Annotated in this window: 53 protein-coding genes and 1 pseudogene (2 of these 54 running past the window's edge); 33 read left to right on the forward strand and 21 right to left on the reverse strand. The window is 65.3% G+C overall.

Going from position 1 to position 56,957, the window contains the following annotated elements:
• From JQ592_RS01390 to JQ592_RS01395, 3 genes are all read left to right on the forward strand, one after another.
• Positions 1–99, forward strand: partial view of a SphA family protein gene (locus tag JQ592_RS01390; RefSeq protein WP_433996390.1) — the 3' portion only. It extends 954 nt beyond the left edge of the window; the window shows 99 of its 1,053 coding nt (coding positions 955–1,053); its start codon lies off the left edge, out of view; it ends in the stop codon at positions 97–99.
• A 335-nt stretch (positions 100–434) separates the two neighbouring features.
• The gene (locus JQ592_RS38180) at positions 435–614 is read left to right on the forward strand and encodes a hypothetical protein (protein WP_430642383.1); all 180 of its coding nucleotides are present in this window, start codon (positions 435–437) and stop codon (positions 612–614) included.
• Between the two features lie 4 nt (positions 615–618).
• Positions 619–861, forward strand: coding sequence for a DUF6894 family protein (locus JQ592_RS01395; RefSeq protein WP_246820166.1), 243 nt, complete (start codon positions 619–621; stop codon positions 859–861).
• 20 nt (positions 862–881) lie between these two features.
• Here JQ592_RS01395 and JQ592_RS01400 read toward each other — a convergent pair whose 3' ends face one another.
• The 4 genes and pseudogenes from JQ592_RS01400 to JQ592_RS01410 form a co-directional block, all read right to left on the reverse strand.
• A complete protein-coding gene (locus tag JQ592_RS01400; protein ID WP_211401135.1) occupies positions 882–1,106 on the reverse strand; it encodes a hypothetical protein in 225 nt (74 codons plus the stop codon).
• Positions 1,107–1,160: 54 nt separating this feature from the next.
• A pseudogene (locus JQ592_RS38185) lies at positions 1,161–1,416 on the reverse strand (transcriptional regulator).
• A gap of 98 nt (positions 1,417–1,514) precedes the next feature.
• On the reverse strand, positions 1,515–1,724 hold the full coding sequence (locus JQ592_RS01405) for a cold-shock protein (protein ID WP_080135923.1): 210 nt from the start codon (positions 1,722–1,724) through the stop codon (positions 1,515–1,517).
• A gap of 341 nt (positions 1,725–2,065) precedes the next feature.
• Positions 2,066–3,037, reverse strand: coding sequence for a hypothetical protein (locus tag JQ592_RS01410; RefSeq protein ID WP_211401136.1), 972 nt, complete (start codon positions 3,035–3,037; stop codon positions 2,066–2,068).
• Positions 3,038–3,392: 355 nt separating this feature from the next.
• Between JQ592_RS01410 and JQ592_RS01415 the strand changes: the two genes are divergently transcribed.
• Complete coding sequence (locus JQ592_RS01415) at positions 3,393–3,836, forward strand: SRPBCC family protein (RefSeq protein WP_211401137.1); 444 nt, start codon at positions 3,393–3,395, stop codon at positions 3,834–3,836.
• Between the two features lie 188 nt (positions 3,837–4,024).
• A complete protein-coding gene (locus JQ592_RS01420; protein WP_211401138.1) occupies positions 4,025–4,471 on the forward strand; it encodes a c-type cytochrome in 447 nt (148 codons plus the stop codon).
• A 41-nt stretch (positions 4,472–4,512) separates the two neighbouring features.
• On the opposite strand, the gene JQ592_RS01425 is transcribed toward JQ592_RS01420, so the two are convergent.
• On the reverse strand, positions 4,513–5,838 hold the full coding sequence (locus JQ592_RS01425; protein ID WP_211401139.1) for an Hsp70 family protein: 1,326 nt from the start codon (positions 5,836–5,838) through the stop codon (positions 4,513–4,515).
• Between the two features lie 112 nt (positions 5,839–5,950).
• Positions 5,951–7,486, reverse strand: a complete 1,536-nt coding sequence (locus JQ592_RS01430) for a WD40 repeat domain-containing protein (RefSeq protein ID WP_211401140.1) — start codon at positions 7,484–7,486, stop codon at positions 5,951–5,953.
• A gap of 249 nt (positions 7,487–7,735) precedes the next feature.
• Here JQ592_RS01430 and JQ592_RS01435 point away from each other — a divergent pair, with 249 nt between their 5' ends.
• The 16 genes from JQ592_RS01435 (at position 7,736) to JQ592_RS01510 (ending at position 26,464) form a co-directional block, all read left to right on the forward strand.
• Positions 7,736–7,873, forward strand: a complete 138-nt coding sequence (locus JQ592_RS01435; protein WP_211401141.1) for a hypothetical protein — start codon at positions 7,736–7,738, stop codon at positions 7,871–7,873.
• Between the two features lie 455 nt (positions 7,874–8,328).
• Complete coding sequence (locus JQ592_RS01440) at positions 8,329–9,336, forward strand: tripartite tricarboxylate transporter substrate-binding protein (protein WP_211401142.1); 1,008 nt, start codon at positions 8,329–8,331, stop codon at positions 9,334–9,336.
• Positions 9,337–9,423: 87 nt separating this feature from the next.
• On the forward strand, positions 9,424–9,921 hold the full coding sequence (locus tag JQ592_RS01445; protein WP_211401143.1) for a tripartite tricarboxylate transporter TctB family protein: 498 nt from the start codon (positions 9,424–9,426) through the stop codon (positions 9,919–9,921).
• Positions 9,922–9,963: 42 nt separating this feature from the next.
• Positions 9,964–11,463, forward strand: coding sequence for a tripartite tricarboxylate transporter permease (locus JQ592_RS01450; RefSeq protein ID WP_211401144.1), 1,500 nt, complete (start codon positions 9,964–9,966; stop codon positions 11,461–11,463).
• Between the two features lie 415 nt (positions 11,464–11,878).
• The gene (gene oxlT / locus JQ592_RS01455) at positions 11,879–13,168 is read left to right on the forward strand and encodes an oxalate/formate MFS antiporter (protein WP_211401145.1); all 1,290 of its coding nucleotides are present in this window, start codon (positions 11,879–11,881) and stop codon (positions 13,166–13,168) included.
• A gap of 255 nt (positions 13,169–13,423) precedes the next feature.
• Positions 13,424–14,746 (forward strand): oxalate/formate MFS antiporter, encoded by a 1,323-nt coding sequence (oxlT, locus tag JQ592_RS01460; protein ID WP_211401146.1) that lies wholly within the window; start codon positions 13,424–13,426, stop codon positions 14,744–14,746.
• Positions 14,747–14,921: 175 nt separating this feature from the next.
• Positions 14,922–15,350, forward strand: coding sequence for a CBS domain-containing protein (locus JQ592_RS01465; protein WP_211401147.1), 429 nt, complete (start codon positions 14,922–14,924; stop codon positions 15,348–15,350).
• Positions 15,351–15,453: 103 nt separating this feature from the next.
• On the forward strand, positions 15,454–16,473 hold the full coding sequence (locus tag JQ592_RS01470) for a 2-dehydropantoate 2-reductase (protein ID WP_211401148.1): 1,020 nt from the start codon (positions 15,454–15,456) through the stop codon (positions 16,471–16,473).
• Entirely contained in the window at positions 16,473–17,258 is a 786-nt protein-coding gene (locus JQ592_RS01475; RefSeq protein ID WP_211401149.1) for a fumarylacetoacetate hydrolase family protein, read from the forward strand. The genes JQ592_RS01470 and JQ592_RS01475 overlap by 1 nt, the downstream gene beginning before the upstream one ends.
• 178 nt (positions 17,259–17,436) lie before the next feature.
• Entirely contained in the window at positions 17,437–18,843 is a 1,407-nt protein-coding gene (locus JQ592_RS01480; RefSeq protein ID WP_211401150.1) for a hypothetical protein, read from the forward strand.
• A 263-nt stretch (positions 18,844–19,106) separates the two neighbouring features.
• Complete coding sequence (locus JQ592_RS01485) at positions 19,107–19,310, forward strand: hypothetical protein (RefSeq protein WP_211401151.1); 204 nt, start codon at positions 19,107–19,109, stop codon at positions 19,308–19,310.
• A gap of 46 nt (positions 19,311–19,356) precedes the next feature.
• Positions 19,357–20,007, forward strand: a complete 651-nt coding sequence (locus tag JQ592_RS01490) for a hypothetical protein (protein WP_211401152.1) — start codon at positions 19,357–19,359, stop codon at positions 20,005–20,007.
• 346 nt (positions 20,008–20,353) lie between these two features.
• Positions 20,354–21,349, forward strand: a complete 996-nt coding sequence (locus JQ592_RS01495; RefSeq protein ID WP_211401153.1) for an NAD(P)H-dependent flavin oxidoreductase — start codon at positions 20,354–20,356, stop codon at positions 21,347–21,349.
• Between the two features lie 25 nt (positions 21,350–21,374).
• Complete coding sequence (locus JQ592_RS01500; protein ID WP_211401154.1) at positions 21,375–22,346, forward strand: zinc-binding dehydrogenase; 972 nt, start codon at positions 21,375–21,377, stop codon at positions 22,344–22,346.
• Positions 22,347–22,515: 169 nt separating this feature from the next.
• A complete protein-coding gene (locus JQ592_RS01505) occupies positions 22,516–23,907 on the forward strand; it encodes a cation-efflux pump (protein WP_211401155.1) in 1,392 nt (463 codons plus the stop codon).
• Between the two features lie 226 nt (positions 23,908–24,133).
• Positions 24,134–26,464 carry an ATP-binding protein gene (locus tag JQ592_RS01510; protein ID WP_211401156.1) on the forward strand — a complete coding sequence of 777 codons (2,331 nt, stop codon included), beginning with the start codon at positions 24,134–24,136 and terminating at the stop codon, positions 26,462–26,464.
• A 2-nt stretch (positions 26,465–26,466) separates the two neighbouring features.
• On the opposite strand, the gene JQ592_RS01515 is transcribed toward JQ592_RS01510, so the two are convergent.
• Positions 26,467–27,360, reverse strand: a complete 894-nt coding sequence (locus JQ592_RS01515; RefSeq protein WP_211401157.1) for a LysR family transcriptional regulator — start codon at positions 27,358–27,360, stop codon at positions 26,467–26,469.
• 224 nt (positions 27,361–27,584) lie between these two features.
• Between JQ592_RS01515 and JQ592_RS01520 the strand changes: the two genes are divergently transcribed.
• The 5 genes from JQ592_RS01520 to JQ592_RS01540 are packed head-to-tail and all read left to right on the forward strand — an operon-like array spanning position 27,585 to position 33,577.
• On the forward strand, positions 27,585–28,073 hold the full coding sequence (locus JQ592_RS01520) for a formate dehydrogenase subunit gamma (protein ID WP_211401158.1): 489 nt from the start codon (positions 27,585–27,587) through the stop codon (positions 28,071–28,073).
• Positions 28,070–29,626, forward strand: a complete 1,557-nt coding sequence (locus tag JQ592_RS01525; protein ID WP_211401159.1) for a formate dehydrogenase beta subunit — start codon at positions 28,070–28,072, stop codon at positions 29,624–29,626. Before JQ592_RS01520 ends, JQ592_RS01525 begins: the two co-directional genes overlap by 4 nt.
• Before the next feature lie 10 nt (positions 29,627–29,636).
• The gene (gene fdhF / locus JQ592_RS01530; protein ID WP_211401160.1) at positions 29,637–32,522 is read left to right on the forward strand and encodes a formate dehydrogenase subunit alpha; all 2,886 of its coding nucleotides are present in this window, start codon (positions 29,637–29,639) and stop codon (positions 32,520–32,522) included.
• Positions 32,523–32,526: 4 nt separating this feature from the next.
• Positions 32,527–33,354: a formate dehydrogenase accessory sulfurtransferase FdhD gene (gene fdhD / locus JQ592_RS01535; RefSeq protein WP_211401161.1), complete on the forward strand. Its 828-nt coding sequence runs from the start codon at positions 32,527–32,529 to the stop codon at positions 33,352–33,354.
• Positions 33,344–33,577 carry a formate dehydrogenase subunit delta gene (locus JQ592_RS01540; RefSeq protein ID WP_211401162.1) on the forward strand — a complete coding sequence of 78 codons (234 nt, stop codon included), beginning with the start codon at positions 33,344–33,346 and terminating at the stop codon, positions 33,575–33,577. The genes fdhD and JQ592_RS01540 overlap by 11 nt, the downstream gene beginning before the upstream one ends.
• On the opposite strand, the gene JQ592_RS01545 is transcribed toward JQ592_RS01540, so the two are convergent.
• From JQ592_RS01545 to JQ592_RS01610, 14 genes are all read right to left on the reverse strand, one after another.
• The gene (locus JQ592_RS01545) at positions 33,534–36,521 is read right to left on the reverse strand and encodes a bifunctional [glutamine synthetase] adenylyltransferase/[glutamine synthetase]-adenylyl-L-tyrosine phosphorylase (RefSeq protein ID WP_211401163.1); all 2,988 of its coding nucleotides are present in this window, start codon (positions 36,519–36,521) and stop codon (positions 33,534–33,536) included. The genes JQ592_RS01540 and JQ592_RS01545 overlap by 44 nt on opposite strands.
• A complete protein-coding gene (locus JQ592_RS01550) occupies positions 36,518–37,975 on the reverse strand; it encodes a sensor histidine kinase (protein WP_211401164.1) in 1,458 nt (485 codons plus the stop codon). The genes JQ592_RS01545 and JQ592_RS01550 overlap by 4 nt, the downstream gene beginning before the upstream one ends.
• Positions 37,959–38,639 carry a response regulator transcription factor gene (locus JQ592_RS01555; RefSeq protein ID WP_080136885.1) on the reverse strand — a complete coding sequence of 227 codons (681 nt, stop codon included), beginning with the start codon at positions 38,637–38,639 and terminating at the stop codon, positions 37,959–37,961. Before JQ592_RS01555 ends, JQ592_RS01550 begins: the two co-directional genes overlap by 17 nt.
• A 271-nt stretch (positions 38,640–38,910) precedes the next feature.
• Positions 38,911–40,491: a Do family serine endopeptidase gene (locus JQ592_RS01560; protein WP_211401165.1), complete on the reverse strand. Its 1,581-nt coding sequence runs from the start codon at positions 40,489–40,491 to the stop codon at positions 38,911–38,913.
• Between the two features lie 222 nt (positions 40,492–40,713).
• On the reverse strand, positions 40,714–42,057 hold the full coding sequence (locus JQ592_RS01565) for a methyl-accepting chemotaxis protein (protein WP_211401166.1): 1,344 nt from the start codon (positions 42,055–42,057) through the stop codon (positions 40,714–40,716).
• A 124-nt stretch (positions 42,058–42,181) separates the two neighbouring features.
• On the reverse strand, positions 42,182–42,661 hold the full coding sequence (locus tag JQ592_RS01570; RefSeq protein WP_211401167.1) for a cytochrome c-type biogenesis protein: 480 nt from the start codon (positions 42,659–42,661) through the stop codon (positions 42,182–42,184).
• Between the two features lie 4 nt (positions 42,662–42,665).
• Positions 42,666–44,648, reverse strand: coding sequence for a heme lyase CcmF/NrfE family subunit (locus tag JQ592_RS01575; protein ID WP_211401168.1), 1,983 nt, complete (start codon positions 44,646–44,648; stop codon positions 42,666–42,668).
• The gene (gene ccmE, locus JQ592_RS01580; RefSeq protein ID WP_211401169.1) at positions 44,645–45,172 is read right to left on the reverse strand and encodes a cytochrome c maturation protein CcmE; all 528 of its coding nucleotides are present in this window, start codon (positions 45,170–45,172) and stop codon (positions 44,645–44,647) included. Before ccmE ends, JQ592_RS01575 begins: the two co-directional genes overlap by 4 nt.
• 37 nt (positions 45,173–45,209) lie before the next feature.
• Positions 45,210–46,340 (reverse strand): c-type cytochrome biogenesis protein CcmI, encoded by a 1,131-nt coding sequence (gene ccmI, locus JQ592_RS01585; RefSeq protein ID WP_211401170.1) that lies wholly within the window; start codon positions 46,338–46,340, stop codon positions 45,210–45,212.
• A gap of 132 nt (positions 46,341–46,472) precedes the next feature.
• Positions 46,473–46,742 carry a hypothetical protein gene (locus JQ592_RS01590; protein WP_211401171.1) on the reverse strand — a complete coding sequence of 90 codons (270 nt, stop codon included), beginning with the start codon at positions 46,740–46,742 and terminating at the stop codon, positions 46,473–46,475.
• Positions 46,743–46,842: 100 nt separating this feature from the next.
• The gene (locus JQ592_RS01595) at positions 46,843–48,243 is read right to left on the reverse strand and encodes a hypothetical protein (protein WP_211401172.1); all 1,401 of its coding nucleotides are present in this window, start codon (positions 48,241–48,243) and stop codon (positions 46,843–46,845) included.
• Between the two features lie 161 nt (positions 48,244–48,404).
• Positions 48,405–49,781: a sensor histidine kinase gene (locus tag JQ592_RS01600; protein ID WP_211401173.1), complete on the reverse strand. Its 1,377-nt coding sequence runs from the start codon at positions 49,779–49,781 to the stop codon at positions 48,405–48,407.
• 94 nt (positions 49,782–49,875) lie between these two features.
• Positions 49,876–50,550: a response regulator transcription factor gene (locus JQ592_RS01605; protein ID WP_011085905.1), complete on the reverse strand. Its 675-nt coding sequence runs from the start codon at positions 50,548–50,550 to the stop codon at positions 49,876–49,878.
• A gap of 229 nt (positions 50,551–50,779) precedes the next feature.
• Positions 50,780–50,935: a hypothetical protein gene (locus tag JQ592_RS01610; protein ID WP_183241076.1), complete on the reverse strand. Its 156-nt coding sequence runs from the start codon at positions 50,933–50,935 to the stop codon at positions 50,780–50,782.
• 250 nt (positions 50,936–51,185) lie between these two features.
• On the opposite strand from JQ592_RS01610, the gene JQ592_RS01615 reads away from it, so the two are divergent.
• From JQ592_RS01615 to JQ592_RS01645, 7 genes are all read left to right on the forward strand, one after another.
• The gene (locus JQ592_RS01615; protein ID WP_211401174.1) at positions 51,186–52,181 is read left to right on the forward strand and encodes a Ku protein; all 996 of its coding nucleotides are present in this window, start codon (positions 51,186–51,188) and stop codon (positions 52,179–52,181) included.
• 59 nt (positions 52,182–52,240) lie between these two features.
• Entirely contained in the window at positions 52,241–52,477 is a 237-nt protein-coding gene (locus tag JQ592_RS01620) for a hypothetical protein (RefSeq protein ID WP_211401175.1), read from the forward strand.
• A gap of 132 nt (positions 52,478–52,609) precedes the next feature.
• The gene (locus JQ592_RS01625; RefSeq protein WP_211401176.1) at positions 52,610–52,792 is read left to right on the forward strand and encodes a hypothetical protein; all 183 of its coding nucleotides are present in this window, start codon (positions 52,610–52,612) and stop codon (positions 52,790–52,792) included.
• A 192-nt stretch (positions 52,793–52,984) separates the two neighbouring features.
• Entirely contained in the window at positions 52,985–53,149 is a 165-nt protein-coding gene (locus tag JQ592_RS01630) for a Flp family type IVb pilin (protein WP_211401177.1), read from the forward strand.
• 150 nt (positions 53,150–53,299) lie between these two features.
• On the forward strand, positions 53,300–54,841 hold the full coding sequence (locus JQ592_RS01635) for a thymidine phosphorylase family protein (RefSeq protein WP_211401737.1): 1,542 nt from the start codon (positions 53,300–53,302) through the stop codon (positions 54,839–54,841).
• Positions 54,838–55,758, forward strand: coding sequence for a ribose-phosphate pyrophosphokinase (locus JQ592_RS01640; protein WP_211401178.1), 921 nt, complete (start codon positions 54,838–54,840; stop codon positions 55,756–55,758). The genes JQ592_RS01635 and JQ592_RS01640 overlap by 4 nt, the downstream gene beginning before the upstream one ends.
• A protein-coding gene (locus tag JQ592_RS01645; protein WP_211401179.1) for an MBL fold metallo-hydrolase crosses the window boundary here: on the forward strand, positions 55,755–56,957 show its 5' portion. Its footprint extends 387 nt past the window's final position; only the first 1,203 of its 1,590 coding nucleotides appear in the window; its start codon is at positions 55,755–55,757; its stop codon lies off the right edge, out of view. The genes JQ592_RS01640 and JQ592_RS01645 overlap by 4 nt, the downstream gene beginning before the upstream one ends.

The raw sequence follows: 56,957 nt of genomic DNA on the forward strand, positions 1-56,957 counted from the left end.
AACCGGCCCGAGGGCTGGAATGCGTGGGTGACGTTCGTGATTTCGCCGGCGGCACCGCCGCCCGCAGTGACGCCGACGAAGCACGTCATCACCAAGTGACGGGCGTTCACGATGCTGTCTGGAGTGCGGGACCTTACTCGATCACGCAATCCGCACTGACCCCAGGCGTCAGCCCTGTGGCCTCCGATTGCGGCGGCCTTCTTGTTGGCGCCAGATGAGGTGGTCCTGCGATCCTCCGAGAAGCAATCGATGTCGAATTAAGGTCGCCTCCCTGGAACAGGCGGGGTTCCGCCCCGTTGTCTCTGCAGGGGCGCGCTCGTGGGAGCGCAGGCGGGCCATCCAACGACAAGTCGACCACTGCAGCCCGCGAGCCGAACACGCCGGGTCCGGCGCGTTTCGAGATCGCGCCTGAACATCCAATCGAGGTCAAGATGATGAGAGATCATCCCGCGTCCCGGGCTCTGCGGGAGGCCAACAAGGCATTCAAGCCGGTCGAGACCAAGAAGCCGATGACCGACTATGCGAAGGCGCAACAGTCTCTTCATGAAAATCGCGAGCGCCTGAAAGCGGAACGACTGGCGCGAGAGGCCAAGCAGGGACATCGTCCCAGATAAGGCAGTGCCGGTGCCGCATTATTACTTCGACATCAGGGACGGCAAGGCACTTGCTGTGGACGAAGAGGGACTGAGTCTGACGAACCAGAGAGCTGCCGAGATCGAAGCTGCGCTGTCTCTTGCCGATAGCGCCAAGGACCTTCCGCCGTCCGCGAGTGGCCGCGGTCTGGCGATCGAGGTTCGCGATGCCAATGGTCCGATCTTTCGGGCGGCATTTCTCTTCGGAACCGCCCGGTCGAACGATTGAGGTCGGCCCCGGACTTCAGTCTAGAGCATCGAGAGGACGACGACGCCGTCCTCGAGCTCGCCGGAAGCCAGTCGCGCCCGCGCGATACGCTCGAACTCCGTCCGGTATTTCTGAAGATAACTGAAGGCCTGCTTCTGCGTCTGAAAGGTGGTCGCAAGACGGCATAGCTGTCGGCCTGCGCCGAGCGCGAGAAAGAAGGTGATTGTGCCGCCGGCATCCGGCTTGATCCTAGGCACGACCTGCACTCTTTCGCATGTGAACGGCCCTCTTCAGCTTCTCGGCGACACTGGTGAATGCGGCTATCGCGGCAACTTTCTCGTCCGCTTCTTCGGTGCAGGCGCCGGCAACGATGCGCGAAGATTGGCGTCGGCCGCTTGCTCAGCTGCTTCCTTGGCCTCGCGCAGCTCGCGAAGCCGCGCCATGTTCCTGCGAACGTCGATCGCCCCGCCTTTCGACATCCGCGATCGCGCGTGCACCTTCTTCAGCCGCCAGGCGCTGACGCTCGGAGCGCGCGATGGCTTCGGGCGACGGTTCGGCCGATCTCCTGGCGCTCATCTCTCACCTGCCCGGCAACGGAGAAAACCCGCTCAATCCTTACGATCGAGCGGGTCGCATGGCCGTTTCAGTACATCCGTGAAACGGCAGTACAGAGCTCAAGCCAGCGATAGATTCTCAGCGCTGACCTTGCCTCGCATCTTGTCGGTCTTGGTCTCAAAGTTGACCTTCTGGCCCTCGGCGAGACCCGCAAGACCAGCCCGCTCGACCGCGCTGACGTGAACGAACACGTCATTGCCGCCGTCGTCGGGTTGAATGAATCCAAAGCCCTTCTGGCCGTTGAACCACTTCACAGTACCTGTCGCCATTCTCTTCTCCAAAGCGCATAGGCGCGCATTCCGCGTGACGCTCACGCAGATCGATTCAATTCGTCGATGTCTCTGGAAAAGGAGCCCGCGGGCGCATTCAACAAGCACAGCGGCTGAACGAATAGAGCGACGCTATACCTCGCCATCGACATTAGCAAGGCTTCGGGCAGATTTAATCGCGCAGCTTGAATGGAATCTTCGCAGGTTTGAGGACTCGAAGCTGACACATCTCACGCGGGCTTTGCGCCGGTGACAGGAGGTCGAAATCGGCGCCGTGACGGCAAAGGCCCAAACTATCCTGCGCAACGGAGCCCTCTGATTTCACGCTGGCTTCGATCCGGCTAATACCGCGCCCGCGGCACGATCCGCGCGAGCAGAGGGACGCCTGAGTGCCACAGCATGCAATCGCGCGCGCGGTCTGTCTGGCCGGCCGCAAGCTCGGAGAGCTGCTCGCGTGAGAACACGTGCCGCTCGCAGAAGAACGGCCGAAGCGGCGATCGCGAGAAGAATTTGTAGAAGAGCGCGCAACGGTCGCGGGCGATCGCCGGCCGCCCACGATGGTAGTGGCTTGCGACATCGGCGAAGATCACGGTACCGGCCCTCCCAGTGCAGGTCGTCACATCACCGCGATCCAGCGTTGCGCCCAACCTCTCCTCCAGCATTTCCTGCGTCAGGACCGGAAAGTTGGCGCCGTCGAGCATGTCGCTGCCGGGAAAGGAACGGTGCAGGATTTCAAGCGGCCCGGTGTCCTCATCGACATCGTGCAGGTAAACGATCACCTTGACCATCCGCCGATCCTCGACATCGCGATGCCATCTTCGGGCTGCGACCTGCCGGCCATCGGCCAGGGTATAGAAGAGATTCAGCGTGTCATATGCTGCAGGCAGGCCGAGATAGGTCTCAACGATGTCGAGGATGCGATCGTCGAGGGGCCAGCGGACGATATGCGGATGACGCATCAGATCTTCGGCGCCGACCTGCACGGTATATTCGTCGGCAAATTCGCCCGTTCCGGCACGGCGGGAATAAGCATTCGCGATGCCCGTTGCCGATGCCCAGAGCGCGTCGGTGCCGGGCAGATCAAGCTTGTCGAGCGAGGTGATGTAGACGCCGTTCTTCTCCAGCCCGGCGACAATGTCCATGCCGAGCGGCGAGAGCTTGGGCAGACGCGGCTTGTGAGATGCGCGCGCCTCTTCGTAGGCCTTGTTCAACTCTCGACTGACGGCCGGCATTCCGAGCAATCTCGAGGCGGTCTCCGCTGGCAAGCTGCGGACTCGGCGCAAGGCCCGGTAACGCAGCGTCGTCTGCTTCATGTCGCAATGTCCCCTGGTGCGATGGATTCGTAGCGCAGCCACGTCGCAGGACGCGACCGGCGGCAAACCCATCGCCGGGACTAGAGGCTAAAATCTGACTCGAGTGTTTCGAAGTGTATCGGGGCCTCCACGCCGGTGAATTGCGCGAACGCTGTCCGTCCCGAACAGCGCAACAAGTTCGGCGACTTGCCTGCGCGATAACGCCGCAGGATGTCGCGGCGACTTGGAACTCCGGTCACACTCTGCAAAAAAATTCTGGATGTCCTGTCGGATCGACGATGTCTGGCTCGTCCTCGGATCATGAATGGGCGAGAGACGTTGATGTCGGCCCATTGCTGCAAGAGGAAGAACAACCATGCCCAGCACTGTCCGCCTGCACCGCATTCTCGCAACCAGCCCGGAGAAAGTCTATCGCGCCTTTCTGGAGGCGGATGCGATGGCGAAATGGCTGCCGCCGAACGGCTTCACCTGCACGGTGCATCATTTCGAGCCCAAGGTCGGCGGCACGTTCAAGATGTCGTTCCGGAATTTCACGACGGGCAACAGCCACTCCTTCGGCGGCGAATATCTCGAGCTCGTCCCCGGCGAACGCCTGCGCTACACCGACAGGTTCGACGACCCCAATCTGCCGGGCGAGATCCAGGTCACCGTGATCCTGAAGAAGGTCTCGGTCGGCACCGAGGTCGACATCACGCAGGCCGGCATCCCCGACGTCATCCCGCCGGAGGCCTGTTACCTCGGCTGGCAGGAATCGCTGCGGAATCTGGCGAAGCTCGTCGAGCCGGAGATCAACCAGTAGCGACGACATCAGTATGTGGGCAAAGCCCAGCGTGCCCACCAATGCTCTCTCAACCTCGGAAAGATGGTGAGCACGGCGCTCTGCGCCTTTGCCCACCCTGCGGTGTGCGGTCTTGATGTGCGTCAAACCGTCAAAAGGGCAAAGCGGCTAGGAGCAGAAATCTTCCCTGCTGCGTCGGAGGCGAGAGGATGAGATCTGCTGTCGAATGGTTGATCATTGCCGGTCTTGCCGCTGGTTTCACGACCGCCGCCAAGGCCGAAGAAGTTGATATCGGCAAGGCGGAATTTCAGTCTTCGTGCGCGAGTTGTCATGGCGCCGATGCAAAGGGCAACGGACCGGTCAGCGGCCAGCTCAAGACACCGCCTTCCGACTTGACCATGTTGACCAAGAACAACAACGGGGTGTTTCCCACCAACGCCGTTTACGAAACCATATATGGGTCGAAATCAGTCAAAGCTCACGGCAACCGTGAAATGCCGGTCTGGGGCGAGCGGTTTAACCCCATCATCAACCTGCCTCACGCCGTCGATCCTTATTATTGGCAAAAGGCCGGGCCGCAGCAAAACCCGGAAGTCGTCGTGCGGACTCGTATTCTCGCTGTGATCGATTACCTGAACCGAATTCAGCAGAAATAGCGACCGAACAGCGTCGCCGCAGGGACGCGGCTCGCCGCCTGCTACGCCTTCGGCGCAAGCCCGCCACTTGCGGTCCAGCGGTCCGGATCGGGGCTGTGCCCGATCAAGGCCAGGCCATAGGCGATCGACTCGAACTGGTCGCCCGACATCAGCCGCTCGTTGCCGAACCGCTCGGCGAACAGCTTTCGGACGGCGGGCACGAAGGACGTGCCGCCGGTCAGGAACACCTTCTCCACCTCGCGCGCGGTGACGCCGGCTTCAGTCAGCACCTTGTCGACGGTCGCACCCAACCGGGCGATATCGTCGGCGATCCAGGATTCGAAATTCTTGCGGGTGATGGTCGCGCCGATGTCGACGCCGCCGCCCTTGAAACGGAAGTCCACTTGGTCCTGCCCCGACAGCGCGACCTTGGCGTCGGATACCGCGCGGTACAGCGAAAAGCCGAGGTCGAGGTCGACGATGGTGATGAAATCCTCGAGCAGCTCCGGCTTCAGCGCGGTGCGCGCGAGCTCGCGGAGCTCGCGCAGATCGCCGTTGCTCTTCATCATCGCGAGCTGATGCCAGCGCGCGAGATTGGTGTAGTGGCCGCTCGGGACCGGCAGCACCTTGTCGAACGAGCGGAAGCTCGAGCCCTTGCCGAGCCGCGGCGAGACGACGTGATCGACGATGCGATAGTCGAACGTATCGCCGGCAATGCCGATACCGGCGTGTCCAAGCGGCTCGGCGCGAAGCGTGCCGCCCGCGCGCGAAAACCGCATCACCGAGAAGTCGCTGGTGCCGCCGCCGAAATCCGCAACCAGCACGGTGGCATCGCGCTCAAGCCTGCGGGCGAAGGAGAACGCCGCCCCCACGGGCTCGTAGACATAGCGCGCGTGGCCGGCACCTAAGCGCTCGAACGCGGCCCGGTAGCGCTGCATCGCCAGCGCCTCGTCGGGATTGCCGCCGGCAAAGCGCACCGGGCGGCCGACCGTGATGTTGGACGTCTCGAAGCCGAACTTCTCGCCGCCATGGCGCGCCAGCGTGCGCAGGAACGCCGCAAGGATGTCCTCGAACTTGAAGCGCTGCCTGAACACTTGCGTGGTGTTGAAGCTGCTGCTCGCCGCAAAGGTCTTGAACGACTGCAGGAAGCGGTGGACGTGGCGTCCTTCGAGGAACGTCTCGATCGCCCACGGCCCGCCTTCGGCCTGGGCGCCGGCTCCCGGCCGGTCCTCCCAGAAGCAGAGGGCCGACACATAGGTGCTGTGCCGCTGTCCGCCGTGATCGAAGCGGATGGCCTCGACCCGGCGGTCGTCGGCCGCGAGGGCTACGACCGTATTGCTGGTGCCAAAATCGATGCCGATCGAGACGGCGGACGAGGCGCTCGACATGAACCACTCTGATTGATGATCGGGAAAGAGGGCAAACCTCTAACGGCTTTGCACCGCCCTGCCAAGCCTCCGGTCCATTGTGGCCCGGTCGCCGCGCAACGACCGCGGCTTGTCACCGTCGCGGCGCGTCCACCCCCATCTCCCATTGCTTGGCGAAGCCGCTCTTGCGCTCCTGCTCGGTCCAGTTGAGAGCGGGGCAGCGCGCGATGGGACGGCATTCTCCTTCCAGGCAGAGCTTGCCGGCATCGCCCGAGACCTCGAGGTGACCGGTGCCCTGCGCCTCGAGCCCTTGATCCGGCGCTCCAGTAAAAACCTGACAGCTCAGGTCCGACGCGCAACGCAAATGCAGGATGGGCTGAGGCGGATCGGAACTGCCGACCTCAAAAAGGACGATCAACCCATCCGCGCTGATCTTGATGGGAGTCCTCTTGCATCTGTCCCTGGTGATCTCCGCCGGCTCGTTCGGCGGACCAAAATTGCCGAACCACAGCCCGGCGGTCTTGTCGGGCAGCCTCGCCGCCGAGAGCTTCGTCCACATCACCGTCTCGCCAACGCCTCCTGCGAAGATGCGCTGACCGTCCAGGCCGAACGCAACGGCCTTGGTGGCGGAATGATCGCCCTTCAGCACCGCAACTGTACCGCCACTGCCGGCATTCCAGAGGCGCGGGCTTCGATCACCGGATACAGTGGCGATGCGCGCGCCATCGGGGCTGAAGACTGCATCGTTCACGTCGCTCTCGTGCCCTTTCAGAACGGCGATCTCGCGGCCGGAGGCGGCGTCGAAGACACGCGCCTCGTTCCCGGCGCTTGTGACGATCCGCGTGCCGTCCGCGCTGAAGGCTACGGAGAGAACCGGCGAGCTGTGCTTGAGGACACGCAGCACGCGACCGCTCGCGGCATCCCAGATGCGCGCAGTGTTGTCCTCGGACGCAGTGATGACGCGTGCACCATCCGGGCTGAAGCGGGCCTTGATGGCCCTAGCGTCATGCCCAATCATGGCGGCGATCTCGCGGCCGGTGGCCGCGTCCCACATATGAACCGTACCTTCCCAGCAGGTCGTGACGAGGCGTCTGCCGTCAGGGCTGAAGACGGCGAACGTGACCGGCGATGGAGGCTGGAGCACGGCAACTTCGCGGCCGCCTGCAACATCAAAGATGCGCACGATATAGTCGCTGGTTGACGTGGCGAGCCGCGTGCCGTCCGAACTAAAGGTCGCGGAAGCGACCCTCGATGGATGCTCGAGCGTGGCGAGTTCGCGACCGCCGGCGATATCCCACAGACGTAGCATCCGGTCGTCGGAAGCCGTGACAAGGCGTGCGCCGTCCGGACTGAACGTGACGAAGCGGATGAGGTCATCATCCGGGCCGCGAGAGCTCGGCACCGCAAGCGACGCGATTTCGCGGCCTGTGGCCGTTTCACAAACGCGAACGATGCGTCCCTCGGTGGCGTTGGCGACCCGTGCCCCGCCCTCGCTGACGGCCGTCGACGATATGGTGACGCGTTTCGCGCCCCCTTGCACCGGAACCCCGCAGAAGGTGAATTTGGTCAAGCTGTAAATTTCATTCGCGTTCGCAGCCTGACTGCCAACCGCGACGCCGACGCCTAGCAGAACGGCTACCACCCATGCCGCCAATTGGAGACGTTTCATCTGCTTCTCCTTGGGCACGCTAATGCGCCGGCGAAGATTGAACGCGGTCACGCGCCAGCGTCGAGGGAAATCTAGCCCAGGGAACTACCTTTGCGGGTCCCAAAGCGAGCGGTTAAGGAAGTATTATGCTGCAATGCAATATGAAAGATGCTGCCATGCAAACTAAGCCATAGTACTTGGCATCTGGTATACATAGATTGCCCTTCGAAATGAGACAGAACACTGACCGTCTCAAGAAAGGGAATTCCGATGTCCAAGACCGCCTCCGTCGCCCTCGCCCCCTCCTCCTCGCTGTTCGCCCGTTTCCTGGCCGCGGTCGACCGCTTCCTGATGGCGAGCGCCGAAATCTCCAATCACAACGGCGACCTGCCCCGCTTCGGCCTCTGAGAAGGCCTCCCCGCGCGGCCGAAACGGCGCGCCAGTGGACACGTCTCGTGGACCCGTACGTTCGATCAAATGGCCCCGCATGTCGGGGCCATTTTCTTTTTGAGCCTCGCTCGCGAACACAACTGCGACGATTGGTCCATCGACATGACCCTTTGATCCAATTGTTTGTCTGCTGGCATCTCGCATACCATTCGGGAACCAAGAACAATTGCACCAATCGAAGGTGCAAGACGGGAACAGGAACGATCGAGGGCGAAGCGCATTTGCCGTGATCTTTGGCGGAACCTTAGCCGAAAGGAGCGGATGCCGGGCCCTATCCCCTGCTCATAAAGTGCTGGCTGGGACTGTATCGGGAGATCGACCAAAAAGGTGACCCCGAGCATCTGAATCGAGATGGGCTGACGCAAACCGCCAGAGAGCGGCTGCGTTCGAGGTTCGACAGGGAGAGAAACAAAATGAAGCCATTCGTTCTGAATGTCGCTTTGGCGGCAATCGCGATGTCGTGCGCCAATAGCGCTGCAAGCCGTGCGGCCTGGGAGCCGGTCCGTCCGGTCGAGTTCATCGTGCCCGCGGGCACCGGCGGCGGCGCCGACCAGATGGCACGCACCATCCAGGGGATCGTCACCAAGCACAATCTCATGAAGCAGCCACTGGTCGTCATCAACAAGGCCGGCGGCGCAGGCGGCGAAGGCTTCCTCGACGTGAAGACGTCGTCGGGCAATCCGCACAAGATCATCATCACGCTGTCGAACCTGTTCACGACGCCGCTGGCGACGGGTATCCCGTTCAACTGGAAGGATCTCAGTCCGGTCGCGATGCTGGCGCTCGACGAATTCGTGCTCTGGGTCAACGCCGAGAAGCCGTACAACAGCGTCAAGGATTACGTCGACGCTGCGAAGAAGGCTCCGAGCGGTTCGTTCAAGATGGGTGGCACCGGATCGAAGCAGGAAGACCAGATCATCACGGTCGGCATCGAGAAGGCGATCGACGCGAAATTCACCTACATCCCCTACAAGGGCGGCGGCGAAGTCGCCGTCCAGCTCGTCGGCAATCACGTCGATTCCACCGTCAACAACCCGATCGAGGCGGTCGCGCAATGGCGCGGCGGCAAGCTGCGTCCGCTCTGCGTCTTCGACGCCCAGCCGATGGCCTATGACGAGCCGATCGCCGACGGCAAGGCCTGGAAGGATATTCCGACCTGCAAGTCGCAGGGCCTCGCGATGGAATATCTCATGCTGCGCGGCATCTTCATGTCGCCCAAGGCCACGAAGGACCAGATCGAATATTACGTCGAGTTGTTCAAGAAGGTCCGCGCCACCCCGGAGTGGCAGGAATTCATGAAGAGCGGCGCCTTCAACACGACCTTCCTGACTGGAGCCGACTACGCCAAGTGGATCGAGGCGGAGGAGAAGCGCCACGAGGTCCTGATGAAGGAAGCCGGATTCCTCGCACCGGGGAACTGAGCCGCGAGATCGACGACGGCGAAGGACGCTCGCCGTCCTCCCGCCGGCCGCGACCGCAGAAGACTTGCGATTCCGCCTGGAGGTCCCATGACTGAACGATCCGGCTCCGAATCCGGCCCGGCACACAAGACCTTGGAAATCAGCATCGCGCTGCTGATCGGCGTCTTCGGGCTGGTCGTGATCTTCGGCAGCCTGAAAGCCGGCATCAACTGGGGCGCGGAAGGCCCGCGTGCCGGCTTCTTCCCCTTCTATGTCGGCGCCGTCATCGTCGGCGCGAGCGCCATCAACCTCTGGCATGCGCAACGCGGCGATGACGGCCGGCTGTTCGCGGAATGGGGACAGCTTCGCCAGGTCATGAGCGTCGTCGTGCCCACCGGGATCTATGTCGGCTCGATGCCGTTCGTCGGCCTCTACGTCGCCTCGATGGTGTTCATCGCCTGGTTCATGCGCTGGCTCGGCGGCTATCGCTGGCTGACGGTCGTCGCGGTCGCGGTCGGCATGCCGGTCGTGACCTATCTGGTTTTCGAGCGCTGGTTCCTGGTCCCGCTTCCCAAGGGGCCGCTCGAGGACTGGCTCGGTCTGTAAGAGCTACGCATTCATTCAATTGCTGCTGCAGGACGTATTGATATGGAAGAGTTGGCCAATCTGTTTCACGGCTTCGCGGTCGCCCTGCAGCCCTACAACATCATGCTGATGATCATCGGCATCACGCTCGGGGTCATCATCGGCGTGCTGCCGGGGCTCGGCGGCGCCAATGGCGTGGCGATCCTGCTGCCCCTCACCTTCAGCATGCCGCCGACATCGGCGATCATCATGCTGTCCTGCATCTATTGGGGCGCGTTGTTCGGCGGCGCCATCACCTCGATCCTGTTCAACATCCCCGGCGAGCCATGGTCCGTGGCGACCACCTTCGACGGCTATCCCATGGCGCAACAGGGCAGACCCGGCGAAGCCCTGACGGCGGCCTTCACCTCCTCCTTCGTGGGCGCGCTGTTTGCCGTCATCATGATCACGCTCGTCGCGCCCCTGGTCGCAGGCTTCGCGCTGCGATTTGGCCCGGCGGAAAAGTTCGCGGTCTACTTCCTCGCCTTCTGCAGCTTCGTCGGCCTCAGCAAGGAGCCGCCGTTCAAGACCATCGCGGCCATGATGGTGGGCTTTGCGCTTGCAGCGGTCGGGCTGGATTCCATCACGGGACAATTGCGGCTGACCTTCGGGGTTACCGAGCTGCTCAACGGCTTCGACTTCCTGATCGCCGTGATCGGCCTGTTCGGCATCGGCGAGATCCTGCTGACCATGGAGGAAGGGCTGGCATTCCGCGGCGGCAATGCCAGCATCAACCTCCGCGTCGTGCTTCAGACCTGGCGCGAACTGCCCGCCTACTGGATGACCTCACTGCGTTCCTGCCTGATCGGCTGCTGGATGGGCGTCACGCCCGCGGGCGCAACGCCGGCGTCCTTCATGAGCTACGGTATCGCCAAGCGGCTGGCGCGGCGCGGCAACAATTTCGGCAAGGGCGAGATCGAAGGCGTGATCGCGCCGGAGACGGCCGCGCACGCCGCCGGCACCTCGGCGCTGCTGCCGATGCTGTCGCTTGGCGTGCCCGGCTCGCCGACGGCTGCCGTGCTGCTTGGCGGATTGTTGATCTGGGGCCTGCAGCCAGGCCCGATGCTGTTCGTCGAACAGAAGGAATTCGTCTGGGGCCTGATCGCGTCGATGTATCTCGGCAATCTCGCCGGCCTCATCGTCGTGCTCACCTGCGTGCCGATCTTCGCCGCGATCCTGCGCGTGCCCTTCGGCATCATCGCCCCGCTGATCCTGGTGCTCTGCGCGATCGGCGCCTACTCGGTGCACAACAGCACCTTCGACGTGATGCTGATGCTCGTGTTCGGCGTGCTCGGCTATCTCCTGAAGAAGTGCAACTACCCGCTCGCACCGCTGGTGCTCGCCATCGTGCTGGGCGACAAGGCGGAGGAAGCGTTCCGCCAATCGCTGCTGGGATCCCAGGGCTCGCTCGGCGTGTTCTTCTCCAACGGCCTCGTCAGCACGATCATGGCGCTCGGCCTGGTCGCCCTGTTCTGGTCCCCGATCCAGGAAGGCTACAGCCGGCTGCGCACGTCGCTCGCGTGAAGCGCGGCCGGCGTGATGGTCGCGTCAGATTCGCCGCACCCCGCACTTCTGGAATAAAGAATTCCAGGAATCGTGCAGTCATCTGACGACGCGCATCCCATGCGAGCGGAGCTGCGAACCCCGACATGCGCCAGCTGAAAGTCGAGGGTGAATCGGCTTCCCACAGCCCGTTTTCGGCTCGCGGAGACAGCCGATATATCTCACAAATTCAATGACTTACGTTCATACCATCGCTGCGGCCGCTGTCACGCTGCAGCGATTGGGGCTTTACAATTTCGCGGCCAAAGCGCATGTGAACTGATCCCGCGATATTTCGCCGCACCCTCCAGTCCTTCGCTTGAATCTTGGCATAATGAATACCAGGATGCGAGCAGCGCATGCATAAAAATGATCGGCGCGTTCGGGAGGGTTTTTTATGACGGACATGGTGCAGTCGGCTGCGGCTCCTAGTGCCGCACGCGTAAGCGATGCCTATCGCTGGGCTCAGTTGGCGATCGGTGTGGCGGCGATGGTGATGATCGCCAATTATCAATATGGCTGGACGTTCTTCGTCCCTGACATCCAGAAGAAGTTCGGCTGGGATCGCGCTTCGATCCAGTGGGCGTTCACGCTGTTCGTGCTGTTCGAGACATGGCTCGTGCCGGTTGAAGGATGGTTCGTCGACAAATACGGTCCGCGCATCGTGGTTCTCGTCGGCGGCGTGCTCTGCGCCATCGGCTGGGCGATCAACGCACAGGCCACCTCGCTCAACGGCTACTATCTCGGCATGATCATCGCAGGCATTGGCGCCGGTGGCGTCTACGGCACCTGCGTCGGCAATGCGCTGAAGTGGTTTCCGGACAAGCGCGGTCTTGCCGCCGGCATTACGGCGGCGGGCTTCGGTGCGGGCTCCGCGCTGACCGTCGCGCCGATCCAGGCCATGATCAAGGACAGTGGATTCCAGACCACCTTCCTCTATTTCGGCCTCGGACAAGGCATCATCATCTGCCTCCTCGCCTTCTTCCTGCTCGCACCGAAAGCGGGCCAGGTGCCGAACGTGGTGGCGAATGCCAATATCATCCAGACCCGGCGCAACTATCAGCCGACCGAAGTGCTGCGCCAGCCGATCTTCTGGCTGATGTACTTCATGTTCGTGATCGTCGGCGCGGGTGGACTGATGGTCACCGCGAACCTGAAGCCGATCGCGGTTGACTGGAAGGTCGACAGCGTGCCGGTGACGCTGATGGCGGTGACGATGACCGCGGTGACCTTCGCAGCGACCATCGACCGCGTGCTCAACGGCCTGACGCGTCCGTTCTTCGGCTGGATCTCCGACATGATCGGCCGCGAGAACACGATGTTCCTCGCCTTCGGCATGGAAGGCTTCGGCATCTGGATGCTCTATCTCTGGGGTCACGATCCGGTCTGGTTCGTGCTGCTGTCGGGCTTCGTGTTCTTCGCCTGGGGTGAGATCTACTCGCTATTCCCCTCGACCTGCACCGACACGTTCGGCGCCAAGTTCGCGACCACCAATGCCGGCCTGCTCTACACCGCCAAGGGCACCGCCGCGCTGCTCGTCCCGGTCGCAAACCTGATGCAGCAGTCGTCGGGCACCTGGGACAGCGTGTTCATCATCGCGGCCGGCGCCAATATCCTGGCTTCGCTGCTGGCGATCGCGGTGCTCAAGCCCTGGCGCAAGGTCGTGGTCGCGAAATCGACCGTCTGACACGCCCCAACAGTTGATCCAAACACGACGCCCGGCCTCACGGCCGGGCGTTTTCTTCGTTTTGGGCAGACCTTCTGTATTTCCGAATGGAACCCGCAATTTCTTGGGGCGGGGAGCCAAGTTAGGACTTGCATTCTGGAATATGGTATACCAAGCTCCCCGCCGCGCTTGCGACGATAAGCCACAACATTTGCGACACTGGGTCATCTTGCAATCCCAAGCCGCAATCAATCAGGCGCGTTGGGAGGTTTCTTGATGATTTCCAGCACGGACGGCGCCGTCACGGCCGCGCCTCTTCGCACCGGTTTCCGCTGGCTCCAGCTCGCCATGGGCATCGTCTGCATGGCGATGATCGCCAACCTGCAATATGGCTGGACGCTGTTCGTCGATCCGATCGATGCCGCGCACCATTGGGGACGCGCCGCGATCCAGCTCGCCTTCACCATCTTCGTCGTCACCGAGACCTGGCTGGTGCCGGTCGAGGCCTGGTTCGTCGACAAATACGGCCCGCGCATCGTCATCATGTTCGGCGGCGTGATGATCGCACTGTCCTGGGTGCTCAACTCCTACGCCGACTCGCTCACTTTGCTCTATGCGGCCGCGATCGTCGGCGGCATGGGCGCCGGCGCGGTGTACGGCACCTGTGTCGGCAACGCGCTGAAATGGTTTCCCGACCGCCGTGGCCTTGCCGCCGGCGCGACCGCCGCGGGCTTCGGCGCGGGCGCCGCGCTCACCATCGTCCCGATCGCGACCATGATCGCATCGAGCGGCTACCAGCAGGCGTTCCTCACTTTCGGCATCGGCCAGGGCCTGATCGTGTTCGTGCTCGCCTTTTTCATCCAGCCGCCACGGCTCTCGATCCCACCGAAGAAGAAGCAGCTCAATTTGCCGCAGACCAAGATCGACTTCACCCCGCCGCAAGTGCTGCGTACCCCTATTTTCTGGGTGATGTACCTCGTCTTCGTCATGGTCGCCTCCGGCGGCCTGATGACTGCGGCGCAGATCGGCCCGATCGCGCACGACTACAAGATCGCCGACACGCCGGTGACGCTCGCCGGCTTCCAGATGGCGGCGCTGACCTTCGCGATCTCGCTCGACCGCATCTTCGACGGCTTCGGACGCCCCTTCTTCGGCTGGGTCTCCGACACGATCGGCCGCGAGCCCACCATGTTCATCGCCTTCGGCACCGCCGCGGTGATGCTCTTGACGCTGTCGGCTTATGGCCAAAATCCTGTTGTCTTCGTGCTCGCGACAGCGGTGTATTTCGGCGTGTTCGGCGAGATCTACTCGCTGTTCCCCGCGACCTGCGGCGACACCTTCGGCTCGAAGTTCGCAACGACCAACAACGGCATGCTCTACACCGCCAAGGGCACCGCCTCCCTGCTCGTCCCGCTCGCTAGCGTGATCTCGGCAACGTATGGCTGGAAGGCCGTGTTCGTGGTGGCGGTGGCGCTGAATGCAACGGCCGCGCTGATGGCGCTGTTCGTCATCAAGCCGCTGCGCCGCTCCTTCATCCTCGGCAAGGAAGCCGAGACCGCCGACACGGCGACCGGCAGCGCCAAGACCGAGACGGCGTAAGCCGCCACAGACCAGAGCTTTCAAAGAGGGGCGCAGCGATGCGCCCCTTTCTTTTTGGCCGACGACAAACGTCAGTATTGCTGCCGCAAGATTTTTCGGATCAGCCAAATCCAGCGCTTGACGATTGGCATTATGTATACCACACTTCACCTGTCATTCACCCAGGGAGGTCGCAATGCTGGTCGGAGACATTCTGCGCAAGAAGACGCCGCGCGTTGTCACGGTGCGAATGAACGAAACGGTGGGTATCGCCGCCAAGCTGATGCGCGCCAACAATATCAGCGCGCTGGTGGTCAAGGACGTGGTCCGCTCCGAGGGCAACACCGCAGTCGGCATGTTCACCGAGCGCGACGTGGTGCGCGCCGTCGCCGAGCACGGCGCCAATGCCATCAACGTCAAGGTCTCGCAGCTCGTGTCGGTGCAGCAGCTCGTGTCCTGCACCTCCTCGGATACGATCGAGCATGTTCGCCACCTGATGAATCGGCATCACATCCGCCATTTGCCGGTCATCGACGATTACAGCCTCGTCTCGGTCATCAGCATGCGCGACATCGCCGCTGCCATGGACGAGGCGATCAACGGCACGCCGCAAGCGGCAGCCTAAACAGCGGCAACACTTCCCCTGCGACTACCGGCCCCGGCTCGGATCCTTCCGAGCCGGACCGGATCTTTCGTCCCAAATTCCGGTCTCTGCTCGCGAGGATTTCATGAAGATCTGCATCTACGGCGCCGGCGCGATCGGCGGATATCTCGGGGTTCAGCTCGCGCGTGCGGGCGCCGACGTCAGCCTGGTCGCACGCGGCGCGCATCTCGCCGCGATGCGCGAGCGCGGCCTGACGCTGCTCGCCGGCGAGGAGACGCACACCGTGCATCCGCGCTGCACCGACGATCCCACTGAACTCGGCGTGCAGGACTACATCATCATCACGCTGAAGGCGCATTCGATCACCGGGGTGATCGAGAAGATGCAGCCGCTGCTCGGGCCCCACACCCGCATCGTCACCGCCGTCAACGGCATCCCCTATTGGTATTTCTACAAGCACGGCGGCCAATACGAGAACTCGACGCTGGAGAGCATCGACCCCGGCGCTCGGCAATGGCGCGAGATCGGCGCCGAGCGCGCCATCGGCTGCATCGTCTATCCCGCCACCGAGATCGAGGCGCCCGGCGTGATCCGCCATGTCTACGGCAACAATTTTCCGCTCGGCGAGCCCTCCGGCGAGATCACGTCCGACGTGCAGCGCCTCGCGGACCTGTTCGTCGCAGCCGGCCTGAAGGCCCCGGTGCTCGACCGCATCCGCGACGAGATCTGGCTAAAACTCTGGGGCAATGTCTGCTTCAACCCGATCAGCGCGCTGACCCACGCCACGCTCGACGTGATCTGCACTGATCCCGCCACACGCGCGCTGTCGCGCGCGATCATGGTGGAGACCCAAGGCATCGCCGAGACCTTCGGCGTCAAATTCCGCGTCGACGTCGAGCGCCGCATCGAGGGCGCACGCAAGGTCGGCGCGCACAAGACCTCGATGCTGCAGGATCTCGAGCGTGGCCGCCCGATGGAGATCGACCCGCTCGTCACCGTCGTGCAGGAGATGGGCCGCCTCACCGGCATCGCGACGCCCGCGCTCGACTCGGTGCTGGCGATGGTGACCCAGCGCGCCCGCATCGCCGGCCTCTATGACGGCACCTCCGCGCCATCAGATCCGCGCGCACTGGCGGTGGCGTGATGGCGGGCGAGATCAAGCACTGGCTCCGTTTTCGCCATGGCGGCACGACCGGCTTCGGCACGCTGACATCCTCGGGCATCAGCGTGCATGAGGGCGAGATGTTCGGCCGCAACACGGCGACCGGCAAGACTTTAGCGCCGTCGGAGGTCGAGCTGCTCGCGCCCTGCGCGCCCAGCAAGATCGTCGCGCTCTGGAATAACTTCCACGCACTCGCGGCCAAACTGAACCAGCCTGAGCCGCCGGAGCCGCTCTATCTGCTGAAGGCCACCACCAGCATCACGACGCCCGGCGCCGTGATCCGTCGCCCCTCTTATTACGACGGCAAGACGACATACGAAGGCGAGCTTGGCATCGTCGTCGGCAAGACCTGTTCCCGCGTGTCGCCTGCCGAAGCCGACGGCTTCATCTTCGGCTACACCTGCGTCAACGACATCACCGCCAACGACATCCTGACCAGCGATCCCACTTTCCCGCAATGGGCGCGCGCCAAGGGTATCGACGATTACGGCCCGTTCGGTCCCGTGATCGCGACCGGCCTCGATCCGGCAAAACTCAACGTGCGCACCATCCTCAACGGCGCCGAGCGGCAGAACTATCCGATCTCGGACATGATCCTCACCGCGCAGGAACTGGTCAGCAAGATCTCCCACGACATGACCCTGCTCCCCGGCGACCTCATCGCGGTCGGCACCTCGGTCGGCGTCGGCGTGATGAAGGAGCCGGTGAATACGGTCACCGTTGCGATCGACGGCATCGGCGAGCTCACCAACGAGTTTCGGCTGTAGCCCTCTCTGTCATTCCGGGGCGCGGGAAAACCCGGCAATCCCAGCAACGTCCTCCAGCAATCGGCGGACGCAACCAACCGTGGATCGCGCGATCCGTAGGCCGCCGCGCCCCTTGATCTCGGTTCCGCTCTCCAATAGCAACTATGGCGAAAATGTGTGCCGGCGTGAGGAATTCACGATGTGGCTGTTTTTCCTGGTTGCCTGGTTTGCCCTGCTCGCCGCCATCGCGATCCTCGCCCAGCAGGCGTTCGGTTACGACGTCGGTCACCTGCCGGCCTGGTTCGCGGCCCTGTCGATGCCGCAACGCATCGCGGCCGGCACGATCCCGGCCGCAGGCCTGGCGCTGATCGGCGCAACCGCCTGGCGGCTCTCGCGCCAGGACCGGCGCCTCGACACGCTGCGCGACCGCCTGAAGAAGACCCGGGAAGACGTCGTCGTCGCCCACGCCCTGCAAAACCACCTCGACGCCACCGTCCAGCACCTGATCGAGAGCGATCCACGGGAGGCCGTCTCCGCCCTTCACGACAAGCTCGGCGAGACCGAGCAGCGCGCGCTGTTGCAGCAGGGCCGCAACGAGGCCACCGACATGCACGACCAGCTCGCCGAGATCCGCCGCCGCCAGCAGGCGCTGCGCGAGATGGTCGGCAAGGTCGCCGATCAGCGCCGTGCGGTCGAGCCCGTCTTCACCGAGATCCGCGACCGCCAGAACCAGCTCGAACGCTCCCTGCACGACCTCGAGACCGACGACCGCAAGAACAACCTCGCCGACCGTCTGAAGGACATCGCGCGCGACGTGTCGGCACTGCTGACGCGGGTGAGTGCGGTCCAGGACACGTTCGCGACCCTCAATCAGTACAAGGAGGATCTGGCGAAATCCCATGCCGAGCTGACGCCGCTGCGCTCGACCGATGCCGGCATCAATGCCCTGATCGGCGAGCTCAGCCTCAGCCATGACCGCCTCGAAAAAAGCATCGACGAGCTCGAGACCGGCGGCGAAGCGCCGCTCGGCGGCCGCGTCGAGACGCTTTCGAAGAACAAGATCGAGATCGAGCAGCGCCTCGCCCGCATCGACGACAGCTTCAACATCCTGAAGGGCATCCGGCTCGATTTCGAGGAGCTCGGTCAGCGCCGGGTCCAGCTCGAACGCGCCATCGCGGAGGTCGAGACCGATGGCGACGGCAAGAGCCTCACCGAGCGCCAGAATGCGCTGAACGATTTCGTTCTTCAGTCGCGCCAGCGCCTCGGCGCGTTGCAGGAGACGCTGGCGACGCTGAACACCTTCAAGACCGAGCTGTCGAAGTCGCAGGCCGACCTCGTCCCGCTGAAGGCTCCGGTGTTCGGCATCGAGGCCATGATCGCGGAGGTCAGCACCACCCGCGACCTCCTCGCCAAAACCGTCGGCGAGATCGAGGCGAACGCGGGCGTGACGCTGGCCTCGCGCGTCGATGCGCTGACGAAAAGCAAGCGCGAGGTCGAAGACCGCCTCGCCCGCGTCTTCGAGAACTTCAACACGCTCGATGCCTTGCGCAAGGACATCGGCGGCATCTTCGCGACGATCCGGAATAGTTTAAACCGGATCGGGTGAGCACAGCTGCTGTAGCCCGGATGAGCGAAGCGACATCCGGGGACGGACGATCCGCAAAGCACCCCGGATATCGCTGCGCTCATCCGGGCTACGACACCGCCGCCCGCCCTCCGAAACATCCAGACACATCACATCTGCGCGCGTCCGATCAATGCCGCCAACATGTCCCGCGCTCGCCGCAACTTGGACGCATTCGGCCGCCCTTCTGTGAGGCGTGTCTGGGGGCACGGCACCGCCGTGTTTGGACCAAACCTTCTAGGGGTATGACTGTGAAGAAGATTGTATTTGTTCTGGGCGCTACGCTTGCTCTGGTGACGGCCGCCAATGCCGCAGATCTGCCGCGCCGCCAGCCCGTGCCGGTCTATCCGGCGGAGCAGCCGCCGATCGGCAAGATGCCGATTGGCAAGAGCCCGGTCGGCAAGGCCCCGATCGGCAAGGCCCCCGGCCCGGTCGCGGCGCGCTACTGACGCGCAGAGTCTAGCGTAAGCGGCCGACAGTCGAAGGGGGCATCGCGTGACGAACAAAGCTGATCGATCGGGATCCTGCATTCTCGCGGGGCTCGCCCTCGCGGCGATGATCGCATGCACGACGCCCACGGCCTCGGCCCACGAAGCGAACAAGCGCGTTGCCGAAGCCAACGCGCTTGCTACCACCGAGACCGCATCGCGACCTCAGCCGCAAGCGACGCGGCGTCCCGTCGCGCGCGCGGAGAAAGGCCCTTACTACGTCGACTTCCGCGCCCGGACGGCGGCGAGCTGGGGCCACGCCTTCGTCTGGTACGGCAAGACCAGCGAGAAGGCGGTCGAGGTCGCGGGCCTCACGCCGGCCGGCGAGACGCTCGCTTACGTGCTCGGTCACATCACCTTCGTGCCGTCCGAGACCGGCCCGAGCTACGGCGATCTCGATCCGGAATATCTGACCGCGAACTACCGGGTCTACCTGAACGAGGCTGACGCCAAGCGCGTGTTCGCCTACATCAAGAAATTGCAGGCGAACTCGCCGGTCTGGAACGCCGAGACCGCCAACTGCACCGGCTTCATCGGCGACATCGCCGAATTCATGGGCCTCGAGGTCCCCAACCGCTGGCAACGTCCGGAAAACTTCGTCAACCGGCTGAAGGAAATGAACGGCGGCCGGCAGATGGTGCGGCTGTCGGCGGAGTAGCGGTACAGGTACCTCCCCGGTGTCGTCCCGGCGAAGGCCGGGACCCATACCGCGAGGTCTGTCGATTGTGGGCGGTCGGAATACCGAACAACGAATCTTCGCCAAACCTCTGCCTGTGGTTATGGGTCCCGGCCTTCGCCGGGACGACGGCGAAGAATGTGGGAGCGCCTTTCTCTCTCTTGGATAGGGGCATCGGAAATTGTCCGCCCCGCGGAATCTCCCTCATCGCCGCATGAGGTCCCGCCTTCGCTGCACACCCCCGCAATAGACTTTTCCCACCCCCAGCGGCATCCTGCCGCCATCAAGCAATAACAGAGCGCCACGCGGGGCTCGGGGGAAACGCATCATGTTGCAGACACGGTTCACCAAGCTCGTCGGCGTCGAGCACCCGATCGTCCAGGGCGGTATGCAATGGGTCGGGCGTGCCGAGCTGGTCGCTGCCGTCGCCAATGCCGGCGCGCTCGGCTTCATCACGGCACTGACGCAGCCGACGCCGGAGGACCTGACGAAGGAGATCGCGCGCTGCCGCGACCTCACCGACAAGCCGTTCGGCGTCAACCTCACCATCCTGCCCGCGATCAAGCCGCCGCCTTACGCCGAATACCGCGCCGCCATCATCGAGGCCGGCATCAAGGTGGTCGAGACCGCCGGCAACAAGCCGCAGGAGCATGTCGACGAGTTCAAACGGCACGGCGTCAAGGTCGTGCACAAATGCACCAGCGTCCGCCACGCCCTCTCGGCCGAGCGGATGGGCGTCGACGCCATCTCGATCGACGGTTTTGAATGCGCCGGGCATCCCGGTGAAGACGACACCCCTGGCCTGATCCTGATCCCGGCCGCCGCCAACAAGGTCAAGATCCCCATGATCGCCTCCGGCGGCTTTGCCGATGCGCGCGGTCTCGTCGCAGCGCTGGCGCTGGGTGCCGATGGCATCAACATGGGCACCCGCTTCATGGCGACCAAGGAGAGCCCGATCCACCAGTCCATCAAGGAGAAGATCGTCGCCAATGACGAGCGCGAGACCGAGCTGATCTTCCGCACCATGCGCAACACCTCGCGCGTCGCCAAGAACGCCGTCTCGACCAAGGTCGTCGCGATGGAGAAGGAGGGCGCCAAGTTCGAGGATATCCGCGAGCTCGTTGCCGGTGCCCGCGGCAAGATGGTCTACGCCACCGGCAATTCCGACGAAGGCATCTGGTCGGCCGGCCAGGTGCAGGGCCTGATCCAGGACATCCCGAGCTGCGCCGAGCTCGTCTCCCGCATCGTGCGCGAGGCGGAGGCAATCATCCGCAGCCGGCTCGAAGGCATGATCTTTCAGCCGCAACGCGAAGCGGCGGAATAGTCACGGCAAGAAGCGAGAGTAATTCATGAAGGCTTACGTCTACGGCCCTGAGGGCGCTCGAATTTCCGACGTCGCTCAACCAAAACCCAAAGGCACGCAGGTGCTGGTGAAGGTCCGCGCCTGTGGCCTCAACCGCGCCGATACCGGCATGCGCAAGGGCCACGCTCATGGTGCGGCCGGCGGCGTCGGCACCGTGCTCGGGATGGAATGGGCCGGCGAGGTCGCCGAGCTCGGGCCCGATGCAAAGGGCTTAGAGATCGGCGACCGCATCATGGGATCGGGCGGCGCAGCGTTTGCCGAATACACGCTGGCCGATCACGGCCGGCTATTCCGCGCGCCTTCGAACATGAATTTCGAGGAGGCCGCCACCCTCCCCGTCGCGCTGGCGACCATGCACAACGCCGTCGTCACCGTCGGCGGCGTGCAGCCCGGGCAAGCCGTGCTGATCCAGGGCGCCAGCTCCGGCGTCGGCCTGATGGCGATGCAAATTGCAAAGCTCAAGGGCGCAAAGCTCGTGATCGGCTCGTCGACCGATCCCTATCGCCGCGGCCGGCTGAAGGAATATGGCGCCGACCTCGCGGTCGATTCCTCCGACCCCAAATGGGTGGACGAGGTGCTGAAGGCGACGAACGGCGAAGGCGTCGACCTCATCGTCGACCAGGTCTCGGGCAAGCTCGCCAACCAGAACCTCGCCGCGACCAAGGTTTTGGGCCGCATCGTCAATGTCGGCCGGCTCGGCGGCACCCATGCCGATTTCAACTTCGACCTGCATGCCGCGCGCCGCATCAGCTATATCGGCGTCACCTTCCGCACCCGCACCATCGAGGAAGTCCGCGAGATCTTCGATGAGGTCCGCAAGGACATCTGGGGCGCGGTGGAGTCGCGCAAGCTGCAATTGCCGATCGACAAGGTGTACGCGTTCGACGACATCGACAAGGCGTTCGAGCACATGGAGGCGAACAAGCATCTGGGAAAGATCGTGGTGACGGTGCCGTAGATGTCATTCCGGGGCGCCTGAAGGGCAAACCCGGAATCTCGAGATTCCGGGATCGCCTTCGGCGCCCCGGAATGACGAGGCCGAGGAAGCATCCGCTCCTGCAACTCACTTGCGACTAGAGCTGTGGATCGCCGCTTGATGTTCACCCCCGCCCTGCTAAATCCCCGCCATGAGCGCACAGCACAACAAAACGTCGGTCGCGGCCATCTCGATCTTCGCCAGCGGCGGCATGGCGGCGGCCAAGTTCGTGGTGGGCGTGGCGATCGGCTCGCTGGCGCTGATCTCCGAGGCCCTGCACTCCTCGATCGACCTGATCGCGACCATCATCACCTGGGCAGTGGTGCGGGTGTCCGACAAGCCGGCGGACGAGGAGCACCATTACGGCCACGGCAAGCTGGAGAGCATCTCGGCGCTGGGCGTCACCGCCCTGCTCTACGTGCTCGCCGGCGGCATCCTGGTCGAAGCCTATAGCCGGTTGCGCGAGGGAACACCGCCGCCGACCATCTCGGCCGTGCCGTTCGTGGTGCTGGTGGCCGACATTGCCGTCAATCTCTGGCGTGCCCGCGCCCTGCACCGCGCCGCGCGCGAGACCCGGAGCCAGGCGCTCGCCGCCGATGCGCTGCACTTCGCCTCCGACGTCATGGGCTCCTGCGCCGTCATCGTGGGCCTGATCCTCGCCGCCCTCGGCTTCTGGTGGGGCGATGCCGCGGCCGCCGCCGCGGTCGCCGTGATGATCGCCGCGCTCGGCCTGCGCATGGCCGGCTCGACCGTGCAGACGCTGCTCGACCGCGCGCCGGAGGGCGCGCAGGAAAAGGCCAGGGCCGCGATCCGCAGTGTAGCAGGCGTGATCGACGTCGAGCGGCTGCGCGTGCGCATGGTCGGGGCGACCACCTTCATCGACACCATCGCAAAGGTGCCGCGGACCTACCCGATCGACCGCGTCGAGGACATCAAGCGCAAGGCACAGGCCGCCCTCGACAAGGCGTTCGGTGACGCCGACCTCACCTTCACCCCGGTCCCGGTCGCGCGCAACAACGAGACCGTCCGCGACCGCATCATGGTGATCGCGCGCAATTCGAGCCTCGCCATCCACCACGTCACGGTGCACGACTTGAGTACGAATCAAGATTTGGGCGCCAAGCTGATCGTCAGCATCGATCTCGAGGTCGACGCCGGGATGCGGCTCGACGCGGCCCATGACGTCGCCAACACGCTGGAGCGCAACATCCAGGAGGAGTTCGGCGAGGACGTCGAGGTCGACGTCCACATCGAGCCGCTGGAACCGGAATTGCCGTTCGGCGTGGATGCCGCGCCGGAGAGGGTACAGACCATCGCCGCCGCGCTGGCCGAGTTCGCCGGCGAAGGCGAGATCCACGACATCCATAATGTGCGCGTCCGCAACACCGATGCCGGCGAGATCGTCAACTTCCACTGCCGCGCTGCGCCGTCGATGAGCGTGATCAGGGTGCACGAGCATGTCGATGCGATCGAGCGCGCATTGCGCCGCGCGTTCCCGAGCGTGAAGCGCGTCATCAGTCACGCCGAGCCGCCGCGCGCATGACGCAGGATGTGCGCGGAGTTACACGTTCTCGTTTCGGACTCCTCGCGCCCGTGGGTTTGCGGACGCGCGATGCGCAAACTGCGCGTTGGATAAGAATAATTTCGCGTTAACGATTCGTTGACTCTCGACAGCCCGGCAAAACTGGATTCAAATCGGTCTGATTCGGAAGCGACGTGGGGCTGCCTCCGAACTCAAGTTGCAAGCTAGTTTTCAGGGGGCCGAAGGCATGTCGCGTGCAGACGCCGCGAACGCGTGCGTCCAATCCGATTCGATCAAGGGATTGGCGCAATCGATCGCGAAACCTGCCTATCACCGGCTCCTGATCGCGGAGCCGGCGTTGCGCCGTGCCGTGCCGACGCTCATCATCGCATTCCTGATCACGATCTGCCTCGGCGCGTTCGTGCAGGTCGTCGATCAGACGCGCCAGAAGCGGCTGGTGATCAGGCATGACATCTCCGCGCTCGCCGACCTGCTTGCCGAGCGCATCGACCGCCTCACCTCGGCGCGGATCGATCGGCAGAAGAACATCGAGCGCCTGCCGACGCTGCTGCCCGACCTGATCCCGTCCTGGGGCACGGCCTCCGGCCGCCACGTCATCGTCACCTCGGCCGGGATCGATCGCCGCCTCCTCGCCCGCATTCCCATCGACAGCGACCCTTCCGGCAATGACCGCCTGCTCGATGCCATCACCACGGCGCAGCTGCTCGCGGCGCCGCCGCGCGACGGCAACGTCTCCGACATGACGCTGCCGAGCGGCAATGCCGCGATGGCCACCTCGCGGCAGATCAAGTCGCTGCCCGGCTTCGTCACCGTGATCCAGGAGCGCAACGAGCCGATCTGGGGCTCGGACGCCGCGTTGTCGGTGACGCTGTCGGCGACCACCGGCTTCGTCGTCCTGATCCTGGGCTTTGCCTTCCACTGGCAGTCCACCCGCGCCCGCGAGGGCGACCTCATCAACGACGCCGTGCGCAGCCGGATCGACACCGCGCTGAACCGCGGCCGCTGCGGATTGTGGGACTGGGACCTGTCGCGCGGCCGGATCTTCTGGTCGCAATCGATGTTCTCGATGCTCGGCCTCGACGGCCGCAACGAGCTCCTCACCTTCGGCGAGGTCAATGCGCTGGTGAAGTCCGACGACATCGACCTGTTCGAGATCGCCGACCAGCTCATCTCCGAGAAGATCGACCACATCGACCAGACCTTCCGCATGCAGCACGTCGACGGTCACTGGATCTGGCTCCGCGTCCGCTGCGAAAAGACCAGCGGCGCGACCGATTCCAGCGTGCATCTGATCGGCATCGCCGTCGACATCACCGAGCAGAAGAGCCTCGCCGAGCGGACCGTCGAAGCGGATCTGCGGCTGCGCGACGCCATCGAGACCATTCCAGAGGCCTTCGTGCTGTGGGACGCGAGCGACCGCCTCGTGCTCTGCAACTCGCACTTCCAGCGCCTGCACAAGCTGCCCGACAGCGCCGTCATCCCCGGCACCTCCTACGAGACTGTGCTCGAGGTCGGCCGCATGCCGGAGGTGCGCACCCGCCACAACGAGACCGCTGCCCAAGGCCCGGGCGCGCGCACCTTCGAGGCCCAGCTCGACGACGGCAGCTGGCTGCACATCAGCGAGCGCCGCACCAAGGACGGCGGCTACGTCTCGGTCGGCACCGACATCACCCGCATCAAGGAGCACGAGCAGAAGCTGGTCGACAACGATCTGCGCCTGCGCGCCACCGTCATCGACCTCAAGCGCTCGCAGGCCGCCCTGGAACGCCAGACCAACGAGCTCGCCGACCTCGCCGAGAAGTACCAGCGCGAGAAGACCCGAGCCGAGGAAGCCAACCAGACCAAGTCGAAATTCCTCGCCAATATGAGCCACGAGCTGCGCACGCCGCTCAACGCCATCATCGGTTTCTCCGAGATCATGGGAAGCGGCATGTTCGGCGAGCTCGGCAGCGAGAAGTACCAGGAATACTGCCAGGACATCCTGACCAGCGGCCACTATCTGCTCGAGGTCATCAACGACATCCTCGACATGTCCAAGATCGAGGCCGGCCGCATGAAGCTCGACATGGAAGAGCTCGACCTCGCACGGACGCTCGCCGAATCCCTGCGCGTCGTCTCCGGCCGCGCTCACGACAAGCACCTGACGCTCGATGCCGACATCGGGACATCGATCTCGGTCGTCGCCGATCGCCGCGCCACCAAGCAGATCATCGTCAACCTGCTCTCCAACGCGGTGAAGTTCACGCCCGACGGCGGACGGATCGTGGTGCGCAGCCGGCAGCTCGACGACAGGATCGTGCTGATGATCGCCGACACAGGCATCGGCATCGCGCCGCATTCGCTGGCGCGGCTCGGACGCCCGTTCGAGCAGGTCGAGAGCCAGCTCACCAAGACCTATCACGGCTCGGGGCTGGGCCTCGCCATCGCCCGCTCGCTGGCGCAGCTCCACGGCGGCTCGATGCGGCTGCGCTCGAAGATCGATGTCGGCACCGTCGTCCGCGTGACCCTGCCGCGTGACGCCGTCAAGGCGGCGTCCGGGATATCGGCGGCGGCCTGACCCTACAATTGCAGCGACGGCGCGACTTCCCGCGCGACATTGACCAGCGCCGCGATCAGCGGCGTCATCGGATCGCGCTGCGGGATCACCATGCCGATGCTGTAATTGACCTCGGGGTCGACGATCGGGATCGAGCGCACCGTATCGGACAGGCCGAGCGTCTCGGCGAGCTTGGCCGGCATCACGCTGGCCCAGCGTCCCGTCTTCACATGCGTGAACAGCACCAGGAGCGAGTTCGAGGTTAGCGTCGGCGTCGCCTCCGCGCCGACCGAGCGCAGCGCGCGGTCGATGATGCGGCGGTTCTGCATGTCGGGCGTCAGCAGGCAGAGCGGCACCTGCCCGACCTCGGTCCAGGTCACCGTCTCGCGGTCGCCGAACATCGCATCCGGCGCGGTGAGCAGACGATAGCTCTCGTTGTAGAGCGGAATGGTGCGCACCTTGCCGATCGGCTCGTTCTCGATATAGGTCAGCCCCGCATCCACCTCGAGATTTTCGAGCAGGCCCAGCACCTCGGATGACGTCGTCGACTGGATGCGGAAGCGCACCTCGGGATGCCTCGCGCGGAACGGCGTCGTCAGCGCGGCGACCATGCCGAGCACGGTCGGGATCGCGGCGATGCGGATCTCGCCGGAGAGTTGGTGCTTCAGCCCGTTGATCTCGTCGCGCATGGCCCGCGCGTCGCCCACGATCCGCCGCGCCCAGTCCAGCGCCCGTTCGCCCTCGGGGGTGAAACCCTGGAAGCGGGAGCCGCGCTGGACCAGCATGACGCCGAGGATCTCCTCGAGCTGCTTCAGCCCGGTCGACATGGTCGGCTGGGTGACCCCGCAGGCCTCTGCCGCGCGTCCGAAATGCCGCTCCTTCGCCAGCGCCAGCAGCAGTTCAAGCTTGTCGATCAACCGGTCGTCCCCTCGGATTCTGTGTTGGCATGCAAGCTAGCATGCCGGGCCCGCACCAACACGCAAAAACCGGCAGCCGGTGCAATCTTCATTACCACTTTCTATCGATCGATTTCGGTTGCAAATCGATCTGAATTCGCAATCGCAGCATGAGACAGCTTTATTGATCTTCGAATGATTCCAAATACTTTGCGCTGAAGGAACGCTCAGGTTGAGAACCAACAATGACAACGCTTTACGAACCTCATTACGAGCCTTGGGACGAAGCGCGCGGCGCCGAGATCATCGCCGAACATGCCGGGCAGGAAGGTGCGACGCTGGTCATCCTGCACGCGCTGCAGGAAGCATTCGGCTACGTGCCGGAGGCGGCGATTCCCATGGTGGCGCAGGCGCTCAACCTGTCGCGCGCCGAGGTGCATGGCGTCTTCACTTTCTACCATGATTTCCGCCACAAGCCGGCCGGCCGCCACGTGCTGAAGCTGTGCCGCGCCGAAGCCTGCCAGGCTGCGGGCGGCGATGCGCTGGCTGCGCGCGCGGAGGCGAAGCTTGGCGTTGCCCTCGGCAACACGACGGCCGACGATCGCGTCACGCTGGAGCCGATCTACTGCCTCGGTCTGTGCGCGACCGCCCCGTCCGCGATGCTCGACGGCCGCCTCATTGGCCGGCTCGACCAGAAACGCCTCGATGCACTGGTCGCGGAGGCACAGCGATGAGCATGCGTCTCTTCGTCTCCCGCGATGCGGGTGCGGTCGCTGTCGGCGCAGATGAGGTTGCGCTGGCGCTGGAGCAGGCTGCGGCCAAGCGCGGCGTTGCGATCGAGATCGTCAGGACCGGCTCGCGCGGCATGTACTGGCTGGAGCCGCTGGTCGAGGTCGCGACACCTCAGGGCCGGATCGCCTTCGGTCCTGTGACCGAGTCCGACGTGCCCTCCCTGCTCGACGCGCTCGCCAGCAACACGCCGCATCTCTTGCGTCTCGGCGCGACCGACGAGATCCCCTGGCTGAAGCGCCAGACCCGCCTCACCTTCGCCCGTTGCGGCGTGATCGATCCGCGCTCGCTCGACGACTACCGCGCCCATGGCGGCTACAAAGGCCTGGAGCGCGCATTGTCGCTCGGCTCGGAGGCGATCCTCGCTGAGGTCACCGCATCCGGCCTGCGCGGCCGCGGCGGCGCCGGCTTCCCGACCGGCATCAAGTGGAAGACGGTCGCGCAGGCCAAGGCCGACCGCAAATTCATCGTCTGCAATGCCGACGAAGGCGACAGCGGCACCTTTGCCGACCGCATGATCATGGAAGGCGATCCCTTCCTGGTGATCGAGGGCATGACGACCGCCGGCATCACCGTCGGCGCGACCAAGGGCTACATCTACATCCGCAGCGAATATCCGCACGCGGTCGAGGCCATGAACGCGGCCATCCAGGCAGCCAAGCGCGGCGGCTACCTCGGCGACAAGATCGGCGGCTCCGCCTACAGCTTCGATCTCGAAGTCCGGGTCGGCGCCGGCGCCTATGTCTGCGGCGAGGAGACCTCGCTGCTGGAGAGTCTGGAAGGCCGTCGCGGCATCGTGCGCGCCAAGCCGCCGCTGCCGGCGCATCACGGCCTGTTCGGCAAGCCGACCGTCATCAACAACGTGCTGTCGTTCGCCGCGATCCCCTTCATCCTCGCCGAAGGCGCCAAGGCCTACGCGGATTTCGGCATGGGCCGCTCGCGCGGCACGATGCCGATCCAGCTCGCCGGCAACATCCGCCACGGCGGCCTGTTCGAGACCGCGTTCGGCGTGACGCTCGGCGAGCTCGTCGACGACATCGGCGGCGGCACCTTCACCGGCCGCCCGGTACGCGCCGTGCAGGTCGGCGGCCCGCTCGGCGCCTACTTCCCGCGTGCCCTGTTCGACACGCCGTTCGATTACGAGGCTTTTGCCGCGCGCGACGGCCTGATCGGCCATGGCGGCATCGTCGTGTTCGACGACAGCGTCGACATGCGCAGGCAGGCGCGTTTCGCGATGGAGTTCTGCGCCGTCGAATCCTGCGGCAAGTGCACGCCGTGCCGGATCGGCTCGACCCGCGGCGTCGAGACCATCGAGAAGATCATCAACGGCGAGCGCGTCCATGAAAACCTCGCGCTCGTCGAGGACCTCTGCAACACCATGAAATTCGGCTCGCTCTGCGCACTCGGCGGCTTCACGCCCTACCCCGTGCTCAGCGCGTTGAAGCACTTCCGGGAGGATTTCGCACCCATCCCGACCACGCTTCAGGCCGCGGAATAGGAGAACGACGATGTCTCTGATCGAAGAAATCGACTACGGCACGCCGCGTTCGAAATCGGAAACGATGGTGACGCTGACCATCGACGGCAACCAGGTCACGGTGCCCGAGGGCACCTCGATCATGCGTGCCGCGATGGACGCCGGCCACCAGATCCCGAAGCTTTGCGCGACCGACATGGTGGATGCATTCGGCTCCTGCCGCCTCTGCCTCGTCGAGATCGAGGGCCGCGCGGGGACGCCGGCCTCGTGCACCACGCCGGTCATGAACGGCCTCGTCGTGCACACCCAGACCGAGCGGCTGAAGAAGCTGCGCAAGGGCGTGATGGAACTCTACATCTCCGACCATCCGCTCGACTGCCTCACCTGCGGCGCCAACGGCGATTGCGAATTGCAGGACATGGCCGGTGCGGTCGGCCTGCGCGACGTGCGCTACGGCTATGAGGGCGAGAACCACGTCTTCGCCAAGACACCTGGAAAGACCGACGGCTGCACCAACGACCACTGGATGCCGAAGGACGAGTCCAACCCGTACTTCACCTATGATCCCTCCAAGTGCATCGTCTGCTCGCGCTGTGTCCGCGCCTGCGAGGAGGTGCAAGGCACCTTCGCGCTGACCATCTCGGGCCGCGGCTTCGACAGCCGGGTCTCGCCGGGCATGAGCGAAAGCTTCCTCGGCTCCGAATGCGTCTCCTGCGGCGCCTGCGTGCAGGCCTGCCCGACCGCGACGCTGACGGAAAAGTCCGTGATCGAGATCGGCCAGCCCGAACATTCGGTCGTCACCACCTGCGCCTATTGCGGCGTCGGCTGCGCCTTCAAGGCCGAGATGCGCGGCGAGGAAGTGGTGCGCATGGTGCCGTACAAGGACGGCAAGGCCAATCGCGGCCATTCCTGCGTCAAGGGCCGCTTCGCCTGGGGCTATACCAACCACAAGGAACGCATTCTCAAGCCGATGATCCGCGAGCGGATCGAGGATCCCTGGCGTGAAGTGTCCTGGGACGAGGCATTCTCGTTTGCCGCGGCGAAGATGCGCGGCATCCAGAAGAAGTACGGGCGCGACGCCATCGGCGGCATCACCTCGTCGCGCTGCACCAATGAAGAGACCTATCTGGTGCAGAAGCTGATCCGCGCCGGCTTCGGCAACAACAATGTCGACACCTGCGCCCGCGTCTGCCACTCGCCGACCGGCTATGGCCTCGCCACCACCTTCGGCACCTCCGCCGGCACGCAGGATTTCGACTCGGTCGAGGACACCGACGTCGTCGTCGTGATCGGCGCTAATCCGGCCTCCGCTCACCCCGTCTTCGCCTCGCGCCTGAAGAAGCGGCTGCGCCAGGGCGCCAAGCTGATCGTGATCGATCCGCGCCGCACCGAGATGGTGGAATCGCCGCATGTGAAGGCGCTGCACCTGCCCCTGATGCCCGGCACCAATGTCGCGGTCATGACCGCGCTGGCGCATGTCATCGTCACCGAAGGCCTCGTCAACGAAGCTTTCGTGCGCGAGCGCTGCGACTGGAGCGAGTTCGAGGAATGGGCGGCCTTCGTGGCCCAGCCGAACAACAGCCCGGAAGCCACCGCCATCCTCACCGGCGTCGATCCCAAGGCGCTGCGCGAAGCCGCGCGGACCTACGCCACCGGCGGCAACGGCGCGATCTATTACGGCCTCGGCGTCACCGAGCACAGCCAGGGTTCGACCACCGTGATCGCGATCGCGAACCTTGCGATGGTAACCGGCAATATCGGCCGTCCCGGCGTCGGCGTGAACCCGCTGCGCGGCCAGAACAACGTGCAGGGCTCCTGCGACATGGGCTCGTTCCCGCACGAGCTGCCCGGCTATCGCCACATCTCGGGCGACGCCGTGCGCGACCAGTTCGAGGCGCTCTGGAACGTCAAGCTCAACCCCGAGCCGGGCCTGCGCATTCCCAACATGTTCGACGCTGCGGTCGAAGGCACGTTCATGGGGATCTACGTGCAGGGCGAGGACATCCTGCAGTCCGACCCCAACACCAGCCACGTGGTGGCGGCACTCTCGGCGATGGAATGCGTCATCGTCCACGACCTCTTCCTGAACGAGACCGCGAACTACGCCCACGTCTTCCTGCCCGGCTCGAGCTTCCTCGAGAAGGACGGCACCTTCACCAACGCCGAGCGCCGCATCCAGCGCGTGCGCAAGGTGATGACGCCGAAGAACGGCATGGCCGACTGGGAGGTCACCATCGGCCTTGCCAAGGCGATGGGCTTCGAGATGAAGTACAGCCACCCCTCCGAGATCATGGACGAGATCGCGGCGCTGACCCCGACTTTCGCCGGCGTCTCCTACGCCAAGCTCGACGAGCTCGGCTCGGTGCAGTGGCCTTGCAACGAGAAGGCGCCCGAAGGCACGCCGGTGATGCATATCGACGGCTTCGTCCGCGGCAAGGGCAAGTTCGTCGTCACCGAATATGTCGCGACCGACGAGCGCACCGGCCCGCGCTATCCGCTGCTGCTCACCACGGGCCGCATCCTCAGCCAGTACAATGTCGGCGCGCAGACGCGGCGCACCGACAACGTGGTCTGGCATGCCGAGGATCGCCTCGAGATCCATCCGCACGATGCCGAGCAGCGCGGCGTGCGCGACGGCGACTGGGTGCGGCTGAAGAGCCGCGCCGGCGAGACCACGCTGCGCGCGGAGATCACCGACCGCGTCGCGCCCGGCGTCGTCTACACCACCTTCCACCACCCGGACACGCAGGCCAACGTCATCACCACGGACTATTCGGACTGGGCGACCAACTGCCCCGAATACAAGGTGACGGCGGTGCAGGTCTCGCCCTCGAACGGCCCGTCCGACTGGCAGAAGGCCTACGACGCGCAGGCGCGGCAATCCCGCCGCATCGTACCGGCCGAGGCCGCGGAGTAACGGCATGCACGTGCCCGTCCAGGCCATCGACCGCGAGATCTGGCGCGACGGCGTCGCGTCCGAAGGGGCACGATTGATCCCCGAGGAGACGCCGCTGGCGCTGACCTACAATGGCGGCACCTATGCCGTCATGATGGGGACGCCGCAGAACCTCGAGGATTTTGCCGTCGGCTTCAGTCTCGACGAAGGCATCATCAAGTCGGTCGACGACATCAAGTCGCTCGAGGTGGTCCGCCTCGACGACGGCATCGAGCTCAGGATGTGGCTCGCACCGGAAGATGCGGCACTCATCAGCGAGCGCCGCCGCCACGTCGCAGGTCCCACCGGCTGCGGCATCTGCGGCATCGAGTCCATTGCCGAGGCGGTGCGCCCTGCGGCGGTCGTACCGCACGGGCAGACCTTCACGCCGGAAGAAATCATGGCGGCGATGCAGGCGATCGCACCGCTGCAATCGATCAATCTGCAGACCCGCGCCGTTCACGCCGCCGCGTTCTGGTCTCCTGCCGGCAACATCGTCGCGCTGCGGGAGGACGTCGGCCGCCATAACGCGCTCGACAAGCTCGCTGGCGCGCTGGCGCGCAGCCGCACCGATGCGCGCGGCGGCATGGTGCTGCTGACCAGCCGGGTCTCGGTCGAGATGGTGCAGAAGACCGCCGCGATCGGCGCGCCGGTGATGGTCGCGGTCTCCGCGCCGACCGCGCTCGCGGTGCGCACTGCGGAAGCCGCGGGCATCACGCTGATCGCCATTGCCCGCCAGGACGGGTTCGAAGTGTTTTCGCATGGTGGCCGGATTATCGCCCGCCATGCCACGGAGGTTGCCGATGTCGCCTGACCGCCTGATCTACATGGCCAACCAGATCGGCAAGTTCTTCCAGAGCCAGGGCCACGACAAGGCCGTGCCGGGGATCGCCGAGCACATCAAGAAGTTCTGGGATCCCCGGATGAAGCGCGCGATCTTCGCCCATCTCGATGCCGGCGGCGTGGGCCTGGAACCGAACGTGCGCGAAGCCCTCACCGCGCTGAAGCAGACGACGAGCCTTCCAGCAGCGCCCTGAACACGCGCCGCACCTCGCTCTGCGTTTCCTTCACACGGGCCTCCAGCGAGGAGAAGTCCGGCGCATCGCCGGCGCGCGCCATCACGCGCTGCAGATCCGTGCCGGCGGTTTCCGGCTTGAAGCGGTCGCTGACGCAGAGCCGCAGGATCTGCGTCAAATCGTGATAGAGCCGCGCGGCGGCACGCAGGATCTCGGTCTCCGATTGTCCGAGCACACCGAGCCTGCAGGCATTTTCCAGCACCTGCAGCGTGCTGACGTCGAGGATCTCGGGCTTGTCATGGGCATGCACGAGCTGGAGATATTGCGCGATGAAGTCGATGTCGATCATGCCGCCGGCGGCATATTTGAGATCCCAATAGTCGGTCTCGCCCTTCTCCTGGCCGATCGCGCGGCGCATGTCGGCGACGTCGTTGCCGATGACCGCACCATCGCGGCGGCGGGTCAGGACATCGCGGATGACGCGCTCGATGCGTTCCCGGAATTCAGGCGACGCCGACACCACGCGTGCACGCGTCAGCGCCATGTGCTCCCAGGTCCAGGCCTCGTTGGCCTGGTAGTCTGCGAAGGAGGCGAGGCTCGACGCCACCGGGCCGGCGCGCCCTGACGGGCGCAGCCTCATGTCTATCTCGTAGAGCACGCCGTAATTGGTCCGCGTCGTGAAGGCGCTGATCAGGCGCTGGGTAAAGCGGGCGAAATAATGCGCGCCTTGCAGCGGCTTCGGCCCATCCGAGTCCGGGTTCTCGGCGTCGAAATCGTAGAGCAGGATCAGGTCGAGATCGGACGAGGCCGTCATCTCGCGGCTGCCGAGCCGGCCCATCGCGATGATCGCGGTCTCCTGTCCCTTGATCCGGCCGTGCTGGGCGGCAAAGCGGTCGGCGACGAGGCCGTGCACGGTGTGGACGATGCCTTCGGCGACATCGGCAAAGGCGGTGCTCGCCTGCTGCGCCGAGACGGTGCCGGACAGGATGCGCGTGCCGATCAGGAACAGGCTCTCCTGCCCGAACAGGCGCAGGCGATCGAGGAACTCCTCGTAGGAGGCGGCGTCCTGCACGGTCGCAGCTAACCGCCCGGACAATTCCAGCCTGTCGGGCATCGCGCCGAAGAAGCGCGGATCGATCAGGCCGTCCATAAGCTGCGGCTGCCGCGCCAGCATCTCGCCGAGCCGTGGGGCAGCGCCCAGCACCAGCGCCACCAGCGCTACGAGGTCGCGGTTCTGGCCGAGCAGCGTGATCAGCCGGCCGCCACGCTGGAGCGCGCCGAGGAAGTGATCGAACGCCACGACGGCGCGGTCCGGCTCCTCGGCATGCGCGAGACCGTCGATCAGCGCCGGCACGAACTCGATGAAGGCGCTTCGCGTCGCCTCATTGCGGAAGACGCGATAGTCGCCGGTGATCCAGTCGCGCACGGTTTGCGCGACGGCGGCGGGCTTCTTGAAGCCGAGCGTCGCCAGGTGGTGGAGCAGGCGCGGGTCATCGGGACCCGCACTGTAGTCCAGAGCCGGCAGACTTGCCGTGCCGGTCGGATCATCGCCCTCGAATAGCTTTTCGTAGTGTCCCTGGACGATCTCGAGCTGGCGCAGCAAATCGCGCGCAAAGCCTTCGCGATCGGGATAGCCGAAGAAGCGCGCAAAGCGCTCGACTGCCTCCTTGTCGTCGGGCAGCGCGTGGGTCTGCTCGTCCGCGATCATCTGGAGGCGATGCTCGACCCGGCGCAGGAATTCGTACGCGGTGGTCAGTTCGTCCCGCGCGTCAAAGGTGATCCAGTTGCTGGTGGCGAGCACGTCGAGCGCCCTGAGCGTCGGCCGCACCCGTAGTTGCGGATGGCGGCCGCCGGCGATCAGCTGCTGGGTCTGCGCGAAGAACTCGATCTCGCGAATGCCGCCGCGGCCGACCTTGACGTTGTGGCCCTCGACCGCCACTTCGCTCTGGCCGCGATAGGTCTGCATCTGCCGCTTCATGTCGTGGACATCGGCAAGCGCGGCAAAATCGAGATGCTTGCGCCACACGAACGGCGCGATCTCGGCGAGCAGCGCCTCGCCCGCCCTGGCATCGCCGGCACAGGCGCGCGCCTTGATCATCGCGGCGCGCTCCCAGGTGCGCCCTTCCCGCTCGTAGTAGTTCAGCGCCGCGTGCCGCGAGATCGCGACCTGCGTCGAGGACGGATCGGGGCGCAGGCGCAAATCGACGCGGAAGACATAACCGTCATAGGTGCGCTGCTGCAGGATGCGCGCCATGCCCTGCGTCACCCGGACGAAGAACGGCTGCGGCTCGATGTCGGGCGCGAGCGTCGTTGCGTCAGGGTCGAAGAACACGATGAGATCGATGTCGCTGGAATAGTTCAGCTCGCCCGCCCCCATCTTGCCCATCGCAAGCACGATCAGGCCGCAGCCTTCTTCCGGTGCCTCCGGATTGGGCGGCAGTATCTTTCCGCGTGCGGCTTCCTGCCGCAGTTGATACTGCAGCGCCGCCTGCACCGAGGAGACCGCGACGTCGGTCAATGCTGCCGTCACTTGCATCACCGGCCAGACGCCGCCGATGTCGCACAGCGCGGTCAGCAGCGCCGCCTCCGCCTTCATGCGGCGGAGCAGTCGCATCACCTCGGCTTCGTCGGATGCCGCGAACACCGCGCCCCTTGCCTCAGCGATCAGCGCGGCGAGATGCGCATCCGGATCGCATTCGAGCAGCCGGATCAGGCGCACCGCATCGGCGCGCACCAGATCGAACAGATAGGGCGAGAATTCCGCGATGCCGGCCAGGATATTCCGGGCGAAGGGACGAATCAGCAACGCTCCAAGACGGGCCGAGTGTGCCGGCTCGAGCTCGGCCAGCCAGCTTTCGAGACGGCGTTCGTCGGTTGTGGAAGCGACAATATGGGGAGCCTCCGCGAAGCGTGCGGCGAGGCTCTCACCATGCTTGTCCGCGTTTCCCGGCGCGGAGTGGTTCATGCCACCTTCTGTGGCACATCCGGTATTGGCGGAGCAACCCTGTCGCCCGCGCCCGTGCGCGCCGGCAGCACCAGCGTGGCGACGAGGCCCGGATAGGCATCGCCCAGCCGCAATTCTCCGCCATGCAGCGTCGCAACGGCGGAAGCGAGGCTGAGGCCGAGGCCGGAGCCCGGCAGCGTGCGGCTCGCCTCCAGCCGGACGAATCGTTCGACGGCGTGCTTGCGGTCGGCTTCGGGGATGCCGGGGCCGCGATCGGTGACGCTGAGCAGCACCTGATCGCCCTCGCGCCTTGCCTCGATGGTGATCTGCCGCGCGTCCATGCTGACCACGGTTCCGGCCTGCGCAGCCGGCTTGCCGTACTTGATCGCGTTCTCGACCAGATTGGCGAGCGCCTGGCTGATCAATTCGCGATTGCCGTGAACCGGCGTCGGCTCGGCCTTCACCTTCAAGGTCATGCCGTCGTCCTCGGCGAGCGGCTCGTAGAGCTCGTGGATGCCGCCCGCGACCTCGGCGGCGTCGAAATCATCCATGTTGCCGCGCGCCTGTCCGGACTCGGCACGCGCGATCATCAGCAATGCGTTGAAGGTGCGGATCAGCCCGTCGGATTCCTCGATGGTGCGCTCCAGCGCGGCACGGTAATCGGCCTCGCAGCCCGATTTCGCCAGCGCCTCCTCGGCGCGGTTGCGCAAGCGCGTCAGCGGCGTCTTGAGATCGTGGGCGATGTTGTCGGAGACTTCCTTCAGCCCCGCCATCAGCGCCTCGATCCGCTCCAGCATGGCGTTGAGGTTTTCCGCGAGGCGGTCGAGCTCGTCGCCGCTGCGCCCCACGGGCAGGCGTCCGCTGAGATCGCCGGTCATGATGCGCTGCGCGGTGCCGGTCATCGCGTCGATGCGCCTCAGCACCCTGCGCGCCACGAAAATGCCGCCGCCGAGGCCGAGCACGACGACGATCAGGATCGACCATTGCGCCGCCTTGGCAACGATGCCGAACAGGCGTCGCCGCTCCGCGAGGTCGCGACCGATCAGAAGCCGGAAGCCGTTTTCGAGTTCGGTGACGCGCACCAGTGCACGGTGATCGCGGTCATCGGCGTCCTCGATCCGCCGGTACGCGGTCTCAGACCAGCCACGCGTCGCCATCACGCCGGGCGCGAGCGAGCCGACATTGCCGGCGACCGCCTGCCCGGTCGGCGTGGTCACGAGATAGAGGTTGGCGCCCGGCCGCAGCGCGCGGTATTCGATCGCGCGCACCAGGCGGACCAGGCCACCGCGCCCGTAGATCTCATTGATCTCCGAGGTCTCGGCGTTCACCGTCTGCGTGATCTCTTCGGTAATCAGCCGCCGCGTATTCCAGGCGAAATAGCCCAGCAGCGAGGCCGCGAAAATCGCAAACAGGAACAGATAGACCAGCGTCAGCCGGAACGCCGTGGTGCGGACGAGTTTACCGAATGCCGTCACGGATCATGTACCCGGCGCCGCGGATCGTGTGCAGCAGCGGCCGATCGAAGCCCTTGTCGATCTTGGAGCGCAGCCGCGAAATGTGCACGTCGATCACGTTGGTCTGCGGATCGAAATGATAGTCCCAGACGTTCTCCAGCAGCATGGTGCGCGTCACCACCTGGCCGGCATGCTTCATGAGGTATTCGAGCAGGCGGAATTCGCGCGGCTGCAGCGTCAGCTCGTCCTTGCCGCGGGCGACGCGATGGGAGAGCCGGTCGAGCTCGAGATCGCCGACGCGGTAGAGGGTGTCCTCGGCGGGTCCCCCGCGGCGGCGCGACAGCACCTCGACGCGGGCGAGCAGCTCGGCGAAGGAATAGGGTTTTGGCAGATAGTCGTCGCCGCCGGCGCGCAGGCCCTTGATGCGGTCGTCGACCTGTCCGAGTGCGGAGAGAATCAGCACCGGCGTCGCGTTGTCCTTGTCGCGCAGCGCACCGATCAGCGACAGGCCGTCGCGCTTGGGCAGCATGCGGTCGACCACCAGCACGTCGTAGTCGCCGTTCTCGGCCATGGCGAGGCCCTCCTCGCCGTCCGCGGCGTGGTCGGCAATGTGTCCGACCTCGCGGAACGCCTTCACGAGGTAGTCGGCGGATTCGCGATCGTCTTCAATGATGAGGAGGCGCATCGTGCGTTCGGCGGCGGTCAAGGAGGTCAACCTTCTCTAAACATGGCGCGAGCGGCAATCGCATGCAAGCCGAGCGGGAGAGTGTCGAAGCGAGAAAAAGGCGGGCGGTGAAGCTGGGGGGACCTCACCGCCCTATGCCTTCCGACGGAGGGGGGCGTAATTCCACCGGAAGGTAGGCTGGGGAAGCGAAATTTAGCTGCTCCCCCGAAGGGCGCCGTCGGCGGGGGCGACTGATGCCGGCGACACCCTTCATCTCGTAGGCTCCTGAGGCTTACCCCTTGGCGATGGGGATCGCGACGAAGCGCGACTGGCCGCCGCTCTTCACGCGCATCAGGACGCTGTTCTTGTTGTCGGTCCGCGCCGCGTTGATGGCGTCGCGGACTTCGCCGGCGGTGGCCACGCTCTTGCCGCCGACTTCGAGAATCACGTCACCTTCCTTGAAGCCGCGTTCGGCCGCGGCGCTCTTCGGATCGACTTCGGTGACGACGACGCCTTCCTTGCCGGCGCCGGCCACGGAGTTGGCAGGGGCAACGGTCATGCCGAGCTTCGGCACGTCAGTGCCCTTGCTTGCACCCTTGCCGCTGTCCTGATCGATGTCGGCCTTGGCCTCGACCGTGTTCGGCAGCTGGCCGAGGGTGAGGTTCACGACCTTGTCCTGGCCCTTGTGCAGCACGCTGAGCTTCACGGTCGCGCCGGGCGCCATGCCGCCGATGGTGCGGGCGAGCTCGCGGGCGTCCTTGACGGATTCACCGTTGACCGCGGTGATCACGTCGCCGGATTCGATGCCCGCCTTCGCCGCCGGACCGTTCGCCTGCGGTTCCGCCACCAGTGCGCCTTCGGCCTTCTTCATGCCGAGGCTGTCGGCGATGTCGGACGTGACGGGCTGGATCTGCACGCCGATCCAGCCGCGGCTGACCGAGCCCTTGTCCTTGAGCTGCGCCACAACGCTCTTGACCGTGTTGGCCGGAATCGAGAACGCGATGCCGACGCTGCCGCCGGAGGGCGAGTAGATCGCGGTGTTGACGCCCATCACTTCGCCGTTGGTGTCGAAGGCCGGGCCGCCGGAGTTGCCCTTGTTCACGGGCGCGTCGATCTGGATGAAGTCGTCATAGGGGCCGTTGCCGATATCACGGCCGCTGGCCGAGACGATGCCGGCGGTCACGGTGCCGCCGAGACCGAAGGGATTGCCGACCGCAAGCACCCAGTCACCGATCCGCGGCTTGGCGTCGGCAAGCTTGGCGAACGGGAAGTTCGAGCCGCCCTCGACCTTGATCAGGGCGAGGTCGGTGCGCTGGTCGGTGCCGATCACCTTGGCGGTGTAGGTCTTGCCGTCATCGGTGGTGACCTCGACCTTGTCGGCGCCGTCGACCACATGGTTGTTGGTCACGGCAAAACCGTCAGCCGAGATGAAGAAGCCGGAGCCCTGACCCTGCACGACGCGGCCACGGCCACCACCCTTCAGGCCGGGAATGCCATCCGGACCGCCGAAGCGGCGGAAGAAACGCTCCATCGGCGAGCCCGGCTGGAACGGCGAGGAGGAATCGTCGCCGTCATCGTTGCTCGCGGTCTTCTCCTTGATGTTGACCTTGACCGAGATCACCGACGGCTTCACGCGCTCGACGATGTCGGCGAAACCGACCGGACGTTCGACCTTGCGGACCTCGTTATTGACCTGCGCATGCGCCGGGCTCGAGAACAGGTCGGCCGGCGAGCTCGACGGGCTGAAGCCGTAGACGGCAGCGCCGAGGCCGGCGACGACCGAGGCCATCAGCGCGAGCTTGCGCGCAGAGAAAACCGACCGGCGCGGCTGCCGGTAGGACGGGAGGTTCGAGAGGTCGATACGGTCGTTCATGCAGGGATCTCCAGGGCCTTGAATTTCTTTTGGTACCGGATGTCGGCACCTTGCGAACCTGAAGATGGGGACTCCCGCCTTACCGTGCGCTGGCGGCAGGGTTAAACTTTTGTAATGATGCCGAGCTACTGATGCGGCAGTTTAGCGCAGGCGGAAAATCGTGGCTTCACAGGAACTTAGTCGAGTTCCCGTGACCGACCGCGACCGAGGTTTTGGCTGGCCTTAGCTTGCCCGGACGCTGACGATGAACTCGTCGACTTCACGCTTCAACGTCTCGGCCTGCTGCGACAGATCGACGGCGGAATCCCGCGCCTCGTCTGCCATGCGCCCGGTCTCCGCCGAGGTCGAGGTGATCTGGGCGATGTGATTGGAAACGTCCAGGGTTCCCTGTGCGGCGTCCTGCGCGCTGCGGGTGATGTCCTGGGTGGCGGTGCGCTGCTGGGCGGTGTCGACCTCGATCCCTGACATGATCGACGAGATCTCCGACAGCGTCTTCGAGATGCCGTCGATCGCGCCGCGCGTCTCCGCGGTGATGCCCTGGATGCTGGCGACATGGGAGGTGATCTCCTCCGTCGCCTTGCTGGTCTGGTGCGCCAGATTCTTTACTTCAGAGGCCACCACGGCGAAGCCCTTGCCGGCTTCGCCGGCCCGCGCCGCCTCGATGGTGGCGTTGAGCGCCAGCAGATTGGTCTGCGAGGCGATCGCCTGCACGAGCTGCACGACCTCGCCGATCTTGTCGGCGGCGTCCGACAGCGTGTGGATGGTGTCGCGGCTCTTCTCGGCCTGGGTTGCCGCGCCTTCGGCGCGCTGAGTCGCATCGGTGACGCGGCGGCTGATCGTGCCGATCGAATTCGTCATTTCCTCGGCGGAGCCCGCAACCGTCTGCACGCTGGCGCTGGCCTGGCTCGCGCCGCTTGCGACCGCATTGGCCTTGGTGCTGGTGTCGTTGGCGGTCCGCGACAACGTCTCGGCGTTGCGCTTCAGATGCACGGCCGACGAGGCCACGCTGTCGACCACGCCGGCGACGAGATCGTTGAAGCGCTTGATCCGCGCATCCAGAAATTTTGATCGCTCGGCCTGGTGCTGCGCCTCATGCAACTGCTGCTCGGTGAGGCGGCGTCGCTCGAGTCCATTGGTCTTGAAGACCTCGAGGGCGCCGGCAAGCAGTCCGATCTCGTTGGTGCCGCCGAGCCCCGGAACTGATGTCTCGAACTTCTGGTCGGCGACCTCGCGCATGGCATGCACGATCGCCGCCAGGGGATTGAGGATGCCGTTGCGCACGGCGAACCAGGTCGTGAGGCAGATCGCGATAGCGACAACCGCGATCACGCCGCAGGCGATCAGGAACCAGGAGAATGCGGTCTGCGCCTGCTGGTAGATCTGCATGGCATGGTCACGCGCCGGGCCGCTCAACGCGGCGAAATCCGACGACAGGCTGGTGATCTCGTTGTTGAGATAGAGCACCGCGACGAATCCGGTGCCGCCGCCGATGCCCAGCAGGAACAATAATGCAGCGACGACGGCGCCAACCAGGAAGCGGATCGTCAGATTGCTGTTCGCGAACATCTCGAGGACTCAAAGTCTGGAATCGAATCTCGCGACAAGCTTCCAGACAAAGGTCAACAGAGCATGAACCGCGCTCTGCGGTGCCGTCTACGTATCATTACGTAGCTAGGACGACTTGAAGCAGCTAGGATTTGGCGTCGTCCGACATCAAGGCCGCGAGCCTTGCCTTCTCGTCGGGCGTGAGCGGCGGGGCCGGTACGTCCGCACCACTCCGCGCGCGACGCCGGATCTGCAGCCACAGCGCCAGGCCACCGCCGATCAGCAGCACCGGCGCGAGCAGCCACAGCAGCAGGGTCTGCCGCTCGAAGCGCGGCTTGAGCAGCACGAACTCGCCGTAGCGTGCGACCAGGAAATCGAGCACCTGCGAATTGCTGTCGCCGGCCGCGATGCGCTCGCGCACCAGGAGGCGCAGGTCGCGCGCCAGTGGCGCATCGGAATCGTCGATCGACTGGTTCTGGCAGACCATGCAGCGCAGCTCGCGCGACAATTCGCGCGCGCGCCCCTCCTTCACGGGATCCGACATGATCTCGTCGGGCTGCACGGCGTACGCCGCAGGCGACGCCAGCAGCATCAGCGCAACGAACGCGGCCATCATCCGGCGCATCGGATCACTCCGCCGGCTGCAGGCGCTGCTTGGCCCGCGCCGGCTTCGGCGCGCCGACCCGCAGGCGCCGGTCAGACAGCGACAGCACGCCGCCGAACGCCATCAGCACCGGCCCCCACCAGATCAGCAGCACCAGCGGCTTGTGATAGATGCGCACGGCAATCGACCCTTCCGCGGTCGCGTCGCCGAGCGAGATGTAGAGCTGACTTGCGCCGCGCGTCAGCAATGCGGCCTCGGTGGTCGACGAACCGCGCGTGGTGAAGCTGCGCTTGGACGGCGTCATGACGCTCAGCGTCTCGCCGTCGCGGCTGACGTTGAACTCGGCGATCATCTCGCGGTAATTCGGTCCCTGACGCTGAAACAGTCCGTCGAGCTTCACGTCGTAGCCGGCGATGTGGGCGACCTCGTTCTGCTTCATGGTCGCGATATATTCGCTGTTCCAGGTGGTCTCGCAGACGATACCGATCAGCGCGACGCCGAGGCCGGCATGCGCGAACGTCGTGCCCCAGGCCGAACGCGGCAGGCCGCGCGCGCGGTGCAACACCGTTGCGAACGGCAGCCGAACGAGGCCCGTCCGTTCGACGAGGTCGGTGACGGCGCCGGCGATGACAAAGACGCCAAGTCCGATCGCTAGCGGCGCGAGCGTAGCACCGCCACTCGCCCAACCCCAGGCGATCGCCACCGCGACGAGGCTTGCGACGCCAGCTGCCAGAAGGCGCTGGGTCACGCCGAGCAGGTCGCCGCGCTTCCATGCCAGCATCGGGCCGAACGGCACGGCGAGCAGCAACAGGGCAAACAGCGGCGCGAAGGTGAGATTGTAGAAGGGCGCACCGACCGACATCTTGAAGTCGGCGAGCATCTCCATCGCCAGCGGATAGAGCGTGCCGAACAGCACCACCGCACAGGCGACCGTGAGCAGCAGATTGTTCAGCACCAGCGCGCCCTCGCGCGAGATCGGCGCGAACAGGCCGCCCTGCTTCAGCGACGTTGCGCGGCCCGCGAACAGCGACAGGCTGCCGCCGATGAACAGGCACAGGATCAGCAGAATGAACACGCCGCGGGTCGGATCGGTGGCGAAAGCATGGACCGACGTGATGACGCCCGAGCGGACCAGGAAGGTGCCGAGCAGCGACAGCGAGAAGGTCAGGATCGAGAGCAGGATGGTCCAGACCTTGAGCGCGTTGCGCTTCTCCATCACCAGCGCCGAATGCAGCAGCGCGGTGCCGGCGAGCCACGGCATCAGCGAGGCGTTCTCGACCGGATCCCAGAACCACCAGCCGCCCCAGCCGAGCTCGTAATAGGCCCAGTAGGAGCCCATGGCGATGCCGAGCGTCAGGAATATCCAGGCGACCAGCGTCCACGGCCGCACCCAGCGCGCCCAGGCCGCGTCGATCCGCCCCTCCATCAGCGCCGCGATGGCGAAGGAGAACGAGATCGAGAAGCCGACATAGCCGAGATAGAGCATCGGCGGATGCACGGCGAGGCCGACGTCCTGAAGCACCGGATTGAGATCGCGTCCCTCGATCGGCGGATTGGCGATGCGCAGGAACGGATTCGAGGTCACCAGGATGAAGAGGTAGAACGCGCTGGCGATCCAGGCCTGCACGGCGAGCACATGCGCGCGCAGCGACAGCGGCAGGTTATTGCCGAACGCTGCGACCAATCCGCCGAACAGCGCCAGGATCGATACCCACAGCAGCATCGAGCCTTCGTGGTTTCCCCACACGCCGGTGATCTTGTAGATCAGCGGCTTCATGGAGTGGGAATTCTCGTAGACATTGGCGACCGAGAAGTCCGAATTCACATGCAGCATCACCAGCGCCACGAACGAGGCGCCGACGAACAGCAGCTGCGCCAGCGCGGTGGACCGCGCCACGTTCATCAAGGCTGCATCGCGCAGGCGCGCGCCGATCAGCGGCACGATGGACTGGATCAGCGCCAACCCGAGCGCCAGCACCAGCGCGTAATGTCCTGATTCAGCGATCAACGGACTGCTCCCTGCGGGCTGCCCTGCGCGGTCGTCGCCGCGGGCTTGGCGCCACCGGAAGCCTTGTCGTTTTCAGAAGGCTTGGCGCCGTAATCGTCCTTCCAGTGTCCCTGCTTCTTCAGGGCATCGGCGACGTCCTTGGGCATGTAGGTTTCATCATGCTTGGCGAGCACGGTGTCGGCCTTGAACACGCCGCTGGCGTCGAGTGCGCCTTCGGCGACGACGCCCTGCCCTTCGCGGAACAAGTCGGGCAGGATGCCCTTGTAGGCGACGGGAAGCTTTGCGTTGCCGTCGGCGACCTCGAAGGTCACTGCGAGATTGTCGCCGCGCTGGAGCGAGCCGGGCTGCACCAGGCCGCCGAGACGAAACCGCTTGCCGGGCGCGACGTGCTTCTCGGCGACCATGGTGGGGGTCGAGAAGAACACGATGGAGTCGCGCAATGCGTTGAGCACCAGCCCGGCCGCGAGCGCGAGCACGGCGAGCGAGCCGCCGATGATGGTCATACGTCGCTGCTTGCGCGTCATGGCGTATCCGTTCTCCGCTCGTCTCGCTCTGAAATCATCATCCGTCGAGCCCGAGAGTCTTGAGGCCTTCGTTGAGTTGGCGGAGCCGCTCGGCATCCTTGGCGACCGCCTGACGGGCGTCGGTTGACGCGCCCATCGCCTTGTCGCGATCACCCATCACGAGATAGGCGCGCACCAGGCGCAGCCAGCCCTCGACGTCGTCGCCGTTCTGCTTCAACCGGGTCGCGAGGCGCTCGACCATGCCGCGCACCATCGCGTTGCGATCGCCTTCGGCCATGTCCTTGGAACCCGCGATGGTCTCGTCCGACAGCGCCGGCATCGTGCCGCCGCCGACCCGCGCCAGCGAGGATTGCACCAGGGGCCGCCACGGCGCATCCGCCGGGGCCTTGGCCAGCAGCGCGCGCCAGATGTTGGCGGCATCGTCCTTGCGGCCATCCTGCTCGGCGGCGAGCCCGAGGAAGTAGTTCGCCTTGGGATCATCGGCGTCGAGCGCATGCGCACGCTCGAACTCGGCCTTGGCCTCGGCGGTCACGACGCCGCCGGCGGCGGCCGAGATCGCTTCGCCGAGATCGGACCGGCGCTCTGCGCTCTCGCCATTGTAGGTCAGCGAGTTGCGATAGGCCCGCACCGCATCGTCGAAGCGGCCGAGCCGCTGCAGCACCGGCGCGAGCACGTTCCAGCCGCGTCCGTCGGTCGGGTTCTTTTCCAGATGTTGCTCGACCTGCACGACGAGATTCTCGAGCGATCGCGCCATGCCGGAGCCGGCCCCGCGCTCCCGCTGCGCCAGCGGAAAGTCCTGAAGCCGGGGCGAGCCGAGCGGCATGTAGACGCCTATCGCAACGAGCGGCAGGCCGACGAGCGCCAGCACCGCTGCCGCGCGGCGCCAGTTGAGGCTCGGCGCCGACTTGAGCTCCGGCGAGGACTCGCTGCCGGCCGCGGCGAGCAGCCTGCGGCTGATCTCGACACGCGCCGCCTCGGCTTCGGGCGCCGCGATCAACCCCGCGGCAAGGTCACGCTCGATCTCCGCCAGCTGGTCCTTGTAGACCGCGACTTCGCTGCCTTCATTTTGGCTGCCCTGATCCTGCGCGCGTCCGCCGCGGCCGAGCGGCAAGAGCACGGCGAAAATCGCCGCGACCGTCATCAGCGCGAACACGAACCATAACGTCATCTGGCAAGCTTCCGGCAGCGCGCCACCCGCGCCCATAGGTGGCTTTACACCACGGCCGGACGATGCGGCAATTGACAATTGTCAATTTGGCGCGACCGCGCGCTGTCCTGAAACGGTCACGATCCCAACGGCTTAGCCGATCTCGAAGTCGGCGCTCCGGGCGGCATCCTCGCCGTGACCGTTAAAGGCCTTCAGGAAGTACGTTCCCGGCGGGATCGCATCCGGCAGCCTGATGCGCACCGCCCCGACCGGAACCGGAGAAGCAACCCTGGTCACTGTCTCAGGCAGCTGCCGGCCGCTCGCCTTCTCGACGAGCACGACCTTCGCACCGACCATCAGCCTTTGATATTTGGCGACAATGACGCGGTTCTCGATCTCGATGGAGCTGATAATGGATTTCATGCGCCCACAGGTAGAAATTCCAAAAGCTTGCGCAGTGACCGTAGGGCTCGCCACCGGCAGCGTCAACTACAAATTGTTGTCACGAAAATATGCGCCTGAATCAGCTTGCGCGCGACGATTTGCGCTCGCCGGTCGCAGCGTTCTCCGCGGCGCGGCTCATCAGCGACGCATAATCATCACCGAACAGCACCTGGCAGAAGCGAATCGCGGCCTGCACCTGCTGTTGCCTGTATGTGCGGACCTTGTGATCGGCGCCGCGCAGCGACTGCACCAGCTGCTCGGTCGAGCGTTCCACATATTGCTGGAGGTCGGAATAGGTGCGCAGCGTCACCTCGTTGATCGCAAGCTCGCTCGCATAGTTGCGGCAGGTCGCGACGAAATCGATCAGCGCCGCGGTTTCCTCCACCTCGGTGCTGTCGATCCGCGCCCCCGGCGGAATGTCCTTCTCGGGGCGCTGGCGCAGGATGCGGCGCACGCGGCCGGGAACGCTGTCGATCTCCGATTGCAGCGCATTGGAGATGTCGGCGCGGATCGAGGTCAGCTGCTTGCCCCAGACGGAATCGTTGCGCAGGTCGAGCTCGGTGCGCAGGCCGCGCACGCCGTCGTGCAGCGCCTTGAGGTTGTCGGCGACATTGTCGAAATGGCCGCGCTTGATATCCGTGCGCAGGATCGCGGCCACGCAGGACAAATCGTGCAGGGCGATCGTGACGGCGACGCCATAGGGCGTTGCCGCGACACGGATCTCGTCGTCGGAGGCGGCGATCTTGATGGCGAGGCGGATGATCTGCCAGGGCGCGATCATGCGCTGCACGACGATCGACAGCGCGAAGGGCAGCATCTGCGGCGTCTGCAGCACCGGAATGTTGAACGCCGAGGTCACCGAGGCGATCTGGGAATCCCCGAAGGCGCGCAAGGTGCGCGGCAGCTTCTCGTTCAGCGTGGCGATGGCTTCCCGGACCTGGAGCACCGCCCCGATCGAATAGAGATCCTCGATCACGCTGGGCGGGCCGACCCGGGCGAGCGCGCGCGACTTGTCGCCACCGCCCGGCCCCGTCAGCGCGAAGATCGCGTCCGCGGCGACGGCCTGCAGCTTCTGGGCAAGAGCTTCGACCTGCCCCGCACTGTCAGCCGGCATGCGCGCCAGCGCCGCCTCGAATTCGTTCACCTTGTCCGGAGCACCGTCACGGCCGAGCCATTGCCAGATCGGCTGAAGCGAGGAACGGCGGATCTGGCCGACCCGGATCGGGGCGCCCGCTTCGACCAGGAACGGTTCCAGCACCTGGAACAAGAGGCGCGAGAGATCGTCGGTGCGTGGCGGCGGGGCTTCGTCGGCCTCGGTCTTGCGGACGATCTTGCGGAGCTGCTCGAGCACGAGGGTGGCCACAGCCGTGTCCTGGCCGCGCTCGAGCGCGCGCTCGAACTCCCGCATCAGCAGCGCCTGCGACTGCGGCGGGAGCTGCGCGAGATATTCCCTCAGCCGCTCGATCGATGTCTGGCTCATGCGCCCGGGTAATGCACGGTAAAATGGCGGACATGGGATGCGTCCGGGCGCGATCATAGATGGCTGCGCCTTAAGAAGCCGTTGAGGACGTTGGCTCCAATGCCCCCGTTTTGCTCCGGATCGGCGCTCCGCAAGCCCAATAACCCTTTGGGAACAGAGGATTATATTCCGGGGAGCACCAGTTCGGCCCGCAAGCCCCCGATCGGCGCGCCGCTGAGGGAAAGGCTTCCGCCATAGAGGGCGGCAAGGTCGGTCACGATGGATAGCCCCAACCCCGAGCCGGGCTTGGACTCGTCGAGCCGTTGGCCGCGCCGGGAGACCTGGGCACGCTCCGCCTCCGACAGGCCGCGGCCGTCGTCGTCCACGATGATCCGCAGGCGCGGACCTGCACCCGCCTGGTGCGGCGCCTCGACCAGCACCTCGATGAAGACGCGGGAGCCTGCCCATTTGCAGGCATTGTCGACGAGATTGCCGACCATCTCCTCCAGATCCTGCCGCTCGCCGCGGAATTTGGCCGAGGGATCGGCCTTGGCCTCGACCACGATGCCGCGATCGCGGTGGATCTTCTCCATGGTCCGCCGCAGCGCTTCGATCGCAGGCGCAACCTCCGTCACGGTCGCGACCACCGAGACGCGCGCCGCGATGCGCGCGCGCTCCAGGTGATGGGCGACCTGGTCGCGCATCACGTCCGCCTGCTCCATCACCTTGGCCGCGAACGGCTCCGCGGCGTGGCTGCCGGCCTCGTTCACGATCACCGAGAGCGGCGTCTTGATCGCATGGGCGAGATTGCCGACATGGGTGCGGGCGCGTTCGACGATCTCGCGATTGGCGTCGATCAGCGCATTGGTCTCGCGCGCCAGCGGCGCGATCTCGACCGGGAATTCGCCCTCGAGCCGCTCGGCCCGCCCCGAGCGGATGTCCGCGATCGATTCCGAGATGCGCTTGAGCGGCGCGAGGCCGAAGCGGACCTGGAACACCGTGGTCAGGAGCAGCACGATGCCGAGCGCGGTGAAGGTGCCGCCGAGGTAATAGTCGAAGCTCCGCGTCTCGTCGAAGATCTCGGTGTCGTCGCCGGCGACGCTGACGAGGTATTTGCCGTCGGCGCCGAGATCGACCGGCCGCTCCACCATCCGCAAATTCTGCCCTTCGGGCCCGTCGACATAGCCGAGCCGGATGCCGGCGGCGGTGAGCTCGGCGCCCTGCTCCTCAAGCTTCGGCAGCTTCTTGTCCCAGAGCGAGCGCGAGGAGCGCACCTCCGGCTTCTCGGTGTCGGTGCGTGTGATCTGCCAGTACCAGCCGGACAGCGGCAGCTCGAACAGCGGCTCGCCGAGCGACTGGAACTGGCGGTCCGGCGGCTCGTCGGGGGTCGCGACTTCTGCGATGAGGGTGCGCAGATAGAGATTGAGCCGGCGGTCGAAGGCGCGCTCGGTGGCGTTCTTGTAGACCGACGACAGCACCACGCCGGTGATGGCCAGGATCACCACGAGCCAAGCGGTCGCCGACAGGAACAGGCGATTGGCAAGTGAGCTAGCAGCCATCGGCAGGGTCCCGGCGGGCGCAGGATATCAGGGCGTCGGAGGTCATGACCGGACCAAGGGCCCTGTTCGGCCTCCCGTCAAGCCTGAGAAGGCCTCAAGCGCCGGGCGCGGGAGGCGGGGTCAGGAGATAGCCGAGGCCGCGGACGGTCTGGATGATGTCGACGTCGAGCTTCTTGCGGATGCGGCCGACGAACACCTCGATCGTATTGGAGTCGCGGTCGAAATCCTGGTCGTAGAGGTGCTCGACCAGCTCGGTGCGGGAGACGACGCGCCCGGAATGGTGCATCAGGTAGGCCAGAAGCCGATATTCGTGCGACGTCATCTTGACGGGGTTGCCTGACACGCTGACCCGCCCGGTCCTGGTGTCGAGCGTGACGGGGCCGCAAGAGAGCTCGCTCTGGGCATGGCCGGTGGAGCGGCGCAGCAGCGCGCGGATGCGGGCCAGCACCTCCTCCAGATGGAACGGCTTTGCGACATAGTCGTCGGCGCCGGCGTCGAAGCCCTGGACCTTATCGCTCCAGCGGTCGCGCGCGGTCAGGATCAGGACCGGCATGGTGCGGCCGTTGCGGCGCCAAGCCTCCAGCACCGAGATGCCGTCCTTCTTCGGCAGGCCGATGTCGAGCACCACGGCATCGTACGGCTCGTTGTCGCCGAGATAGTGTCCCTCCTCGCCATCGAAGGCGCGGTCGACGACATAACCGGCGTCCGTCAGCGCTTTGGTGAGCTGGCGATTGAGATCGGGGTCGTCCTCAACAACGAGCAGGCGCACGCTTCTCTCCAGACATAGGCAGCATGAACACGCGCCGAGATGAGCAATTCCGGCGTGAACTGAATATGAACGCGGGGAACCGCCGACGTTATTTTTTGGTCATATACGACCTGTCGTCCGCCAACGCGACTGCGCCCGCCAGGCAGCCGGACGAACCGGCGGCCTGGCGGGCGCAATGTGCCGCGTTACGCGGCGATTAGGAAGACCCGGAGCGTTCCGGTCGGGGCCGTCAGGTCCGGAAGAACACGAACCAGATGACGGCGAGGATCAGGATCGCCAGCCCGGTCGAGATGGCGAGCAGCGCCGCCACCGACGGTCCAGGTTCGCCCTGGCGCGCTTCGGTCGAAGTCTCGACGATCTGACGCTGCTCTCGCGTGGTTGCCATGGTGACCTCAATCTCTGGCTGTCGCCTCCGATGGCCGCGACCTCCTCGCGGCCAGATAAGTCTGGGGCAACGCGTGATCATCCGCGATGTTCCGGGCGCAGGGCCGCGGCGGCTCTGCGCACAGCGCAGGCAGCGCAAGCCCCGCCCAGCGGTTAACGCCGTTGCGAGATTCCGCCCCGTCGCTTGCTATGATTCGTTGTTCCCCGATGGTATCGTTGTGAGGTGTCCCCTGTTGCGTTTGGAGTAGCCCATGGCCCCCCGCGCCAATTGGAAGGGTTTTCTGCGTTTGTCGCTCGTGACCTGCCCGGTCGCGCTCTATCCGGCCACTTCGGATACCGAGAAGGTCTCCTTCAACCAGATCAACCGCAAGACCGGCCACCGGATCAAGTACCTCAAGGTCGACGCCGAGACCGGTGACGAGGTCACGTCCGAGGACATCGTCAAGGGCTACAAGGTCGACACCGACACCTATATCGAAGTCACCAAGGACGAGCTCGACGACATCGCGCTCGACTCCACGCACACGATCGAGATCGACGAGTTCGTGCCCAAGGCCGACATCGACAACCGCTATTTGATCCGCCCCTACTATCTCGTGCCGGACGGCAAGGTCGGCCATGACGCCTATGCCGTGATCCGCGAGACCATCCGCAGCATGGACAAGGTCGCGATCGGTCGCGTGGTGCTGACCAACCGCGAGCACATCATCGCGCTGGAGCCGCTCGAGAGCGGCCTGATGGGCACGCTGCTGCGCTACCCCTACGAGGTGCGCAGCGAGCAGGAGTATTTCGACGACATCCAGGACGTGAAGCTGACCAAGGACATGCTCGACCTTGCAAAGCACATCGTGGAGAAGAAGTCCGGCGCGTTCGAGCCCGAGCTGTTCGAGGATCACTACGAGACCGCTCTGATCGATCTCATCAACAAGAAGCGCAGCGGCATGCCCATCACCGCGAAGGCGGCGCCGAAGACGGGCGGCAACGTCATCAACCTGATGGACGCGCTGAAGAAGAGCCTCGCGACCGAGAAGGAAGCGGCGCCTGCGGCGAAGGTCGCCAAGGAGGCCGTCAAGGGCAAGAAGCCGAAGAAGCGCGTCGAGGGCCAGCGCGAGATGCTGCTGCCGATATCAGGCAAGGGCGGCAGGGACGCCGCGGCCAAGGCGCCCCCCAAGGAAGCGACCAAGGAAGCTTCGAAGAAGGCCGACAAGCCGGTGCGCGCGCCGGCGCGGGCGAAGAAGGCCAGCTAGCGGCACCCGGCCTTTCGATCGCGCCGTGATGTCCCTCCCCTCCGGTCGGCCGGCCTGACATGCCCTGGTCGGCGGCGTTCGACGATCCGATCGCGCTCTCCAATGGGCGCAGGCTGCGGACGCTGCAGGAAGCGGCCGATCACATCATGCAGCTGCCCGAGGATGCGCAGCACACGAGCCACTGGCAGACCGCGATCGAGACCCTGATCCAGGCGGCCGAGACGGGCGGCGGCTGGATGATGTTCGCCCGAATCGCGATGTTGCGGGCGCTGAACGCGGACACACGCCGCAAATAGCCTCAACAATCCGTTAAGCCGCATCTTAACGCCCGCGAGGCGCCACGTAGTCCTACGGAATAGAAAATTAACCCTCGATTCCCTTTGCGTAAGACATGGTCGCGCGTCGATTGAAGCCAAGGTTTGCGCGCGGTGCAACAGCCGGACGCCAGCAAGAACTATATCGGCCTCGTCAACGACACGACCGAGGACAAACGCCTTGCCGACAGCGCGGCGCGGTCGCAGCCGCGCATCATGATCTATCTGGCCGGGCGCCTCGCAGCCGCGCTGAGACGCCCCGGCAAGGCCGCGTCCGGATGCGCGATCAAATCCTGAGACAGCGACGACACGGTCGAATGCACCTGCATCGGGTGACGAAACCTTAAATCAAGGAAGGCAGTATATAAGGCCCGAGGTCGGGACCATCCGGCCTATTTGGCGTGCGCGCGCCGCGAAAAACTTAGTGAATCAATTTACCATTCCGAAAACGGCACCAGCCTACGTTAGACGGATGAAGAGGAGTTGACGATGGCTTTGCTCAGGTCCTTTCTTGCCGATGAAAGTGCAGCCACCGCTATCGAATACTGCCTGATCGCCGCCGGCATCGCGCTCGCGATCGTCACTATCGTGAACAACACGGGCAGCGCGCTGCTGAACAACAAGTTCAATTCGATCGACGCAGCCACGAAGTAGGCGGCGTACCCGGCCCGCTCCGGCCTTCCGAGATCGACGATATCGTCGCGGCGCATGGCCCTGCGGCGTCGCAGACCATGATCTGGGTCAACAGCACAGCGGCGGCGACGGCTAAGCATGGAAGCCGAGCTTCCTGCTGCCGGCCCGTCCATGCCTCCAGACTTCCCGCGCTCCCAACTGAAGATCCGCCGCGTCCGCCTCGACACCGGCCGCGAAAATGTCGTCGTCATCTCCAGGCAATCGAAGGCGCTGCGCGCGGAGATCTTTCGCGGCTTCAGCCGCGTCGAGCTCCGTCGGGGCGGCAAGGTGCTGCTGGCGACGCTGCTGATCACGGACGACGACGCGCTGGCGGCCCAGGACGAGATCGGCCTCTCCGAGCCCGCCTTCCGCCGTTTCGCCGAACCGGTCGGCACGCCAGTCACGGTGACGCCGGCCTCGCCTCCGGAGAGCCTGGAAGCGGTGCGCGCGAAGATCCACGGGCGAACATTGAGCCAGGCCGAGATCGGCGCGATCATCAACGACCTCGCGCATTACCGCTACTCCGACATGGAGATCGCGGCCTTCCTGATCGGCTCGGCGAGCTTCATCACCAGCGATGAGCTGCTGGCTCTCACCGGGGCGATGGCGAAGGCCGGCACGCAACTGGTGTGGCCCGACCCTGTCGTCGTCGACAAGCACTGCATCGGCGGCATTCCCGGCAACCGCACCTCGATGGTGGTGGTACCGATCGTCGCCGCGCACGGCCTGCCGATCCCCAAGACCTCCTCGCGCGCCATCACCTCGCCCGCCGGCACCGCCGACACGATGGAGGTGCTGGCGCAGGTGAATGTCGGCGTCGAGGAGATGAAGGCGATCGTCTCGGCCTGCAACGGCTGCCTGATCTGGGGCGGGCACGTGAACCTGTCGCCGGCCGACGACGTGCTGATCTCGGTCGAGCGCCCGCTGAGCCTCGATACCCGCGAGCAGATGGTCGCCTCCATCATGTCCAAGAAGATCGCCGCAGGCTCGACGCATCTGTTGATCGACATTCCGGTCGGGCCGACCGCGAAGGTCACGAGCGCGGTCGAGGCGATGCGGCTGCGCAAGCTGTTCGAATTCGTCGGCGACCGCTTCGGGCGCACGGTCGAAGTGATCACGACCGACGGCCGCCAGCCGATCGGCAACGGCATCGGGCCGGTGCTCGAGGCCAATGACGTCATGGCGGTGCTCGGCAACGAGAAGGACGCGCCGCGCGATCTGCGCGAGAAGTCGCTGCGGCTCGCCGCCCATCTGCTGGAATACGATCCGAAGCTGCGCGGCGGCTCCGGCTATGCGCGGGCACGCGAGCTGCTCGACAGCGGCGCGGCACTGAAGCAGATGCAGAAGATCATCGACGCCCAGGGGCCCTCGACAAGCAGCACCGAGCTAGGATCGCTCAGCTTCGACGTCAAGGCGGCGCATGACGGCGTGGTGTCCGCGATCGACTGCCTGCGCCTCAATCGCCTCGCCCGCACCGCCGGCGCGCCGCTCGACAAGGGCGCGGGCATTCGCCTGTTCAAGAAGATCGGCGACCGCGTCGAGCAGGGCGAGCCGCTCTATCGCGTCTACGCCTTCGACCGGCCCGAGCACGATCTGGCGGCCTCCGCCGCCGCTGCGGAGAACGGCTACGCCGTCAATGGCCACGGCGCTCCTCAAGGCAAGACCGCGTCGTGAGCACGATCGCGTTCCAGACCCTGCCGTTCGGGGCCGAGGCAGCGAAACGCCTCGCGGTGCGGCTCGGGCTTGCCTGCGACGAGATCGCCCTGCACCGCTTCCCGGACGGCGAACTGCGCGTCACGGTCGCGCCCGCGGCCGACACCACCATCCTCTATGCCGCGCTCGACCAGCCTAACGACAAGCTGATCGCCCTGCTGTTCGCCGCCGAAGCGCTGCGACGCGCCGGCGCCAAGCGGCTGGTGCTGGTCGCGCCCTATCTCTGCTACATGCGGCAGGATATTGCGTTTCATGCGGGCGAGGCCGTCAGCCAGCGTGCCACGGGCGCTCTGCTCGCGAGGATCGTGGACCGTGTCATCACCGTGGACGCGCACCTGCATCGCACCAGCGACATCGGCGCCGTGTTTCCCGGGATCGAGGCCGAGAACCTGTCCGCGATGCCGGCGGTCGCGAACGCCTTGGCAAAGGCCGGCATCGATCCCGCGACCGTTGTGATCGGCCCCGATGCCGAATCCGAGCCCTGGGTGAGAGACCTCGCGGGGCGGCTGGGCTTGCAGCATACGGTGGCGCGGAAGATCCGGCGCGGCGACCGCTCCGTGGAGATCATGTTCGACGATGCCGCGCTACTCGCGGGACGGCCGGCGCTGATGGTCGACGACATCGTCTCCTCCGGGACGACGCTGATGGTCGCGGCGAAGACGTTGAAAACGATCGGCGCAACCGCCGTCGATTCGATCGTGACACACGCGCTGTTTCCGCCTGCAATGATCGCTGCATTCACCGAGGCGGGCATCCGCTCCATTTGCTCCAGCGACAGCGTGCCGCATCCGACCAACGCGATCGCGCTCGACGACATCCTGGCCCCGTCGCTCGCGCGCGAGCTCAAGCCCAAATTTCCGCCGGAGACCACGACATGAGCGTAACCGTTCGATTTTGCGGCGCCGCCCGCACCGTGACCGGTTCGAGCTATCTGTTCCAGACCGCCACCGGTCGCTTCCTGGTCGATTGCGGCCTGTTCCAGGGACAGAAGACACTGAAGGCACTGAACTACGGCGCGTTCCCATTTCGCCCGGCCGACATCCAGGCGGTGCTGCTCACGCATGCCCATATCGATCACAGCGGACTGCTGCCGAAACTCGTGCGCGAGGGCTTTGACGGCCCGATCCTGGCGACGCGCGGCACCATCGACCTCTGCTCCTGGATGCTGCCGGACGCCGGCAGCATCCAGGAGTCCGAGGTCGCGCAGCTCAACCGGCGCAACGCGGCGCGCCGATGGAAGGAGGTCGTGCCGATCTACACGCAGGCCGACGCGACGGCATCGCTGCAATCGTTCCGCCCGGTCGACTATGAGCGCTGGACCGACGTGATCCCCGGCGTTCGCGCACGCTACTGGAATGCCGGCCATCTGCTCGGCTCCGCCTCGATCGAGCTGGAATTCAACCAGCCCAGCCGTGAGCGGCCGTTGCGCGTGCTGCTTTCCGGCGATGTCGGACCGGAAGCCAAGCTGCTGCAACCCGATCCCGAGGCCCCGGTGGACCTCGACTACGTCATCTGCGAATCCACCTATGGCGACCGCGTGCGCGCCGTCACCACACCCGAGCAACGACGGCAACACCTCGCCGGCGAGATCCGCGAGGCCGCGGCCGCCAGGGGCGCCCTGCTGATTCCGGCCTTCGCGGTCGAGCGTACGCAGGAGCTGATCGTCGACATCGTCCACCTGATGGAGCGCGGCGAAGTTCCGGCGGCGCCGATCTTCCTGGATTCCCCGCTCGCGATCCATGCCACCGAGGTCTTCCGCCAGCACGCCGCGAGCCTCGATCCCGGCGTCGACGTCGACCGCCTGCTCAACTCGCCGCATCTGAAATTCACCGAGACGGTCGCCGAGAGCAAGGCGATCATGCGCCTGACCGGCTTCCACATCATCATCGCCGCCAGCGGCATGTGCGACGCGGGCCGCATCCGCCATCACCTCAAGCGCTGGCTGTGGAACGAGCGCGCGACCGTGTTGCTCTCCGGCTTCCAGGCGCACGGCACGCTCGGCCGCTTCCTCCAGGACGGCGCCAGGGCGGTGCGGATCCAGGGCGAGGAGATCAGGGTCGCGGCGCGCATCCGCATG

This window comes from Bradyrhizobium iriomotense (genome assembly GCF_018129405.1).
GTDB lineage: Bacteria > Pseudomonadota > Alphaproteobacteria > Rhizobiales > Xanthobacteraceae > Bradyrhizobium > Bradyrhizobium iriomotense_B.

What these genes read in the sequence shown, in the direction of transcription:
- JQ592_RS38180 (WP_430642383.1), top strand. Translation starts at nt 435, where the DNA reads ATGAGAGATCATCCCGCGTCCCGGGCTCTGCGGGAGGCCAACAAGGCA.
- JQ592_RS01405 (WP_080135923.1), bottom strand. Translation starts at nt 1,724, where the DNA reads ATGGCGACAGGTACTGTGAAGTGGTTCAACGGCCAGAAGGGCTTTGGA.
- JQ592_RS01410 (WP_211401136.1), bottom strand. Translation starts at nt 3,037, where the DNA reads ATGAAGCAGACGACGCTGCGTTACCGGGCCTTGCGCCGAGTCCGCAGC.
- JQ592_RS01415 (WP_211401137.1), top strand. Translation starts at nt 3,393, where the DNA reads ATGCCCAGCACTGTCCGCCTGCACCGCATTCTCGCAACCAGCCCGGAG.
- JQ592_RS01420 (WP_211401138.1), top strand. Translation starts at nt 4,025, where the DNA reads ATGAGATCTGCTGTCGAATGGTTGATCATTGCCGGTCTTGCCGCTGGT.
- JQ592_RS01425 (WP_211401139.1), bottom strand. Translation starts at nt 5,838, where the DNA reads ATGTCGAGCGCCTCGTCCGCCGTCTCGATCGGCATCGATTTTGGCACC.
- JQ592_RS01430 (WP_211401140.1), bottom strand. Translation starts at nt 7,486, where the DNA reads ATGAAACGTCTCCAATTGGCGGCATGGGTGGTAGCCGTTCTGCTAGGC.
- JQ592_RS01435 (WP_211401141.1), top strand. Translation starts at nt 7,736, where the DNA reads ATGTCCAAGACCGCCTCCGTCGCCCTCGCCCCCTCCTCCTCGCTGTTC.
- JQ592_RS01440 (WP_211401142.1), top strand. Translation starts at nt 8,329, where the DNA reads ATGAAGCCATTCGTTCTGAATGTCGCTTTGGCGGCAATCGCGATGTCG.
- JQ592_RS01445 (WP_211401143.1), top strand. Translation starts at nt 9,424, where the DNA reads ATGACTGAACGATCCGGCTCCGAATCCGGCCCGGCACACAAGACCTTG.
- JQ592_RS01450 (WP_211401144.1), top strand. Translation starts at nt 9,964, where the DNA reads ATGGAAGAGTTGGCCAATCTGTTTCACGGCTTCGCGGTCGCCCTGCAG.
- oxlT (WP_211401145.1), top strand. Translation starts at nt 11,879, where the DNA reads ATGACGGACATGGTGCAGTCGGCTGCGGCTCCTAGTGCCGCACGCGTA.
- oxlT (WP_211401146.1), top strand. Translation starts at nt 13,424, where the DNA reads ATGATTTCCAGCACGGACGGCGCCGTCACGGCCGCGCCTCTTCGCACC.
- JQ592_RS01465 (WP_211401147.1), top strand. Translation starts at nt 14,922, where the DNA reads ATGCTGGTCGGAGACATTCTGCGCAAGAAGACGCCGCGCGTTGTCACG.
- JQ592_RS01470 (WP_211401148.1), top strand. Translation starts at nt 15,454, where the DNA reads ATGAAGATCTGCATCTACGGCGCCGGCGCGATCGGCGGATATCTCGGG.
- JQ592_RS01475 (WP_211401149.1), top strand. Translation starts at nt 16,473, where the DNA reads ATGGCGGGCGAGATCAAGCACTGGCTCCGTTTTCGCCATGGCGGCACG.
- JQ592_RS01480 (WP_211401150.1), top strand. Translation starts at nt 17,437, where the DNA reads ATGTGGCTGTTTTTCCTGGTTGCCTGGTTTGCCCTGCTCGCCGCCATC.
- JQ592_RS01485 (WP_211401151.1), top strand. Translation starts at nt 19,107, where the DNA reads ATGACTGTGAAGAAGATTGTATTTGTTCTGGGCGCTACGCTTGCTCTG.
- JQ592_RS01495 (WP_211401153.1), top strand. Translation starts at nt 20,354, where the DNA reads ATGTTGCAGACACGGTTCACCAAGCTCGTCGGCGTCGAGCACCCGATC.
- JQ592_RS01500 (WP_211401154.1), top strand. Translation starts at nt 21,375, where the DNA reads ATGAAGGCTTACGTCTACGGCCCTGAGGGCGCTCGAATTTCCGACGTC.
- JQ592_RS01505 (WP_211401155.1), top strand. Translation starts at nt 22,516, where the DNA reads ATGAGCGCACAGCACAACAAAACGTCGGTCGCGGCCATCTCGATCTTC.
- JQ592_RS01510 (WP_211401156.1), top strand. Translation starts at nt 24,134, where the DNA reads ATGTCGCGTGCAGACGCCGCGAACGCGTGCGTCCAATCCGATTCGATC.
- JQ592_RS01520 (WP_211401158.1), top strand. Translation starts at nt 27,585, where the DNA reads ATGACAACGCTTTACGAACCTCATTACGAGCCTTGGGACGAAGCGCGC.
- JQ592_RS01525 (WP_211401159.1), top strand. Translation starts at nt 28,070, where the DNA reads ATGAGCATGCGTCTCTTCGTCTCCCGCGATGCGGGTGCGGTCGCTGTC.
- fdhF (WP_211401160.1), top strand. Translation starts at nt 29,637, where the DNA reads ATGTCTCTGATCGAAGAAATCGACTACGGCACGCCGCGTTCGAAATCG.
- fdhD (WP_211401161.1), top strand. Translation starts at nt 32,527, where the DNA reads ATGCACGTGCCCGTCCAGGCCATCGACCGCGAGATCTGGCGCGACGGC.
- JQ592_RS01540 (WP_211401162.1), top strand. Translation starts at nt 33,344, where the DNA reads ATGTCGCCTGACCGCCTGATCTACATGGCCAACCAGATCGGCAAGTTC.
- JQ592_RS01545 (WP_211401163.1), bottom strand. Translation starts at nt 36,521, where the DNA reads ATGAACCACTCCGCGCCGGGAAACGCGGACAAGCATGGTGAGAGCCTC.
- JQ592_RS01555 (WP_080136885.1), bottom strand. Translation starts at nt 38,639, where the DNA reads ATGCGCCTCCTCATCATTGAAGACGATCGCGAATCCGCCGACTACCTC.
- JQ592_RS01560 (WP_211401165.1), bottom strand. Translation starts at nt 40,491, where the DNA reads ATGAACGACCGTATCGACCTCTCGAACCTCCCGTCCTACCGGCAGCCG.
- JQ592_RS01565 (WP_211401166.1), bottom strand. Translation starts at nt 42,057, where the DNA reads ATGTTCGCGAACAGCAATCTGACGATCCGCTTCCTGGTTGGCGCCGTC.
- JQ592_RS01570 (WP_211401167.1), bottom strand. Translation starts at nt 42,661, where the DNA reads ATGCGCCGGATGATGGCCGCGTTCGTTGCGCTGATGCTGCTGGCGTCG.
- ccmE (WP_211401169.1), bottom strand. Translation starts at nt 45,172, where the DNA reads ATGACGCGCAAGCAGCGACGTATGACCATCATCGGCGGCTCGCTCGCC.
- ccmI (WP_211401170.1), bottom strand. Translation starts at nt 46,340, where the DNA reads ATGACGTTATGGTTCGTGTTCGCGCTGATGACGGTCGCGGCGATTTTC.
- JQ592_RS01590 (WP_211401171.1), bottom strand. Translation starts at nt 46,742, where the DNA reads ATGAAATCCATTATCAGCTCCATCGAGATCGAGAACCGCGTCATTGTC.
- JQ592_RS01595 (WP_211401172.1), bottom strand. Translation starts at nt 48,243, where the DNA reads ATGAGCCAGACATCGATCGAGCGGCTGAGGGAATATCTCGCGCAGCTC.
- JQ592_RS01600 (WP_211401173.1), bottom strand. Translation starts at nt 49,781, where the DNA reads ATGGCTGCTAGCTCACTTGCCAATCGCCTGTTCCTGTCGGCGACCGCT.
- JQ592_RS01610 (WP_183241076.1), bottom strand. Translation starts at nt 50,935, where the DNA reads ATGGCAACCACGCGAGAGCAGCGTCAGATCGTCGAGACTTCGACCGAA.
- JQ592_RS01615 (WP_211401174.1), top strand. Translation starts at nt 51,186, where the DNA reads ATGGCCCCCCGCGCCAATTGGAAGGGTTTTCTGCGTTTGTCGCTCGTG.
- JQ592_RS01620 (WP_211401175.1), top strand. Translation starts at nt 52,241, where the DNA reads ATGCCCTGGTCGGCGGCGTTCGACGATCCGATCGCGCTCTCCAATGGG.
- JQ592_RS01630 (WP_211401177.1), top strand. Translation starts at nt 52,985, where the DNA reads ATGGCTTTGCTCAGGTCCTTTCTTGCCGATGAAAGTGCAGCCACCGCT.
- JQ592_RS01635 (WP_211401737.1), top strand. Translation starts at nt 53,300, where the DNA reads ATGCCTCCAGACTTCCCGCGCTCCCAACTGAAGATCCGCCGCGTCCGC.